Source organism: Streptomyces sp. NPDC056231, from assembly GCF_048270745.1.
GTDB lineage: Bacteria > Actinomycetota > Actinomycetes > Streptomycetales > Streptomycetaceae > Streptomyces.
Genome location: NZ_JBLVKW010000011.1, coordinates 56,541 through 114,211 on the forward strand (window position 1 = coordinate 56,541; position 57,671 = coordinate 114,211).

At 69.7% G+C, this 57,671-nt stretch carries 44 protein-coding genes, 1 pseudogene and 1 riboswitch (1 of these 46 only partly in view); of the genes and pseudogenes, 28 read left to right on the forward strand and 17 right to left on the reverse strand.

All coding sequences use genetic code 11. The features are described from left to right. Positions 1-411 precede the first annotated feature (411 nt). Positions 412-1,308, reverse strand: coding sequence for a universal stress protein (locus ACNPQM_RS12115; RefSeq protein WP_418083971.1), 897 nt, complete (start codon positions 1,306-1,308; stop codon positions 412-414). Positions 1,309-1,557: 249 nt separating this feature from the next. Between ACNPQM_RS12115 and ACNPQM_RS12120 the strand changes: the two genes are divergently transcribed. Next, the gene (locus ACNPQM_RS12120) at positions 1,558-1,980 is read left to right on the forward strand and encodes an Hsp20/alpha crystallin family protein (RefSeq protein ID WP_358856062.1); all 423 of its coding nucleotides are present in this window, start codon (positions 1,558-1,560) and stop codon (positions 1,978-1,980) included. A 141-nt stretch (positions 1,981-2,121) separates the two neighbouring features. On the opposite strand, the gene ACNPQM_RS12125 is transcribed toward ACNPQM_RS12120, so the two are convergent. After that, the gene (locus ACNPQM_RS12125; RefSeq protein ID WP_418083972.1) at positions 2,122-2,835 is read right to left on the reverse strand and encodes a TetR/AcrR family transcriptional regulator; all 714 of its coding nucleotides are present in this window, start codon (positions 2,833-2,835) and stop codon (positions 2,122-2,124) included. 135 nt (positions 2,836-2,970) lie between these two features. Between ACNPQM_RS12125 and ACNPQM_RS12130 the strand changes: the two genes are divergently transcribed. Further along, the gene (locus tag ACNPQM_RS12130; protein ID WP_418083973.1) at positions 2,971-4,191 is read left to right on the forward strand and encodes a saccharopine dehydrogenase family protein; all 1,221 of its coding nucleotides are present in this window, start codon (positions 2,971-2,973) and stop codon (positions 4,189-4,191) included. Between the two features lie 247 nt (positions 4,192-4,438). Here the strand turns inward: ACNPQM_RS12130 and ACNPQM_RS12135 are convergent, their stop codons facing one another. The 6 genes from ACNPQM_RS12135 to ACNPQM_RS12160 all read right to left on the reverse strand — a co-directional run bounded on the left by ACNPQM_RS12135 (position 4,439) and on the right by ACNPQM_RS12160 (position 15,418). Then, a complete protein-coding gene (locus tag ACNPQM_RS12135) occupies positions 4,439-7,813 on the reverse strand; it encodes a pyruvate carboxylase (RefSeq protein ID WP_418083974.1) in 3,375 nt (1,124 codons plus the stop codon). 272 nt (positions 7,814-8,085) lie between these two features. Beyond that, positions 8,086-10,269, reverse strand: coding sequence for an MGH1-like glycoside hydrolase domain-containing protein (locus ACNPQM_RS12140; protein ID WP_418083975.1), 2,184 nt, complete (start codon positions 10,267-10,269; stop codon positions 8,086-8,088). Next, complete coding sequence (locus ACNPQM_RS12145) at positions 10,266-12,299, reverse strand: beta-galactosidase (RefSeq protein WP_418083976.1); 2,034 nt, start codon at positions 12,297-12,299, stop codon at positions 10,266-10,268. The genes ACNPQM_RS12140 and ACNPQM_RS12145 overlap by 4 nt, the downstream gene beginning before the upstream one ends. After that, positions 12,296-13,153, reverse strand: coding sequence for a carbohydrate ABC transporter permease (locus ACNPQM_RS12150; RefSeq protein ID WP_358856068.1), 858 nt, complete (start codon positions 13,151-13,153; stop codon positions 12,296-12,298). The genes ACNPQM_RS12145 and ACNPQM_RS12150 overlap by 4 nt, the downstream gene beginning before the upstream one ends. Then, positions 13,150-14,076 carry a carbohydrate ABC transporter permease gene (locus ACNPQM_RS12155; protein WP_418083977.1) on the reverse strand — a complete coding sequence of 309 codons (927 nt, stop codon included), beginning with the start codon at positions 14,074-14,076 and terminating at the stop codon, positions 13,150-13,152. The genes ACNPQM_RS12150 and ACNPQM_RS12155 overlap by 4 nt, the downstream gene beginning before the upstream one ends. A gap of 4 nt (positions 14,077-14,080) precedes the next feature. Next, complete coding sequence (locus ACNPQM_RS12160) at positions 14,081-15,418, reverse strand: ABC transporter substrate-binding protein (RefSeq protein ID WP_418083978.1); 1,338 nt, start codon at positions 15,416-15,418, stop codon at positions 14,081-14,083. Positions 15,419-15,555: 137 nt separating this feature from the next. Between ACNPQM_RS12160 and gcvPA the strand changes: the two genes are divergently transcribed. Genes gcvPA through ACNPQM_RS12185 form a run of 5 tightly spaced genes read left to right on the forward strand, consistent with a single transcriptional unit; the run spans position 15,556 to position 21,443 of the window. Continuing rightward, entirely contained in the window at positions 15,556-16,947 is a 1,392-nt protein-coding gene (gcvPA, locus tag ACNPQM_RS12165; RefSeq protein WP_418083979.1) for an aminomethyl-transferring glycine dehydrogenase subunit GcvPA, read from the forward strand. Then, complete coding sequence (gcvPB, locus tag ACNPQM_RS12170) at positions 16,944-18,536, forward strand: aminomethyl-transferring glycine dehydrogenase subunit GcvPB (RefSeq protein WP_418083980.1); 1,593 nt, start codon at positions 16,944-16,946, stop codon at positions 18,534-18,536. Before gcvPA ends, gcvPB begins: the two co-directional genes overlap by 4 nt. Beyond that, positions 18,533-19,957 carry an ATP-NAD kinase family protein gene (locus ACNPQM_RS12175; protein ID WP_418083981.1) on the forward strand — a complete coding sequence of 475 codons (1,425 nt, stop codon included), beginning with the start codon at positions 18,533-18,535 and terminating at the stop codon, positions 19,955-19,957. Before gcvPB ends, ACNPQM_RS12175 begins: the two co-directional genes overlap by 4 nt. Before the next feature lie 48 nt (positions 19,958-20,005). Next, on the forward strand, positions 20,006-20,752 hold the full coding sequence (locus ACNPQM_RS12180) for an SDR family NAD(P)-dependent oxidoreductase (protein WP_358856074.1): 747 nt from the start codon (positions 20,006-20,008) through the stop codon (positions 20,750-20,752). Positions 20,753-20,801: 49 nt separating this feature from the next. Continuing rightward, positions 20,802-21,443 carry a GntR family transcriptional regulator gene (locus tag ACNPQM_RS12185; RefSeq protein ID WP_358856075.1) on the forward strand — a complete coding sequence of 214 codons (642 nt, stop codon included), beginning with the start codon at positions 20,802-20,804 and terminating at the stop codon, positions 21,441-21,443. A gap of 265 nt (positions 21,444-21,708) precedes the next feature. Here ACNPQM_RS12185 and ACNPQM_RS12190 read toward each other — a convergent pair whose 3' ends face one another. After that, entirely contained in the window at positions 21,709-23,121 is a 1,413-nt protein-coding gene (locus ACNPQM_RS12190) for an aminopeptidase P family protein (protein ID WP_418083982.1), read from the reverse strand. 242 nt (positions 23,122-23,363) lie between these two features. On the opposite strand from ACNPQM_RS12190, the gene ACNPQM_RS12195 reads away from it, so the two are divergent. Then, the gene (locus tag ACNPQM_RS12195) at positions 23,364-24,347 is read left to right on the forward strand and encodes a LuxR family transcriptional regulator (protein WP_418083983.1); all 984 of its coding nucleotides are present in this window, start codon (positions 23,364-23,366) and stop codon (positions 24,345-24,347) included. Positions 24,348-24,625: 278 nt separating this feature from the next. On the opposite strand, the gene ACNPQM_RS12200 is transcribed toward ACNPQM_RS12195, so the two are convergent. Beyond that, complete coding sequence (locus ACNPQM_RS12200; protein ID WP_358856078.1) at positions 24,626-25,615, reverse strand: alpha/beta fold hydrolase; 990 nt, start codon at positions 25,613-25,615, stop codon at positions 24,626-24,628. A gap of 154 nt (positions 25,616-25,769) precedes the next feature. Here ACNPQM_RS12200 and ACNPQM_RS12205 point away from each other — a divergent pair, with 154 nt between their 5' ends. Beyond that, positions 25,770-26,378: a helix-turn-helix domain-containing protein gene (locus tag ACNPQM_RS12205; protein WP_418084045.1), complete on the forward strand. Its 609-nt coding sequence runs from the start codon at positions 25,770-25,772 to the stop codon at positions 26,376-26,378. 150 nt (positions 26,379-26,528) lie between these two features. Here ACNPQM_RS12205 and ACNPQM_RS12210 read toward each other — a convergent pair whose 3' ends face one another. Continuing rightward, the gene (locus ACNPQM_RS12210) at positions 26,529-27,551 is read right to left on the reverse strand and encodes a glycoside hydrolase family 3 N-terminal domain-containing protein (RefSeq protein ID WP_418083984.1); all 1,023 of its coding nucleotides are present in this window, start codon (positions 27,549-27,551) and stop codon (positions 26,529-26,531) included. Between the two features lie 410 nt (positions 27,552-27,961). On the opposite strand from ACNPQM_RS12210, the gene ACNPQM_RS12215 reads away from it, so the two are divergent. Then, positions 27,962-28,213: a hypothetical protein gene (locus tag ACNPQM_RS12215; RefSeq protein ID WP_418083985.1), complete on the forward strand. Its 252-nt coding sequence runs from the start codon at positions 27,962-27,964 to the stop codon at positions 28,211-28,213. A gap of 17 nt (positions 28,214-28,230) precedes the next feature. On the opposite strand, the gene ACNPQM_RS12220 is transcribed toward ACNPQM_RS12215, so the two are convergent. The 4 genes from ACNPQM_RS12220 to ACNPQM_RS12235 form a co-directional block, all read right to left on the reverse strand. Next, positions 28,231-29,454, reverse strand: a complete 1,224-nt coding sequence (locus ACNPQM_RS12220; protein WP_418083986.1) for an MFS transporter — start codon at positions 29,452-29,454, stop codon at positions 28,231-28,233. After that, the gene (locus ACNPQM_RS12225; RefSeq protein ID WP_418083987.1) at positions 29,451-29,762 is read right to left on the reverse strand and encodes a fluoride efflux transporter FluC; all 312 of its coding nucleotides are present in this window, start codon (positions 29,760-29,762) and stop codon (positions 29,451-29,453) included. Before ACNPQM_RS12225 ends, ACNPQM_RS12220 begins: the two co-directional genes overlap by 4 nt. Before the next feature lie 96 nt (positions 29,763-29,858). Then, positions 29,859-32,102 (reverse strand): serine/threonine-protein kinase, encoded by a 2,244-nt coding sequence (locus ACNPQM_RS12230; RefSeq protein WP_418083988.1) that lies wholly within the window; start codon positions 32,100-32,102, stop codon positions 29,859-29,861. A gap of 297 nt (positions 32,103-32,399) precedes the next feature. Further along, positions 32,400-34,601: a S8 family serine peptidase gene (locus ACNPQM_RS12235; RefSeq protein WP_418083989.1), complete on the reverse strand. Its 2,202-nt coding sequence runs from the start codon at positions 34,599-34,601 to the stop codon at positions 32,400-32,402. Between the two features lie 1,148 nt (positions 34,602-35,749). On the opposite strand from ACNPQM_RS12235, the gene ACNPQM_RS12240 reads away from it, so the two are divergent. The 11 genes from ACNPQM_RS12240 (at position 35,750) to ACNPQM_RS12290 (ending at position 48,891) form a co-directional block, all read left to right on the forward strand. Further along, positions 35,750-37,768, forward strand: a complete 2,019-nt coding sequence (locus ACNPQM_RS12240; protein ID WP_418083990.1) for a PQQ-binding-like beta-propeller repeat protein — start codon at positions 35,750-35,752, stop codon at positions 37,766-37,768. Between the two features lie 122 nt (positions 37,769-37,890). Then, on the forward strand, positions 37,891-38,997 hold the full coding sequence (locus ACNPQM_RS12245; RefSeq protein ID WP_418083991.1) for a substrate-binding domain-containing protein: 1,107 nt from the start codon (positions 37,891-37,893) through the stop codon (positions 38,995-38,997). 114 nt (positions 38,998-39,111) lie between these two features. Next, positions 39,112-40,416: an ABC transporter substrate-binding protein gene (locus tag ACNPQM_RS12250; RefSeq protein ID WP_358856086.1), complete on the forward strand. Its 1,305-nt coding sequence runs from the start codon at positions 39,112-39,114 to the stop codon at positions 40,414-40,416. A 96-nt stretch (positions 40,417-40,512) separates the two neighbouring features. Further along, positions 40,513-41,409, forward strand: a complete 897-nt coding sequence (locus ACNPQM_RS12255) for a carbohydrate ABC transporter permease (RefSeq protein ID WP_418083992.1) — start codon at positions 40,513-40,515, stop codon at positions 41,407-41,409. Continuing rightward, a complete protein-coding gene (locus tag ACNPQM_RS12260) occupies positions 41,406-42,350 on the forward strand; it encodes a carbohydrate ABC transporter permease (protein ID WP_418083993.1) in 945 nt (314 codons plus the stop codon). Before ACNPQM_RS12255 ends, ACNPQM_RS12260 begins: the two co-directional genes overlap by 4 nt. Positions 42,351-42,371: 21 nt before the next feature. Continuing rightward, the gene (locus ACNPQM_RS12265) at positions 42,372-43,382 is read left to right on the forward strand and encodes a hydroxyacid dehydrogenase (RefSeq protein ID WP_418083994.1); all 1,011 of its coding nucleotides are present in this window, start codon (positions 42,372-42,374) and stop codon (positions 43,380-43,382) included. 88 nt (positions 43,383-43,470) lie between these two features. Continuing rightward, positions 43,471-44,142, forward strand: a complete 672-nt coding sequence (locus tag ACNPQM_RS12270) for a ThuA domain-containing protein (protein WP_418083995.1) — start codon at positions 43,471-43,473, stop codon at positions 44,140-44,142. Between the two features lie 277 nt (positions 44,143-44,419). Then, positions 44,420-44,719: a hypothetical protein gene (locus ACNPQM_RS12275; RefSeq protein ID WP_418083996.1), complete on the forward strand. Its 300-nt coding sequence runs from the start codon at positions 44,420-44,422 to the stop codon at positions 44,717-44,719. 42 nt (positions 44,720-44,761) lie between these two features. Beyond that, entirely contained in the window at positions 44,762-45,346 is a 585-nt protein-coding gene (locus tag ACNPQM_RS12280) for a hypothetical protein (protein WP_418083997.1), read from the forward strand. A 1,007-nt stretch (positions 45,347-46,353) separates the two neighbouring features. Then, the gene (locus ACNPQM_RS12285; RefSeq protein ID WP_418083998.1) at positions 46,354-47,550 is read left to right on the forward strand and encodes an IS110 family transposase; all 1,197 of its coding nucleotides are present in this window, start codon (positions 46,354-46,356) and stop codon (positions 47,548-47,550) included. Between the two features lie 48 nt (positions 47,551-47,598). Next, positions 47,599-48,891, forward strand: coding sequence for an ISAs1 family transposase (locus tag ACNPQM_RS12290; RefSeq protein ID WP_418083999.1), 1,293 nt, complete (start codon positions 47,599-47,601; stop codon positions 48,889-48,891). On the opposite strand, the gene ACNPQM_RS12295 is transcribed toward ACNPQM_RS12290, so the two are convergent. Then, the gene (locus tag ACNPQM_RS12295) at positions 48,888-49,715 is read right to left on the reverse strand and encodes a hypothetical protein (RefSeq protein WP_418084000.1); all 828 of its coding nucleotides are present in this window, start codon (positions 49,713-49,715) and stop codon (positions 48,888-48,890) included. The genes ACNPQM_RS12290 and ACNPQM_RS12295 overlap by 4 nt on opposite strands. Positions 49,716-49,995: 280 nt before the next feature. Beyond that, positions 49,996-50,119, forward strand: a riboswitch (cobalamin riboswitch). 38 nt (positions 50,120-50,157) lie between these two features. Here ACNPQM_RS12295 and ACNPQM_RS12300 point away from each other — a divergent pair. From ACNPQM_RS12300 to ACNPQM_RS12315, 4 genes are read left to right on the forward strand one after another with little or no spacing between them, the layout of a single operon-like run. Continuing rightward, the gene (locus tag ACNPQM_RS12300; protein WP_418084001.1) at positions 50,158-51,144 is read left to right on the forward strand and encodes an ABC transporter substrate-binding protein; all 987 of its coding nucleotides are present in this window, start codon (positions 50,158-50,160) and stop codon (positions 51,142-51,144) included. Beyond that, positions 51,141-52,196, forward strand: coding sequence for a FecCD family ABC transporter permease (locus ACNPQM_RS12305; protein WP_418084002.1), 1,056 nt, complete (start codon positions 51,141-51,143; stop codon positions 52,194-52,196). Before ACNPQM_RS12300 ends, ACNPQM_RS12305 begins: the two co-directional genes overlap by 4 nt. Beyond that, positions 52,193-52,981 (forward strand): ABC transporter ATP-binding protein, encoded by a 789-nt coding sequence (locus tag ACNPQM_RS12310; protein WP_418084003.1) that lies wholly within the window; start codon positions 52,193-52,195, stop codon positions 52,979-52,981. The genes ACNPQM_RS12305 and ACNPQM_RS12310 overlap by 4 nt, the downstream gene beginning before the upstream one ends. Continuing rightward, positions 52,978-53,736 carry a (2Fe-2S)-binding protein gene (locus tag ACNPQM_RS12315; RefSeq protein ID WP_418084004.1) on the forward strand — a complete coding sequence of 253 codons (759 nt, stop codon included), beginning with the start codon at positions 52,978-52,980 and terminating at the stop codon, positions 53,734-53,736. Before ACNPQM_RS12310 ends, ACNPQM_RS12315 begins: the two co-directional genes overlap by 4 nt. A gap of 486 nt (positions 53,737-54,222) precedes the next feature. Here ACNPQM_RS12315 and ACNPQM_RS12320 read toward each other — a convergent pair. Continuing rightward, positions 54,223-54,645, reverse strand: a pseudogene (locus tag ACNPQM_RS12320) (enoyl-CoA hydratase-related protein); the annotation flags it as partial. A 183-nt stretch (positions 54,646-54,828) separates the two neighbouring features. On the opposite strand from ACNPQM_RS12320, the gene ACNPQM_RS12325 reads away from it, so the two are divergent. The 3 genes from ACNPQM_RS12325 to ACNPQM_RS12335 form a co-directional block, all read left to right on the forward strand. Further along, entirely contained in the window at positions 54,829-55,131 is a 303-nt protein-coding gene (locus ACNPQM_RS12325) for a hypothetical protein (RefSeq protein ID WP_418084005.1), read from the forward strand. A 175-nt stretch (positions 55,132-55,306) separates the two neighbouring features. Next, positions 55,307-55,474, forward strand: a complete 168-nt coding sequence (locus ACNPQM_RS12330) for a hypothetical protein (protein ID WP_418084006.1) — start codon at positions 55,307-55,309, stop codon at positions 55,472-55,474. A 573-nt stretch (positions 55,475-56,047) separates the two neighbouring features. After that, a protein-coding gene (locus ACNPQM_RS12335; RefSeq protein WP_418084007.1) for a phosphodiester glycosidase family protein crosses the window boundary here: on the forward strand, positions 56,048-57,671 show its 5' portion. The gene runs 11 nt beyond the window's last position; the window shows 1,624 of its 1,635 coding nt (coding positions 1-1,624); it begins with the start codon at positions 56,048-56,050; its stop codon lies off the right edge, out of view.

Below are 57,671 nucleotides of genomic sequence, written 5' to 3' on the forward strand. Positions count from 1 at the left end.
CTTGAACGCGTTCTTTGGCCAGGTCTTGAACGCGTTTGCCACTCCCATCGGCAAAGACCCCACCGCGCGGTGGCGCTCTGTTCGTGTGCCGGGACGGTAAGCGTCAGGTCGCCGTGGAACGCCACTCTGCGCCGCGAGACCGGCGTTGTCGGGTGCGGGTGCACCGGTAGTACACCCGGCGCGGCGTTCAGGGCGGGTCTCCGGCCCACGGTCGGCGCTGTTTTCCCACCGGCCGGGCCGCGGCCGGTCCTGAACGGGCTGTATCACCGGGCCTGGTCGGTCGATGACCGGGCTCATGCAGGCGTGCTTGCGGCTTCCGACAGCGAACCCGGACACCATTCCGTCCCTGCGCAGTCACGGGGCGCGGGGCTCGCGCAATCGGACCGGTGCGGTATGCGGTTCGGTCCGGTCTCAGACTCCTTCGTCGGCCGGCGGCGGCACAGTGACCACGGGGCAGGTTGCCCTGTGCAGCAGCCCGTGCGGGACGGAGCCCAGCCGCATACCGGTGAAACCCTCCCGGCCACGGCGGCCGACGATCACAGCGAGCGCATGCTCGGAAGCCTCCGCCAACGCCTCGACAGGATGCCCCCGCAGCACCGCGTGGCTCAGGGGAACATCGCGGTAGGCACTGGACAGACCCGCAGTTGCTTCATGCAGCTGCCTGTGGCACGCCTCGAGCGCAGCGTCCTCGTCGAAAAACCCTGGCAGCCGCCGCTGCCACACCCACACCGCACGCACGGAGGCGCCTTGCGAGGCTGCGGCCTCCAAGGCGTGTTCCAGCGCGGCCTCGGCCGACCGGCTGGCGTCCACCCCGACCACCAGGTACGGCGGCTCCTCCTCGGTGCGCCCGGCTTCCGGCACCACGGCCACCGGGCAGGCAGCGTGCGCACTGACCGGAACAGTCGTCGAGACAGCACTGAGCATCTCCCCCAGCCGGCCCAGCCGACGCGAGCCGAGGACCACCAGCCGCGCGTGAGCGGACCTCCGTACCAGGACCTGGGCCGGGGTGCCATCCGTGATGAAGGTCGTCACCTCAAGGCCCGGCTGCCGCTCATGGGCACGAGCCGTCGCCTTGTCGAGCGCCTCGTCGCCCAGCTGGCGAAGGGCCTTGTGGTGTGCCGTCTCCTCGACGCCCCGTACGTGATGGGTCACGGGCAACACGGCGTGGACCAGATGCAGGCGCACCCCACGGCGGGCGGCTTCGTCGGCGGCCCAAGCCAGGGCCGCATCGGCCGGCTCCGCGGCGTCGACGCCGAGCATGATCGGGAGTGGTAGTGGTAGTGGTTGTGGTTCGCTGGCAGCTGTCATGGCTTCCTCCACCTGTCTGCGTGCACGGGGCAGCAGCCGTGGGCTGCGGCCGCAGCTCATACCTGCACGGTACGCACATGGACGACGCGGCGGAGGGCCGAGTGGCCCCGTTCAGAGAGCTGCTCCCCAGGGCAAGGGAGAGCTCCAGGGCCCTTCGGACCCCTGGTGCGGACTGTTCGGCCCCTGCGTCCGGGAGCGTGGCGCGGTGGACTGGACATGTCGTAACCGCAGGACCGAGGAGGTATGGGCATGGCTGTAGTCGCACGCAAGCAGAAGTTCCCGTTCCCGGATCTGCCGGACTGGTTCGAGGCCTTCCCCACCCGATTCACCATGCCGGCGATGGCCGATCTGTACACGATGAGGATCGAGGAGTTCACCGCGGAGGGCCGCTACGTCATTCGAGCGGAACTTCCGGGCATCGAGGTCAAGGATCTGGACGTCACGGTCGAGGACGGCAACCTCACCATCAGGGCCGAGCGCACCGAGCGCGAGGTGGACAAGCATCGCAGCGAGATCCGCTACGGATCCCTGACCCGCAGTGTCACCCTGCCCAAGAGCGCGGACGAGAACGACGTCCGTGCCGAATACATCGACGGCATGCTGACCGTCAGCGTCGGCCTCGGCGAGGAGAAGGCAGAGGCGAAGCACATCGAAATCAAGCACGCCATGTGACCCGCACCCGGGTGGCCGCCCCCTACGGACATGTGCTGCCGTCCGTCCGGGCGGCCACGCACCGGTGTGGCGATCGTGGTGCCCCTCGGCCTGCTCTCCCAGGTAAAGGCGTCCGCCCCCGCAACGGCCCCGGACGACCCTCTATCGCCGGGAGCGCCGTGCCTCCCACTGCGCCGCGGCGCTGTCCAGCAGCATCTCCAGGGCCGTGGGATAGGCGCTGTCGACCATGCGGGTCGCCAGGAGTGGCGCCGCCTCGGCGATCCGGGGGTGTGTGGTGCGCGGCAGGCGGGCGTACGTCGAGCGCCACATGTCCTCGTCGGCGCTGAGGCTTTCGCGTGGCAGGGCCAGCGAGGCGGCGTCGAGCGCGGCGAAGGCCAGGGTCTGGTCGATGAAGGCGTGGTAGATCCGTACCGTGTCCGGCAGCGGGAATCCCGCCGTGCGGAGTACATCAAGGATGGCCTCGTCGGCGGCCAGCTCGTGGGCCCGGCCGGTGACCCGGTTCGCGGTCAGCAGTGCCGCCTGCGGATGCCCGACATACACGGCATGGATGCGCAACCCGAGGCCGCGCAGATCCGACCGCCACTCCCCCGTGGGCCGCCAGCCTTGCAGGGCCTGCCCGATGAGGGCGTCGCCGATGGCGAGGGTCAGATCGTCCATGCCGCGGAAGTACCGGTAGAGGCTGCTGGGGTCGGCGTCCAGGGCCAGGCCGAGACGGCGGGCGGTGAGTCCCGTGCTGCCGTGCTCGCGCAGCATCCGCAGGGCGGTCTCGACGATCAGTTGCTCGGACAGCACGGTGCCGCTTCTGGTGGGACGGCGGCGCCGCCTCTTCTCCTCGGGTACCACCGTTTTCGCCATCGCCGCCTCCCGCCAGATCCTTATGCCAACACCATTGACCTTATCCGAGCACGCGGCGTTGGATCTCCCGGCAGGGGCGCCGCGCCTCCGTTCCGCGCGGGCATGCCCCATCTCCACAGAGAGGAAGTCCGTGTCATGCGTGTTCTGCTTGTGGGAGCCGGCGGTGTGGGCACCGCGATCACCCGGATCGCGGCCCGGCGCTCGTTCTTCGACGAGATGATCGTGGCTGACTACGACCTGAGCCGTGCCGAGGCCGCAGTCGCCGCACTCGCAGGCAGCGCGCGCCGCTTCCGTGCCGAGCACGTCGACGCGTCCGATCAGGCCGCGGTGACGGCGCTGCTGACGCGGCACGGGTGCGACGTCCTGCTCAATGCCACCGACCCGCGGTTCGTGATGCCCCTCTTCCAGGCGGCGCTCGCGGCCGGCGCAACCTACCTCGACATGGCGATGTCTCTGTCGCGCCCGCACCCCGAACGGCCGTACGAGGAGTGCGGGGTCATGCTCGGCGACACGCAGTTCGCGCAGGCCGCCGACTGGGAGAAGGCGGGCACGCTGGCTCTCGTCGGCATGGGTGTGGAGCCAGGGCTGTCCGATGTCTTCGCACGGTACGCGGCCGACGAGCTCTTCGATGAGATCGAGGAGATCGGCATCCGCGACGGCGCGAACCTCACCGTCGACGGCTACGAATTCGCACCCTCCTTCAGCATCTGGACCACCATCGAGGAGTGCCTCAATCCGCCGGTCGTCTACGAAGCGGACCGCGGCTGGTTCACCACCGCGCCCTTCAGCGAGCCGGAGGTGTTCGACTTCCCCGAGGGCATCGGCCCGGTCGAGTGCGTGAACGTGGAGCACGAGGAGGTGCTGCTCGTTCCCCGTTGGGTCGACGCACGGCGCGTGACCTTCAAGTACGGCCTGGGCGAGGAATTCATCCAGACCCTCAGGACACTGCACCTCCTGGGCCTGGACCGCACCGACCCGGTGACCGTGCCGAGCGCTGCGGGCCCGGTGGGCGTGTCGCCCCGCGACGTCGTGGCCGCCTGCCTGCCGGATCCGGCGACGCTGGGCGAGCGCATGCACGGCAAGACCTGCGCGGGCACCTGGGTGCGCGGCACCAAGGACGGCGAGCCGCGCGAGGTCTACCTCTACCACGTGGTGGACAACCAGTGGTCGATGGCCGAGTACGGCTCCCAGGCAGTGGTGTGGCAGACGGCCGTCAACCCGGTCGTCGCCCTCGAACTCCTGGCCACGGGCGCGTGGACCGGCTCGGGAGTCCTCGGCCCGGAGGCCTTCCCCGCGCGCCCCTTCCTGGACCTGCTCAGCGCGTATGGCTCACCGTGGGGCATGCGGGAGCAGTGACCGCCCTCGGCTCACCAGGGGATCCGACGCCCCCCTCGGTGAGGGCGAGCGTCGGACAGCCGATCCGATCACCGCTGTCGGGGTACTCCCCGTTGTCGGCGTCGGCCAGGAGCACCGTCAGGAGGGTTCACCGCGAGATCGTCGCTTGCGCGGTGAACCCCGGCCTGTGCACCTCCCGGCCGTGGAGTCCCGGAGCCGGGCGGGCGACCGCACAGCCCCGGGACCCGGGCGCTCGAGCCCACACGCCCTAGGCGATCACCATCAGGAGGTCGCCCGCCTCGACCTGCTGAACGGAAGTGATGGCCAGACGGTCCACTGCTCCGGCGACCGGAGCGGTGATGGCGGCCTCCATCTTCATCGCCTCGATCGTGGCGATGGTCGCACCCACCTCGACCCGGTCTCCGGCTGCGACCGACAGCGTCACCACCCCGGCGAACGGCGCGGCAACGTGTTTCGGGTCGGACTTGTCGGCCTTCTCCGCGGCCGGCAGTGCCGAAGCCACCGAGCGGTCACGCACCTGGATCGGCCGGAGCTGGCCATTGAGCGTGGCCATCACGGTGCGCATGCCACGCTCATCCGCTTCACCGATCGCCTCCAGTGCGATGAGCAGCCGCACGCCGGGCTCGAGGTCCACCTCATGCTCCTCCCCCGGCAGCAGACCGTAGAAGAAGTCCTTGCTCGGCAGGACTCCGGTGTCGCCGTATGCGTCCCGATGCGCCTCGAACTCCTTCGTCGGCCCGGGGAACAGCAGCCGGTTGAGAGTGGCCCGCCGGTCCTTGTCCAGTCCGTCGCGGTCCCCGGCGGACAGTTCGGCGACCGGCCTGGGCGCGGCGCGGCCCTTGAGGGCCTTGCTGCGGAACGGCTCCGGCCAGCCGCCGGGCGGGTCGCCCAACTCGCCGCGCAGGAAACCGATCACGGAGTCCGGGATGTCGTACGCGCCGGGCTCGGCGGCGAACCGTTCCGGTGGGACGCCCGCGCCGACGAGGTGCAGGGCGAGGTCGCCGACCACTTTGGACGACGGTGTGACCTTGATCAGGCGGCCGAGCATGCGGTCGGCGGCGGCATACATCGCCTCGATGTCCTCGAACCGGTCGCCGAGGCCCAACTCCCTTGCCTGGACGCGCAGGTTGGACAGCTGACCGCCGGGGATCCCGTGGTCGTACACGCGCCCGGTGGGCGAGGCCGGGCCGGCCTCGAACGGCGCGTAGATCCTGCGCACGGTCTCCCAGTACGGTTCGAGGTCCCCGACCGCCCGCAGGCTCAGCCCGGTCGGCCGCTCGGAGTGGTCGGTGGCCGCGACGATCGCCGACAGCGAGGGCTGCGAGGTGGTGCCCGCCATCGAGGCCACCGCTCCGTCCACGGCATCGGCGCCCGCGTTGATCGCGGCCAGGTAGGTGGCCAGCTGACCGCCGGCCGTGTCGTGGGTGTGGAGGTGGACGGGCAGCTCGAACTCCCTGCGCAGCGCGGTCACCAGTTTCGCGGCGGCGGGTGCCCGCAGCAGCCCCGCCATGTCCTTGATCGCCAGGACGTGCGCGCCGGCGTCGACGATCTGCTCGGCGAGCCGGAGGTAGTAGTCGAGGGTGTAGAGCTTCTCGGCGGGGTCGGACAGGTCCGAGGTGTAGCACAGGGCTACCTCGGCGACGGCCGATCCGGTCTCGCGTACGGCGTCGATCGCCGGCCGCATCCGGCCGACGTCGTTGAGCGCGTCGAAGATGCGGAAGATGTCGATGCCGGTGCGGGTGGCCTCCTCGACGAAGGCGGTGGTGACCTCCGCGGGGTACGGGGTGTAGCCGACCGTATTGCGGCCACGCAGCAGCATCTGCAGGCAGATGTTGGGCACCGCCTCACGCAGGCGGGCCAGGCGGTCCCAGGGGTCCTCGGCCAGGAAGCGCAGCGCCACGTCGTAGGTGGCGCCGCCCCAACACTCCAGCGAGAGCAGCTGCGGCAGAGTCCGGGCCACCGCCGGGGCAACGGCGAGCAGATCCTTCGTCCGCACCCGGGTGGCCAGCAGGGACTGGTGGGCGTCCCGGAAGGTGGTGTCGGTGACGGCCACCGCGGGTGATTCCCGCAGGCGCCGCGCGAAGCCCTCCGGCCCCAGCTCGGTCAGCTGCTGCTTCGACCCGGCGGGCGGTGCGCCGTTCGCGATGTCCGGCAGTTTGGTCGTGGGGTCGATCAGGTGCGGGCGCTCACCGTGCGGCTTGTTGACCGTGACGTCGGCGAGGTAGGTGAGCAGGCGGGTGCCGCGGTCGGCGGAGTGGCGCGAGGTCAGCAGATGCGGGCGCTCCTCGATGAACGACGTGGTGACCCGGCCCTCCTGGAAGTCCGGATCGTCGAGAACCGCCTGCAGGAACGGAATGTTCGTGGCCACGCCGCGGATGCGGAACTCGGCCACCGCGCGCCGGGCCCGTCGCACCGCGGTGGCGAAGTCGCGGCCCCGGCAGGTCAGTTTCACCAGCATGGAGTCGAAGTGCGCGCTGATCTCGGAACCGACGAAGGCGGTGCCGCCGTCCAGCCTGATGCCGGAGCCGCCCGGCGAGCGGTACGCGCTGATGGTGCCGGTGTCCGGCCGGAACCCGTTGGCCGGGTCCTCGCTGGTGATACGGCACTGCAGTGCGGCACCCCGCAGATAGATCCTGTCCTGCGCGAGACCGAGGTCGGCCAGGGTCTCGCCGGCGGCGATGCGCAGTTGCGCCTGGACGAGGTCGACGTCGGTGACCTCCTCGGTCACGGTGTGCTCGACCTGGATACGCGGATTCATCTCGATGAAGACATGGTTGCCTTCCCGGTCGAGCAGGAACTCGACGGTGCCGGCGTTGCGGTAGCCGATGCTGTGCGCGAAAGCGACTGCGTCGGCGCAGATGCGGTCCCGGACCGCGGGGTCGAGGTTGGGCGCCGGGGCCAGTTCGAGGACCTTTTGATGGCGCCGCTGCACCGAGCAGTCCCGCTCGAACAGGTGGATGACGTCGCCATGTCCGTCGGCGAGAATCTGCACCTCGATGTGGCGGGGGTCGACGACGGCCTTCTCCAGGAACACCGTGGCGTCGCCGAAGGCGGACTCGGCCTCGCGGGACGCCGCCTCGATGGCCTCACGCAGCTGCGCGGGGTCGTCCACTCGCCGCATGCCGCGCCCGCCGCCTCCGGCAACCGCCTTGACGAACAGCGGGAAGCCGATCTCCTCCGCGGCCGCCGCCAGCTCGTCCGCGTCGGTCGACGGCTGCGACGATCCCAGGACCGGCACACCCGCCGCACGGGCCGCGGCGACCGCGCGCGCCTTGTTGCCGGTCAGTTCCAGCACCCCGACGCTGGGACCGATGAACGTGATTCCGGCGTCCTCGCAGGCGCGGGCCAGATCCGGGTTCTCGGAAAGGAAGCCGTACCCGGGGTAGACGGCGTCCGCCCCGGCCCTGCGCGCCGCGCGCACGATCTCCTCGACCGACAGGTAGGCGCGCACCGGGTGCCCCCTCCGGCCGATCTCGTAGGCCTCGTCGGCCTTGAGACGATGCAGCGAGCCCCGGTCCTCGTACGGGAACACCGCCGCCGTTCCCGCGCCCAGTTCGTAGGCGGCGCGGAATGCGCGGACGGCGATCTCACCACGGTTCGCGACAAGTACCTTCCGGAACATGCGCAGTCCCTTCCTGACGTTCGCGACGTACGCGCCCGACGGGCGCTCTCGTGACTGATGCCCTGTTTACACCCGTACAAGAGCAGCCCGGGCCGAATCACCACCGGCCGGTCGCTCATCCGCAGGTTCGCGGAGGTCTTCCTTGAGCGGTCGGGCAAGCCTTGAGGAGCGGGGCAGCATGATCCGCCGCTGCATCCTCTGGCGAGACCGCCCTGCCGGCGACCGGCGCCTACGCGCCGTGGCCGGCAGGGCGAACGTTGCCTGGTGCGGGACTACGGCTTGTCCCGTGTCAGCATCGGCAGCAGCAGAGCCGCCGACCAGCTGAAGTTGGGCGAGTTGAGCGGGGCTCCCGTCGTCGGGTCATAGTTCTCCATGATCGGCCCGTTGCCAGTGAGGCTCGACGCTTGGGCGAGGAGTCGATCCGTCAGGGCGTTCGCTTCCTTGACGTAGCCGTAGCGGCGCAGGCCGTCGCGGGCGAAGTAGGCCTGGTCGAGCCACACGGGTCCGCGCCAGTACGCCGTCTGCGAGAAGTAGGGGGAGCTCTTCGACACGGTCGGGAACGGGACGGTCGTCGCGAACTCCCCCGGGTCCATCAGCTTGTCGCGCACGGCGCGAGCCTGCGTCCTGGATGCGGTCCCGGTCCACAGCGGGACCGCGCCCTCGATGCCGCGGCCGCGGGCCGTGAGCGGCACGCCGCTGCCCAGCGCGGTGTCGTGGAACCAGCCGTCGGTGGGGTCGTACATCGTGGTGCGCACGGCGGAGGAGGTCGCGGCGGACCGTTGCTTCCACCGCTCGGCGTCGGCACCGCGGCCGAGCGCGTCCGCGATGCGCGCCAAGTGGCCCTGGTCAGCGGCGAGGTAGGAGTTCAGGTCGACGGACTCCTGGTTGAGGGAGTAGCCGAGGAGTGTTCCGTCGGCCGCGTGGTTGGCGACGACGTTCGTGCCGAGGGCGGCGTCGAAGCGGGGCGCGTTGTCCATGCCGCTCTCCCAGGCAGCGGCGAGACGTCGCTCCTCGGGCGAGTTGTTGGCAGGGTCGACGGTGGCACCGTACTCGGCGAGGCCGTTGTGGTCGTGGTCGCGGTTGCGGTACCACCAGGCCTGGTAGGCGGCGAGCTTCGGGTACATCTCACGAAGGAAGGCCTTGTCGCCTGTCTTCGCGTACACCTCCCACACGGCCCAGGCGGCCAGCGGGGGCTTGGAGTTGCGCTCGTTCCAGTTGCCGCCACCGCGCGAGGGGGCGTTGTAGAAGATGACGTCGGGGATCATCCCGGCGTCCTGCGGGCGCGTCGCGGAGTCCGACGTGATCTGCCAGTCGAACATGGAGCGGATCTGTGACTCGGCCAGATCGGGCGCGAAGCGGGCCGTGCCCACGGCCTGCTTCCAGGTGTCCCAGGCCCAGATACCGCCGGTGAACCACTTGTAGGAGATCGACGGCGTGATCCCGTCGTGCTTGATCTCCCCCGCTGCGCTCCGCCAGTTGGTGACGAGGGTCTCCAAGGCCTTCACGGCGGCGCGCCGCCGTGACGCGGGCACGTTCCGGGTCACTCCGGCGACGTAGCCGTGCCAGCGTGCGTCGCTCGCCGAAACGACCGACGCCGGGTGGCCGAGGATGTCCTGCCCCGTCGCCTTCTCGCGGGTCCTCTCGGCGGCGGTGAAGGTGTAGGACTCGGTCCAGTCGAAGCTGTGCGAGCGACCCGGTGCGAGGGTCACCGGCTCGGTGGCCTCGGTGCGGTATGTGTCGCCGTCCACTGTGGTGCGGACGCGGTCCTTGTGGGTGACCTCGAAGCGTTCCGTGCCGTCGGTGAGGTAGTCCCAGGTTTCACGGACCTCGGCGAAGTCGACGCCGACGCCCGAGGGGGTGGCGGTCAGCGAGGGCGCGTCGCGCATCGGTCTGTCGGCGGGCCGCAGCAGGCTGCCCGTCCAGTCGGCGCCCAGCGTGCGGGGCGCCGAGCCGGTATTGCGGACCTGGGCGCGCACCAGGGCGCTGCGGCCGGTCGCGAAGCGGAGCTCGATGGTGAGGCGCAGTCCGTGGCCGAGGTCGTAGGACTGGAGGAGCCGGCCGGGCAAGGACGTGAACCGGGGTGTGCCGCCGCCGGCCAGGTCGAGAGTGCGGCCGTTTTCGGTGAGGCGGATACGGCTGAAGGACTTACTGAGCCACCAGGGGTATTCCTGGGCGATGTAGAGGGGCCCGGAGAAGCCGCCGTAGGCGTCCTTGTCACCGGCCTTCGGCAGGGCGTAGGCATGCCAGGCCCCTTGGTCGGCGAAGACGGTGACAGGGTTGTTGTCCTCGTCGTCGCCGGGCAGGGCGGCGGCCGGGGTGCCGTGCAGGTCGAGCACGTCGGCATACGGGGACGCCGGCGCCGGGTGTTCATGGGCGGAGGCCGCTTGCGGCACGGCGAGGGCGCCGCCGGCAAGAAGGAGTGCGGTCAGAGCTCTCAGGGGCCGGTTTCCGATCACTTCCGGGTCCCTCCAAGGGAGTCGGTGGCGATGCGCAGGACCGCGGCACCGAGCGGGCCGAGGCGTACGTGGTCACGGACGGTCGTCCCGGTGAGCAGATCCGTGCCGCCTGCGGCGTAGGCGCCGGTCAATGGCGTCTGTGTGTCGTGGTCCGTGTGGTTGAGGACGAAGAGGTACGTGCCCTGCTCGCCGGTCCGGACGGTCGACTCGACTCCCTCGGGGACGTCGAGCACGGGCCGCACACCGGCCTCCAGCAGGGCTGCGTCGAGCACGGCGCCGATGCCGTCGCCGAGGTGAGCACTCGCGTACCAGGCGGTGCCGCTGCCGTAGGGGTGGCGGGTGACGGCGGGGCGGCCGGTCAGCTCTCCGGCCGCGTACACGTCGACGACCTCGGTCTCCGGGCCCTCGGTCTCGATCCACTCGCTCCATAGGGTGGCCTCGGCGCCGGAGGCCTGCTGCACCGCCTCGCCGTCGGGGATCGGCCAGAACTCGTCGACGCTCACGCCGAGTACGTCTCTCAGCGGTCCGGGCGCACCGCCGTCGTGGATGTGATCGTCGCCGTCGACGACGCCGCTGAAGGGTCCGCACACGAAGTGGCCGCCTCCCTGGACGTACGCGGCGATCCGTTCGGCGTTCTCGGGGCGCAGCAGGTGGAGGTTGGGCGCGAGAACCGCCCGGTAGCCGTCGAGGTCGGCGTGCGGGGGCACGAATTCGACGGTGACTGCGCGGGCGTGGAGCGCCGCATACCAGGGGCGCAGGAGGTCGCGCCAGCGCATGCCGGCCGAAGGGTGGTCGTCGGCCTCGAGGGCCCACCAGGAATCCCAGTCGAGGACGATCGCCACGTCCGCGGGGGTGGTGGCGCCGGTGACCTCGCCGAGCCGGGCGAGTTCGGTGCCGAAGCGGACGGTCTCGCGCCAGCCGCGGGAGTCTGTGCCGCGGTGCGGGAGCAGTGCGCTGTGGTATTTTTCGGCGCCCGCGCGGGAGGCACGCCACTGGAAGTACATGATGCCGTCAGCGCCGCGGGCCAGGGCCTGGAGGGACCAGAGGCGTTGCAGGCCGGACTTCTTGGGGACGTTGACCGGGCGCCAGCTGACCGCGGACGGCGCCTGTTCGAGGAGCAGCCAGGGGCGGCCGCCCTTGAGCGAGCGCATCAGGTCGTAGTTGAGGGCGGCGTTGACGTGGGCGCGTGGGTCGGCGGGGTCCGGGTAGGCGTCGTCGGAGACGAGGTTCTCGTACTCAGCCCACTTCCAGTAGTCGAGTGCCTTGAACATCGACATGAAGTTTGTGGTGGCCGGGATGTCCGGGCTCAGCTCGCTGAGGACACCGCGCTCGGCGCGGTGGCAGTCCAGGAGGGCGTCGGAGCAGAAGCGCCGCCAGTCGAGGAGCTGCGTCGGGTTGACCGGTCCGGGCGCGGTGCGCGGGGGCTCGATCTCGGCGTACGTGCCGTAGCGCTGCGACCAGAAGGCCGTGCCCCAGGCGCGGTTGAGGGAGTCGATCGTGCCGTAGCGGTCGGTCAGCCAGGTACGGAAGTGATCGGCGGAGCGGGCGCAGAAGCACTCGGTGACATGGTCCCCGTACTCGTTGTGGATGTGCCACAGGGCGAGCGACGGGTGGTGTGCGTAGCGTTCGGCGAGGGTGCGGGTCAGGCGCATGGCGGCGGCGCGATACACGGGCGAGGACGGGCAATAGTGCTGGCGCGAGCCGAATTCGAGGCGTACGCCGTCGGCCGTGACCGGCAGGATCTCGGGGTGGGCGCGCACGAGCCAGGCGGGGGGTGACGCGGTCGCGGTGGCCAGGTCGACGGCGACACCGTGGGCGTGCAGCAGGTCGAGTAGCCGGTCGAACCAGGCGAAGTCCCAGGTGTCCGGGCCGGGCTGGAGTCTCGCCCAGGAGAAGACGCCGACGGTCACCATGGTGACGCCGGCCTCGCGCATCAGCTCGGCGTCCTCGGCCCAGACGCTCTCGGGCCACTGCTCGGGGTTGTAGTCACCGCCATAGAGGACGCCCGGAACCCGGGTCAGGCGGCTCATCCCTTTACCGCCCCGCCGAGCAGTCCGGCCACGAACTGCCGCTGGAAGGCCAGGAACAGCGCCATGAGCGGCAGCGTCGCAAGCAGCGAGCCGAGCATCAGGCCCGAATAGTCGACATGGGAGAGCCCCGTGAGGGTGTTGAGCGCGACGGGCACGGTGTATTTGTCCTCGGAGTTGAGCATGAGCAGCGGCCAGATGAAGCTGTTCCACTGCGCCATGAACGTGAAGATGACCAGGGCGCCGAGCTGTGGGCGCACGCACGGCAGCACAACCTGGTAGAAGGTGCGCAGCTCGCCGGATCCGTCGATGCGGGCCGATTCGATGAGCTCATCGGGGAAGTCGACGAAGCCCTGCCGCATCAGCAGGATGCCGAAGGAGTTGGCAAGGAACGGCAGGACGACGGCTTGGTAGGAGTCGATCCAGCCGACGCTCGCCATCATCTGGAACAGCGGCACGAGCAGCACCTGGAACGGGATCATCATGGTGGTGAGCACGGCGCCGAGCAGCAGACCCCGGCCGCGGAAACGGTACTTGGCGAGCCCGTAGCCGCACATGGCTGAGATCAGCGAGCTGAGCGCGGTGTGCACGACGGCGATGCCGAGACTGTTCAGGAGGACACGGCCGAAGCCGATGGTGTCCTGGAGCCGTGCGAGGTTGTCGAGCAGGCGTCCGCCGGGCAGGACCGGTGGCGGCGAGTGGAAAAGTTCGGAGGTGGAGTGTGTCGCGGCGATCGCCATCCACAGGAACGGCACGAGGCTGACAACGGCGCCCGCCGCAAGGAACAGACGCACGGTGTAGCGGCCGACGCGACGGGCGGGGTGGACGCGTACGGGGTCCTGCTGGAGGGCGGTCACCGGCGGCGCTCCCTTCCGAAGGCGACGTACTGGAGGGCGGAGATCGCGGCGATGAGGGCCACGACGACCCAGGCGATGGCGGCGGCGTAGCCGAAGTCGAGCTGCTGGAAGCCGACTTTGTAGAGGTAGACGACCGGGGTGAGCGTCGCGTCGTCGGGTCCGCCGCGGGTGAGGACGTAGTTCTCGTCGAAGAGCTGAAGCGTGCCGATGGTGGAGGTGATCACGCAGAACAGGACGATCGGGCGCAGCTGCGGCAAGATCACGCGCGTGTACGTGGAGAGGGTGCCGGAGCCATCGATCTCTGCGGCCTCGTACTGCTCCTTCCCGATGGCCTGGAGCCCGGCGAGGAGAATGACGGCGTTGTAGCCGGTCCAGCGCCAGGTCAGGGACGCGATCAGTGAGACACGGGCCCAGGTGGGGCTGTTGAGCCAGTCGATCGGGCCGATGCCGACGGCGCCGAGCATCTGGTTTACGAGGCCGCCGTCGGCCTTGAGGAGGACCTGGAAGACGACGGCGTACGCGACGAGTGTGGTGACGGCGGGCAGGAAGTGGACCGCGCGCCAGGTGCCACGGAAGCGCAGCCAGGACTGGTTGAGGAGGACGGCGAGGACGAGGGCAAGGCCGATCATCACCGGGACCTGGACGACGAGGATGATCCCCGTGTTGAGCAGGGACTCCACGAAGGCGGGGTCGTGGATCATGCGCCGGTACTGGTCGAGGCCGACCCAGCGGGTGGCGCCCGCGTCCTCGGTGGTGAAGCTCTGCAGGAGGCTCGCGCCGAGCGGATAGACGAAGAAGAGCGCGAAGAGGGCGGCGGCCGGTCCGGCGAAGATCCAGGCGACGGGGCGCGGGCGCCGGCGTCGGGTGGCCGCGGGGGCGCGGGCGGGTGCGACCGGCCGGTCGTATGTGGTGTGGACGGCCATCGGGCTACTTCACCCTCTCGCGTCCGGTGGCCGCGGCGATCTGCCGCGCCGCCGAACTCAGCGTGGCGCGCGGGTCCTTGCTCCGCAGCATCACACCGGTGACTGCGGAGATCATGATGTCGGATGCCTTCGCGTCGTCCTTGTTGTTCTCGACCGGCGGGATGTTGCGGGCGAGGCGGGCGAACACGTCGAGGGCTGCCTGGCCGCCGAAGTACCCCTGTTCCGCGCTCAGATACGGGTCGTCGAGCGCGGGCAGATATGCCGGGAACAGGCCCTCGCGCTTCAGCATGGAGACCTGGTTCGCCTTGCCCGTGAGCAGGAACTCGATGAACGCCCAGGCCAGACGTGGGTTCTTGCTCTGCGCGGGAACGCAGAGAGTGGAGCCGCCGATGTTCGAGGTGCGGATGCCGTCGGCGGTGAACCCCGGCAGGGGAACCACCCCGAACTTCCCTTTCAGCTCGGGCATCTCCTCGGTGAGCGTGCCTGTCCACCAGGCGGCGGTGGGCGTGGTGCTGACCTTGCCCTCCTTGGTGCCGGTGACGAGCCCGTCCCAGCCCTTCTCGTAGGCGACGAGTCCCTTGTCGTGCAGGGTCTTCATCAGCGTCATGGACTGCACGGCCTCGGGGGTGTCGACGGCGACCCGGCCACCCTTGAAGTAGGACTGCCCTTGCTGCTGGAGCAGCATCGGCAGGATGCCCGCGTCGGTGGAGTCCATGATGAGCAGCTTGCGGCCGGTGGTCTCCTTGATCCGTACACCCGCCGCCACGTAGTCGTCCCAGGTCAGCAGAGACTCGGGGTCGACTCCGGCGGCACGGAAGTGGTCCGTTCGGTAATAGAGCGCGCAGGGGCCGATGTCCCAGGGCAGGGCGAGGACGGCGCCGCCCTTGCCGGTGACGGTGCGCCATGCGGCGCGGTCGAAGTCGCCGCCGTAGCGGCCGCCGAGGCTCGTCAGGTCGTAGAAGCCGCTCGGAAAGTTGCCTGTGTAGCGCGGCATGTAGCTGCCCTCGACCGTGAGGACGTCGGCGAGGCCCGAGCCGCCGCGCAGGCCAACGGTGATCTTGTCGTAGGCGTTGTCGTACCCGATGTCGACGACATCGACGGTGGTGCCGGGGTGGCGCTCCTCGAAGGTATGGGCCAGTCGCTTCATGGCCTTGGCGGCCACGTCCCACGACCAGACAGTGATCTTTCCGCCGACCTTGCCCTTTTTGTCGCCCTCCTTGCCGCTGATGCCGCGGGCGCCCCCGCCGCCCGAACCGCCCATGGCACACGCGCTGACCAGGGACGTTGCCGCGGTCGCCAGACCTGCGGCCAGAACAACTCGTCGGGTGGGTCTCGTTGACACTCTTGCCTCCTGGAGCCTGAATGCCTAATTCTGTATTCAGAACACTGAATGACGGACCCCGCCGTCAAGAGGCGTACACCCAAAGACTTTTGCTGCTGTGGTCCATCGACTGAGTCGGCTCACGCGAAAGGCGCGGCATGACGTCACCCCAGAAATCCGCCCCCTCCTACATCCACCCCTACATCCCGAACGCGGTCCCCGCCGTGCGGCAGGCGATGCTCGAGGAGATCGGCGCGGCGAGCGTCGAGGACTTCTACGCCGACATCCCGGACTCCATCCGGCTGCACCGCCCCCTCGACCTGCCGACCCCGCTGCGCTCGGAGGCCGAACTCACCCGCCACATGAATGAGTTGCTCGGACGCAACACCTCGACACGGCAGGCGCTCAGCTTCCTCGGCTCCGGCTGCTACCAGCACCACGTACCGGCGGTCGTGGACGAGGTGGTCAACCGCAGCGAGTTCCTGACGGCGTACGCGGGCGAGCCCTACGAGGACCACGGCCGGTTCCAGGCACTGTGGGAGTACCAGTCGATGATGGCCGAGCTCCTCGATGTCGAGGTCGTCAACGTCCCGGTGTACGACGGCTTTCAGGCCTCGGGAACCGCGCTGCGGATGGCCGGCCGGATCACGGGCCGCCGCCGCGTGATCGTCGCCACGGCCCTCGCAGGCGACAAGCTCTCCCGGATACGCGACTACGTACGCCCCGACCACGACGTGACGGTCGTGCCCGTCGACCCGGACACCGGCTGCGCCGACCTCGACGCCGTACGCGCCGCACTCGCCGCCGGCGACACGGCCGCCGTGTACGCGGACTCGCCCTCGGCGCTCGGAATCATCGACGAGGCGCTGCCACGTCTCGCTGAACTCGCCCACGAATCAGGGGCGTTGTACGTCGTGGGCTGCAATCCGCTCACGCTCGGCGTGCTCGCGCCGCCCTCCGCGTACGGCGCGGACATCGCGTGCGGCGACATCCAGCCGCTCGGCCTCCACCAGAGCTTCGGCGGCGGCAACGCGGGCTTCATCGCCACACGGGACGAAAAGACGCTGGTCGCCGAGTACCCGTCACGCCTGTTCGGACTCGTGCCGACGACCGTCGAGGGCGAGTACGGCTTCGGTGACGTCGCCTACGAGCGGACGTCGTTCGCGCTGCGCGAGGAGGGCAAGGAGTGGGTCGGCACGGCGGCGGCGCTGCACGGCATCGGCGCCGGGGTCTATCTCGCGCTGATGGGACCGCAGGGCATGCGGGAGATCGGCGACACGATCCTCGCGCTCACCGCGTACGCCCGCCGACGCCTCGCCGAGGTGCCCGGCATCGAGGTCCCGTACGGCGACGCCCTGCACTTCGCCGACTTCACCGTCCGCTACACGAGCATCAGGACCGCCGCCGAGATCCGCGCCGGCCTCAAGGAACGGGGCATCTTCGGCGGCACACCGACCGGCACGCACGAGGCCGCGTACTGCGTCACCGAAGTCCACACCAAGGCCGACATCGACCGACTCGCCGCGACCCTCGAGGAGATCGTCAAGTGACCGCTCCGCACGCACCCGTGTCCGTCTCCCCCGAGGAGGCCCGCGTCGCCGACAAGCCGCGCCTCCGCCGTTTCCAGCAGGCCTCCTGGGACGAGAAACTGATCTTCGAGCTGGGTTCGCCGGGCGAGCGAGGCATTCTCGTACCAGCGGCCGATCCGTCGATCGACCAGGTGGAGATACCCGCCGCACTACGCCGCGCGACGCCACCAGCCCTGCCAGAAATGTCCCAACAGCAGGTCCTGCGCCACTACTTGCGCCTGTCCCAGGAGAACCTGGGAGCAGACCTCAACATCGACGTCGGCCAGGGCACCTGCACCATGAAGTACAGCCCCAAGGTCAACGACCAGTTCGCACGCGACCCGCGGATCGCCGCGCTGCATCCGCTCCAGGACGAGGACACCGTGCAGGGCGTCCTCGGGATCATTCACAGCCTGGAGCAGCTCCTGAAGGAGATCTCCGGCATGGACCGGGTCTCGCTCCAGCCAGGCGCGGGCTCCGCGGCGATATACACGAACGTCGCCATGATCCGTGCCTACTTCGCCGCGCGCGGCGAGCTGGAGCAGCGCGACGAGGTGATCACGACGATCTTCTCCCACCCGTCGAACGCGGCCTGTGCGAAGACGGCCGGCTTCAAGGTCATCACTCTCCACCCGGACGCCGACGGCTACCCGGACATCGAAGCCCTCAAGGCGGCGGTCGGCCCGCGCACGGCGGCCCTCCTCATCACCAACCCCGAGGACACGGGCATCTACAACCCGCGCATCGAGGACTTCGTACGGATCGTGCACGAAGCAGGCGGACTGTGCTCCTACGACCAGGCCAACGCCAACGGCATCCTCGGCATCACGCGGGCGCGGGACGCGGGATTCGACCTGTGCCACTTCAACCTGCACAAGACGTTCTCGACACCGCACGCATGCGGCGGCCCGGCGGCCGGCGCATGCGCGGTCACCGCGGACCTCGCCCCGTATCTGCCCCGCCCCACGGTCGAGTTCGACGGGTCCGCCTACCGGCTTGACGACGACCGGCCCGAGTCGGTCGGCAAGATGCGACCGTTCTACGGGGTCGTGCCGAACCTGGTCCGCGCCTACGCGTGGATCATGTCGCTCGGCGCGGAGGGTCTGCGGGCCGCCGCCGAGACGGCGGTCCTGAACAACAACTACCTCCTCCACAAGGTCCGGCAGATCCCCGGCGTCTCGATCCCCTACGCGGCCGGGCGCCCGCGCGTCGAGCAGGTCCGCTACAGCTGGGAGAAGCTTCACGAGGACACCGGCCTGCACTCCGAGGACATCGGCCTGCGCGCCGCGGACTTCGGCACCCACTACTGGACGAGCCACCACCCGTACGTCGTGCCCGAACCCATGACGCTGGAGCCGACCGAGTCCTACACGCGCGCCGACCTCGACGAGTACGCGGCGATCCTCGCGGAGATCGCCCGCGAGGCCTACGAGGACCCGGAGACCGTACGCACGGCGCCGCACCGCTCGACCATCCACCGCGTACGCCCTGAGGCCCTCGACGACCCCGCGACGTGGGCGGTCTCCTGGCGCGCCTACCGCCGCAAGGTTCTCGGCAAGGCGACCCGTTGACCCGGCTGCCCAGGATCGGCCTGGTAGTCAACCCGATCGCCGGCCTCGGTGGCCGGGTCGGCCTCGGCGGCACCGACGGCTCGGAGCGCCCCCGCGTGGCACTCTCACTCGGGGCGCATCCTCTGGCCGGGGCGCGCGCGGCGGGCGCGCTGAGTGAACTGGCGCTGCGACTGGGCGATTCAACGGGGGCGGGGCCCCCCATCCAAGTGCCCGGCGACCTCGGACCCGGCGAACAAGCGAACCCGCGCGCCAGTTCGGCGACCCATGTCCCGGACGGGCGCCGCCACGGATCGGCAGGCGCGGCGCATGCCCCGTCCGAAGTCCCGGGCGACGCGCCCACAGGCGCTCTCCACGCACCCGTCGGCAGGACCGAACTCCCCGCGCATCCCGCGCCGGACACGCTCAACGGCCGGCCCGGGGGCGCGCCGCCTCCCTGCACGGCCGGCCCGCCCCCGGACTCCCGCGTCCTCGTCGTGACGGCCGCCGGCTCCCTCGGCGCCGACTCCGTCACCTCCGCCGGGCTTCCCGCACGGGTCGTGTACGCAGCCGAGGACGGTCGGGACACCTCGGCCGCGGACACAGCAGCCGCGGTGTGCGCCGTCGTCGACGAAGGCGTCGATCTGCTCCTCTTCGCCGGGGGCGACGGCACCGCACGGGACGTGCTCGCCGCTCTCGGAGACGCGCCCTGCCCCGTCCTCGGCGTGCCGACCGGTGTGAAGATGCACTCGGCCGTCTTCGCCGTCAGCCCGCGCGCCGCGGGTGAGGTCGCCGCTGCATGGGTCTCCCGCCCGGGCGCCGTACGGCTGCGGGACGCCGAGGTGATGGACCGCGACGAGGATGCCCTGAGCGAAGGCCGCGTCACATCCCGGCTCTTCGGCTGGCTCCCCGTCCCCGACGTGCCGGTACGCGTACAGCAGCGCAAGACCGGCAGCACCGCCACCGCGCCGGAGGCGGTCGGCGGCATCGCAACCGACGTTGCCGAGCGCGTCGGCGACGGGCTGCTGGTACTCGGCCCCGGGAGTACCACCCGCTCCGTCGCGGCCGCGCTCGGCGCGGATGTCACCCTCACCGGGGTCGGCGTGCTCAGCCTGCGCACCGGTCAACCGCCGCGGGTCGTGGCCCGCGACGCCGACGAGGACACCCTTCTCGCACTCGGTCCGGCCTGGATCGCGCTCTCCCCCATCGGTGGCCAGGGTTTCCTCCTCGGCCGCGGCAATCAGCAGATCTCGCCCCAGGTCCTGCGCGCGGCGGGCGGCCGCGAGCATCTGCTCGTGCTGTGCACCGAACAGAAACTGTCCGCGCTCGGCGGCCGCCCCCTCCTCCTCGACACCGGCGACGACGCACTCGACGCGGAACTCTCCGGCCACATCCCTGTCATCACCGGCAGGCGGCGTACGTCGCTGTACCCGCTCGCGACCTGACCCGACACCCCTGAAACCCGTACCTCCACGTCCCAGAAGGAGCCCAAGATGATCTCTCTTGACGGCAAGCGCGCCCTCGTGACCGGTGGCGGAGCCGGTATCGGCCGCGCCACCGCCCAGGTCCTCGCCGAACTCGGCGCCCGCGTGGTGATCGCAGACATCGACACGGAAGGCGGCGAAGAGACGGCGAAGGACACCGGAGGGACGTTCGTACGCTGCGACGTGTCCCGGCGCGAGGACTGCGAGGCCGTCGTGAACACGGCGCAGGAGCGATTCGGCGGTGTCGACGTACTCTTCAACAACGCCGGCATCATCCGCCGCTCCACGGTCTGTGAGATCACCGAGGACGACTGGGACCTGGTGATGGCCGTGAACATCCGCTCGGTGATGCTGATGAGCCGCCTCGTGATCCCGGGGATGGCCGCGCAGGGCGGCGGCTCGATCGTCAACACCGGGTCCGGCTGGGGCATCCGCGGCGGCGGCCGAGCCGTCTCGTACTGCGCGTCGAAGGGCGCCGTCGTCAACATGACCCGCGCCATGGCCATCGACCACGGCCCCGACAACATCCGCGTGAACTGCGTCTGCCCCGGTGACACGGCGACCGGGATGCTCGCCGAGGAGGCCCGCCAGCTCGGCGAGAGCTCCGACGCGTTCTACGCCGACGCCGCCGACCGTCCGCTCGGACGCATCGGGCAGCCCCGCGACATCGCCCAGACCGTGGCGTTCCTCGCCTCGGACGCCTCGGCGTTCCTGAGCGGGGCGATCATCCCGGTCGACGGCGCCGGTACCGCGTGACCCGCGGGTAGCGGATAATCGACCGCACCGAAGGGGAGGGCAGCCGCACATGCCAATCGAAAACCGCCCGCTGCGCGAACAGGTCAAGGAGGAACTGATCAAGCGCCTCGGGCGCGGCACGATCGCGACCAGTGAACCTATCAACGAGGGACAGCTCGCCACCGAGCTCGGCGTCAGCCGTACTCCGCTGCGCGAAGCCCTGATCACGCTGGAGCGTGAGGGCGTCATCACCAGTGAGCGCGGCAAGGGCTTCCGCTTCACACCGCTCAGCGCGCAGGAATTCCGTGACCTGTCCGCGATCGTCGCGACGCTGGAGGCGCTGGCCCTGGAGTCCAGCGACCCCGAGCATCTGGCGGCGACGGCTCCCCGGCTGCTCGAGGAGGCGCGCGCGTTCTCGGCCCCGCAGGCACCGCTCGACGTCATAGAGCGGTACGACGACGCGTGGCACGACATGCTCCTGTCGGGCTGCACGAACGACCGCCTGATGAAGCTCATTACCTCCCTGAAGGTGACGATGCACCGCTACGAGCGGGTGGCCCTGGGCGACCAGGACATCCTGGAACGTTCCGCGGTGGAGCACGAGCGGATCGCCGAGTGCCTCCAGCGCGGCGACCTCGACGCGGCGGTCGCGGCGCTCAAGGAGAACTGGAACAGCGGAATGCACCGGATCCTGGAACACCTCAAGGACTGACCCCGTGCGGCAGGTCCCTGGTGAAGCCGTGGTGCGGGTCGGGCCCCGGGCTCGACCCGCACCCTCCATTCGGGGTCCGATCACCGTGGATCGGACGTGAGGAGCCGGCTGGGCCAGTACTTCGACAGCCCGAGTCCGGTCAACGGTCAGCCGTCCACGGAGATCGCCCGAGGCGCCGACGCGGACGCGGAACGCGCCCCGGACACGGTGCACGCTGCCGCGCCCGCCCGGGGCCGTACGTCGCCCACCACGCACGCCGCCCCGATCAGCCGGCGAACTGGGCCATCCACGCCTCGACTTCGTCCGCGGCACGCGGCAGTCCGGCCGACAGGTTCTCGTGGCCGCCGTCGGTGACGACCAGGTCGTCCTCGATCCGGACGCCGATGCCGCGCCATTCCTCGGGCACGGTGAGATCGTCCGGCTGGAAGTACAGGCCGGGCTCGACGGTGAGCACCATGCCCGGCTCCAGCACGCCGTCGACGTACTCCTCGTTGCGGGCCGCCGCACAGTCATGGACGTCGAGCCCAAGCATGTGGCCGGTGCCCGCCATGGTGAACCGGCGCTGCAGGCCGAGTTCGTACGCCTGGTCGGCCGGGCCCGCGATGAAGCCCCACTCGACCAGCTTCGCCGCCAGGTAGCGCTGGGACGCCTCGTGGAAGTCGCGGTACTGGGCGCCCGGCTTGACAGCGGCCATGCCCGCCTCCTGGGCCTCGTACACCGCGTCGTAGACCTTGCGCTGCACGGGCGTGAAGGTACCGCTGATCGGGAGGGTGCGCGTGACGTCGGCGGTGTAGAGGGTGTGCGTCTCCACGCCAGCGTCGAGCAGGAGCAGGTCGCCGGGGCGCACCGGGCCGTCGTTCTCCGTCCAGTGCATGATCGTGGCGTGCTCGCCCGCCGCGCAGATCGATCCGTAGCCGACGGAGTTGCCCTCCAGACGTGCCCGGCGGAAGAACGTGCCCTCGATCCACCGCTCGGACGACGCGATCGCCCGGGAGAGCTCGCCGACGACATCGGTGAATCCGCGCACAGTGGAGTCCACAGCCTTGCCCATCTCGGCCAGCTCCCACGCATCCTTGACGAGGCGGAGATCGCTGAGCGCCTCCTCCAGTTCGGCGTCGCGCTCTTCGTCGGTGGTGACGGCAGCCTCCAGAGCCGGGTCGATGCCGCGGACGATCCGGGTCGGCGTGCCGGAGGCGGCGGCCAGGTCGTCGGCCGCCGTGCGGACGTCTCGGCAGGGCAGACCGAGCACGAGCTCCGACTCGGCGAGGGAGCGGCGCCGGCCCATCCACAGTTCGGCGGTGTAGCCGAGCCAGAACTCGTCTGTGTCCCTGCTGTCCCGCGGCAGCTGATAGCAGTAGGCGTCGTGGCCGCCGTCCGCTCGGGGTTCGAGGACGAGAGCGCCGTCCCGGGCCTGGTCCCCGGTCATGTGCACATAGCCCGAGTACGGCCGGAACGGGTAGGTGTCGTCGTTCGAGCGGACCTTGAGATTCCCCGAGGGGATCACGAGGCGTTCGCCGGGGAAGCGCGCGGAGAGCGCGGCGCGGCGGCGGGCCGCGTACGGAGCCTGCTCGCTGAGCTGCAGACCGTGCCGCTCGGTGTCGGCCCACCCCGTCCGCATCAGGGCGGACAGCTCTTCGGAGATCCCTTGGTAGAGACCGTTCTTTCGGCCTTTCGCCACTTCATACACCTTCTTCTGGGTGGGTTCCTCAGAGGGCCAGGGGCAGAGAGGCACGTGCGGACAGGCCGAACTCCCTCCCGGTGCAGCCCCAGGCGCACTCGCTGCCACCGGTCGTCGGCGGCTCCCGGACGGTACCCCGCATCGCGCTCACCGGGTGCCGAAGACTGCCAGTGGCACAGATCGGCCATCGGGCGTCCGAACCGCCCGCCCGGAACGAACGAAAGCCGTCGATAATGCCTCACATGGCAAACGCAAAGCTCAGCGAAGCTCTTCGGCTTCTGGGGATCGGTCACGAGGCAGGCGGGCTCTATATGGCCCTGCTGGAGCTGGCGCCCGCTCCGCTGAGCACGGTCGGGGCCGCGGCAGCTCTGGACGGCGCGGAACTCGCCGCGGCATACGGCGAACTGGTCGACGCAGGCTTGGCCAGTGCCGCCGTGGAGGGGCGGGACGTGGTGGCCCCGGTTCCGCCCGGCGCAGGGCTGGAGATCCTCGGCCGGCACCGGGCAGCCGAGCTCGACGAGTCGCGCATCACCGTCGGGGGCGCGTTCGAGTCGTTCCGGCGGCAGCGGCTCGCCGCGTACAACAACGATCTCGTCGAAGTCGTCACCGGGGAAGCCATCGGCCCCAGGATGCGCCAGGCCTGGGCGAGTGCCCGCGAACAGATCCGGCAGTTCGACTCGCCGCCGTACTTCCCCCTCTCCGGCGCCACCGACGATTCGCTGGCCACCCTCGCCCGCGGTGTGACGCAGCGTGTCGTGTACTCGCGGGAGTCGCTGGAGCATCCGGGCCAGCTGGAGGCGGTCATCGAACCGTGCATCGAGGCCGGTGAACAGGCCAGGGTACTGCCGTCGGTGCCGGTCAAGCTCGTGATCATCGACGACGCGTACGCGCTCGTGTCGTTGTCGATCAAGGAGGCCGATGTGCACAACACCATGCTGGTCGTGCAGCCGTGCGGACTGCTCTCCGCGCTCGTGGCACTGTTCGAGCAGGCATGGCAGAACGCACTGCCCTTCCACGGCCGCACCGTCCGGCCGGGCGGCCTGCTGCCCGCCGACCGCCGCCTGCTGTGGCTCCTTGCCGGGGGTGCGAGCGACGAGGTCATCGCCCGGGAGATCGGAATCAGCCGCCGCACACTGTTCCGCCGGGTGCAGATCCTGATGGCCCGGCTGGGTGCCACGAGCCGGTTCCAGATGGCTCTGCAGGCGCAACGTTGCGGATGGCTGTGACTGGGGCATGCCTGTCTGCCCCGACCGGGGACGACGCGTCGTCGCCGGTCGATCCGGTGCGCGCAAAGGGCGCCCAGCCGAAGGTGCGCCGCGCGGCTCCTCAAGGACCGCACGCGCGGGCCGGTCAAGCCGTCGGCGGAGGCCGTCGCCGAGGCGACCAGCCTGCTCGCGCCGGGGAACGCACGGCGCTGAACGGGCGTGAGGTTCGGGCGCTGCCCCCTCGGGTGTGCCGGCCGGGGTTCTCCTGCGACGGAGCCCGGCCGGCACAAGCCGACGATTCAGTCCTGGAGGGAGGCGAGCCAGGCGGTCAGCAGTCGGTTGACCTCCTCGGGACGCTCCTGCTGGATCCAGTGCCCGCAGCCGTCCAGGATGTGGGTGGAGGCCAGGCCGGGGAGGGTGGCTGGGTAGGCGTCGATCGCGTCGGCCATCCAAGTCGTGGAGGCGTCCAGGGCGCCGCCGATGAACAGGGACGGCTGCTTGATCGGGGCGCCACCGTACTGGGCGAGGTCCTCCCAGTCGCGGTCCATGTTGCGGTAGCGGTTGAGGGCCCCGGTCATGCCGGTGCGCTCGAACTCCCCTGCGTACACGTCGAGGTCGTCCTCGGTCAGCCAGGCGGGCAGTTTGCCGCCGGGGAAGCGGTCACGCAACCGGCCGCCGGTGCGGGCCACAAAGTGCGGGTCGGGCTCGCCCTGGGCGGGCATGGTGTCGGCGGACAGGGCCGCGTAGAAGCCCGCGAGCCAGCCCCGGACGTCGGGCTCCATCTCCGCTTCGGCCCGGCCGGGCTCCTGGAAGTACGAGACGTAGAACTCCTGGTCGCCGCCCATCTGCGCGAAGATGTCGGTGGGGCGGGGGCCGCCGGGCGGCGCGTAGGGGACGCTCAGCAGTCCGACGGCACGGAAGACCTCGGGGTGGAGCAGGGCGGAGGCCGCGGCGATGCTGGAGCCCCAGTCATGCCCGACGACCACCGCCCGCTCCTCACCCAGGGCGCGCACCAGGGCGACGTTGTCCTCCACCAGGTCGAGCATCCGGTAGGCGTCCGTCGCGGCCGGCTTGGAGGAGCGGCCGTAGCCGCGCACGTCGAGCGCCACGGCCCGGTACCCCGCCGCGGCGAGGGCCGGGAGCTGGCGGCGCCAGGAGTACCAGGACTCGGGGAAACCGTGGACGAGCAGGACCAGCGGTCCGGAGCCCTGCTCGACCAGGTGCAGGCGCCCGGCGGGTGCCTCGATGGTGCGGTGGCGCAGGTCGGCGGACGGCGCGGGATGGTGCATCGCTTCTCCTCGGTTCACGGGCGGTCGCGGTTACCCACCGATCATGCGGCGCTGCGGCCGCCCGACGCGAGCACGCTTGCCATTCTGGCAAACTGGCAGGACAGGGCGGTGTGGTGGAAGCGGCACGGCCGGAGGGATTGGGGCGACGGTGACGGTGACGGACGACGGCACAGCCGACACGCTGGCGGCCATGGGCCCCCGGCTGCGGACCGCGCGCGAGCAGCGCGGCGCCACACTCACCGGCGTCAGCCGCGCGACCGGCATCTCGCTGAGCACGCTCTCGCGGATCGAGACAGGCCGGCGCAAGCCGACTCTGGAGGTGCTGCTGCAGCTCGCGAAGGCGTACGACATCTCCCTGGACGAGCTGGCCGGCACCGCACCCGTCGCCGCGGCCGGACCGCGCACCCCGATGCCGCAGCGTCCCGGCGACGACAAGGCGGTGCTGCCGCTGACCCGGTACGTGGGGGGCCTGCACGCCCACAAGCACGTCCTGCCCGCCGTCGACGCGCCGCCGGCGCGGCCGCGGCAGGTCTCCCACGACGGGTACGAATGGCTGTGCGTCCTGTACGGGCGGCTGTGGCTGGCGCTCGGCGAGCAGGACCTCGTCCTGAGCGCCGGGGACGTGGCCGAGTTCGACACCCGCACCGCCCACGGAGTCGCGAACGCCGGACCCGGCGGACCGGTCGAATACCTGATCATGTTCGGGCCGCAGGGAGAGCGCCTACGACCGCGCACCCCAGCCCTCGGCCGCGGGGCCCGGTAGCGCGGAGCACAGCGTCCGGGCCCCCGCGACGGTGCCTGCGGCTTCACGCCTCGGCGGCGTCCGCATCGCGCAGCGGGCGCAGGCCGCCGGGCATCTCGGGCAGCAGGAAGGAGTACGAGTCGTTACGAGTCGTGCTGTTGCGTCAAGGCCTCAGCTGCAGTTGAGCAGGCCCGCGTTGTGCTTGGCGTCGAGTATCCGCCGCACGCTGTCGTCGACCTTGGCCCGGAACGCAGCGTCCTGCCGCATCCGGGCCTGGATGGCCTGTGTCATCGCGGGTACGGTGCTCGGCTGCACCGTGAGGATCATGTCTCCGCCGGCCGCGATGAAGTTCACGGCCCGCTGGGCAGGGCTGAAGGACCGTACCGCGACCGCGTTCCCGAGGTCATCCGAGATGACCACTCCCTTGAAGCCGAGTTGGCTGCGCAGCAGGTGATCGATGACAGTCGGTGAGAAGGCTGCCAGGTGCTTGGGGTCGATCTTGGTGTAGGTGGCCGACGAGACCATCACGAAAGGTGACCCGGCCCGGATCCCGGCCTGGAACGGCGTGAGGCTGGAACTGCCGGTGGTCGTCACCGAGTCCACGACGTTGGCGGTGGTGTCGGTGTTGCCGATCACCTGGCCCAGCCCGGGAAAGTGCTTGAGCGTGGTCATCACGCCCGACTGGGCGAAGCCGGCGGCGAAGGCGCCGGTGTGGGAGGTCACGGTGTCCGCGGTATGGCCGTACTCGCGCTGGAAGGAACCGATGGGGATGTTGCGGGTACCCAGAGCGGCCGGGACGACGTCGGCGACCGGTGCCAGATTCAGGTTGACCCCAGCAGCCTTGAGCTGCTTGGCCCATCCGGCGGCCTGGGTACGCAGCGTCGCGGTCGGCCAGCTGCCCTGGGTCAGGCCGCTGGGGATGGCCGAGAAGCCGGGGCCGTTGAGCACCTGCACCCGGCCGCCCTCCTGATCGGTCGCGACCAGGAGGCCGACCCGCCGGTCGGCGATCCGATCCGTCTGGCCTCGGAAACCGTCGACGAGCTTTCTGGTCGCCGTCGTACCGGCGGTGCTGCGGCCGGTCAGCATGACTGACCCCACATGGTTGTTGCGCAGAGTGCGCAGCTGAGCTTGATCGGGGTGGGCCGCGGAGATTCCGCCCATGAAAAGCTGTCCGGCCCGTTGAGCAGCGGTCATGCCGGACAGGTATCGGTCGGTGCAGGTGGCGGCAGGTACCGACGGGGCGGTAGTCGCGGTGGCCGGGGCAGCATCACTGCTGGTACGGCTCTGCAGTGCACTGGCGGCACCCGGGTCTCGTGTGCCAAGGCTGGCAGCGAGGGATCGGGGGGATTCGGCTGTTGCCCCGGGCGGGACCGATGCACCGAAGCCTGTGACGGCGAGCCCCAGGGTGACCAGCGGGACCCCGGTGCGCAGAGCTGTGCAGCGGCGGCTCCTGGGCCGCTGCCGGACGCGTATTCTCATGCTTCTCTCCCGGCCTCGACGAGCCGGGACTGCCGCGCGCTGCGTAGCCGCTTTCGTCACGGCGAGCCCGGCTTGCTGCGTTCATCACACCGTACGTTATTGGGTACTTGTTCGCCCCTTGGCGGGTGTGGGGAATCTACGGCCGCTTTCCGATCTGCTCCATCGAGGACGGCCTCGACGAGGACGACTGGGACGGTTGGGTACGACTCACTGAACGCGAGACCGAGCACGCCTTCATCGCCGACCTCGTCGTCGGCGTCGGCTGCGGGCAGATCAACTCCGGCGCCCCCGCACGAGGCGAACACGTCACCAAGGACAACCGCCTGATCGAAATCGCGACAGCCGATCCGTCCTTGTCGTACGGCCTGACCCTGTGACGGGTTCCGTCGGCCTCTCAGCGCCGCTCGACTCCGGTGACGGCCAGCAACACCACAGCGAGAACCTGGATGGCGACGACCACCGTGATCAGCACCGGGATCGAGTAGCTGTACAGCCCGCCCGTCAGTGCACCGCCGGCCAGACTCGCCGCACCGACCACGCCCGCGAACAGGCCGTAGGCGGTCGCCCGCCGCCCGCTGGGCACCAGGTCCGCGACCGTCGCCCGCAGAGTGGACTCCTGGATGCCCATGGCCGCGCCCCACACCAACGACCCAGCGACCGCGATCGCCACCGTGTTGGTGAACGCCAGTGCCACCACACCCGCGGTCAGCACCGGCAGAGCGACCAGCGCACGCGGCCCGATCCGGTCATAGAGCCAGCCCGTGGCCAGTGCCGCAACCGCGTCCACGGCCATCGCGGCCGCGTACAGCACCGGCACCCAAGCGGCAGTCAGCAGATGCCCCTGAACCAGGTGGTAGGAGAGCACACCGAAGGTGGCGAACCCGGTCGTGGTGGCCGCGGTGAAGGCGGCGTAGGTCCAAAACGCCCTCGGCAGCCGCCCATTCGGCGCCTCCGGCATCGCAGGCGCGAGCGCTGCGGCGGTTGCCTCGCGTTCGTAGGCTTTTGGAGCAGGCACCCGGGCACGCAGCCAGAACAACAGCGGCAGTACGGCGATGCCAGGGGCTGCGAGCACACCGAGCGCGGGACCATAGTCATTCCCGGTCAGTGCAAGCACGCCCGCCACCAGCAGCGGGCCGGCAATGGCGCCGACCTGGTCCAGCGCCTCATGGACAGCGAAGCCCCGGCCTCGCCCGGTCGCAGCGGTGGCATGCGAAAGGAGCGTGTCCTTCGCGGGCGAGCGCACCGCCTTACCCACCCGCTCGGCGATCACCAGCACACAAGCGGCCCACAACGCCCCGGCCACGCCCAGCAGCGGCACCGAGACAACCGTCAGGGCGTACCCGGCGATCGCCAGGCCCCAGAAACGACGCGTCCGGTCCGCCATCGGCCCGGAGACCAGCCGCAGCCCCAGCGCCGCCGCCTCCCCCGCACCGGTGACCACCCCGACGACCAGGGAGGACGCTCCCAGCGAGGCCAACAGCGGCCCGGTGATCGAGCGGGCGCCCTCGTACACGACATCCGCGAGCAGGCTGACCGTGCCGAACCACACCACGAACCGCCACGGCCCCATCCGCGCCGGCCGCTCCGTCTCGCTTCCCTCGAACACCGGCCGGTTCACGCCCACATCGCCTCCGCGAACGACACCCCGACGAACGCCGCCCCCAGCCCCGCCACCACACTGGCGACAACGTTGGCGGCGGCGAAGAACCTCGCCCCGCCCTCCGCCAGCCGCAGCGACTCGTACGAGAACGTCGAGTACGTCGTCAACACCCTGCACAGCCCAGTACCGAGCAGCAGCTGCACTTGCGACAACGCGGCCCCGGCCGCCACGGCTCCCGACAACAGGCCCAGGATCAGGCAGCCGACCACATTCACTGTAAACGTGCCCCACGGTAAGGCCGTGTCGCGCCGCTTCTGCTCCGCCATGTAAGGACACCTCGTCGCCGGCTGCGCAGGCGACCGAGTGAGCCGCCGAGGTGTCCGCGCGACAAGGAAAGCGGCCGGCGTCCGATGCCGCCCCGGTCAGCCCGCCTTCGGCGGCTTCTGCGCGTCGAAGGCGAAGAGAGTGTTCTTGGCCGCGGCCACGATCACCGCACCCCCCGCAACGGTCACGCGCGGGCTTTCGCCCTGCTCGCCCGTCAAACCATCGGCCTGCGGGTTTGTTGTCCACAGGGGTTTGCCCTCGTACGGCGACAGCGCGACCACCCGGCCGGTGGCCGAGCTGAAATACACCGCGTCGGCTCCCGCAACGGGACCCGACGCACCCTCCACGCTTGTCTGCCGCGACCACTTCTTCCGGCCGGTCGCAGGGTCGAGCGCCGTGACGAGACCGGTCTGCCCGCTCACGTAGACGGTGCCGTCCGCCATGCCGGGCGTCCCCACGTATGTCTTGGCCAGTCGGGAGTACGTGACCTTCCGCGAGGCCGGGTCGACCCGCGCCACCCCGTCGTAGCCGGCCAGCGCCGGTCCCTCCATATCTACGTGAAGGAGTACGAGCCTGCCGTCGGCGACGCCCATCGGCACGGCGGGGCCGTCAACCGCGATGGGCCCGCCCAGTGTCCCCGAGGTGCGGTCGACCGTGTACAGGGTGGGGTGGCGCACCTCCAGGGCTTCCACCTCCGCATCCGTCGCGCACATCGCGAAGAGCTGCGGGCCCACCGGGACGGGAGCACACTGCGTACTCGCGGGGAACGACGTCGTCCAGGCGACCTCACCGCTGTGCGCGTCCCTGGCCTCGAAGCGGGTGTTGGAAGCGTCGACCGTCACGACTTCGGAGCCGATCACAATGGCATCCTGAGTCCGACCTGTGACGGCCTGCGACTGGGCGCCGGACGGCACGGACCACAGCTCCCGGCCGTTGTTCGCGTCGATGGCCACCACCTCGCTGGGAGGGTCCTGCGGGGCGTCCTGGGCGGCGAAGCGGTAACCGAGCACCGTGTCGTCGGTGGCGCCCACCAGGTGCATGCCCTGGACGGGGACGCCCGGACTCTTCACCGTCCACACCCGCGAGCCGTCCAGGGCCCTGATACGCGTCGCGACAACACCGCCGCCCCCGCAGAACAGCGCGTCGCGTCGCGAGACGCAACGCAGCTCGTCCGGGATGTCCGCGCGACCGCCTTGCACGGTCGTGCGCCACGGCTTGAAGCCGTCCGGAAGTGCGGCACCCGGCGCCGCAACGCTGTTGCCCTTGTCGTCGCCGCTGTTCCCCCCGAAGCCGCCCGCCTTCAGTGCGGCGACTCCCCCGCCGATCGCTGCCACCGCGACCGCGGCCGCGAGCACAGGACGCCATCGGTGACGCAGACGGCGGCCGATGGGGATGCCAGTGCTCCCTGTATCGGGGCCTGCCGGGGCGGTGGTCGGAGCGGTCGGCGCCGGGGTGGCCCGCGTCGCGAAGTGATGCTCGGTGATCATGTCGCGGGTGCAGCCCGCGCCAACCCCGTTCGCGTCGGTTCCACCGAGGTCGGCCGGCAGGTCCCGCAGCAGCACGAGGAGTTCGTCCGCCGAGGGGCGCCCCGTGGGCTCCTTGTCCAGGCACGACTCGACGACCGCGCGCAAAGCCGCCGGCACGGCACCCAGCGACGGCTCCTCGTGCACCACCTGATAGGCGGTCATGTACGGGCTCTCCGCGTCGAAGGGCCCGTGGCCCGTCGCTGAGTACACCAGCAGCGTCCCCAGCGAGAAGACATCGGACTGCGGCCCCACACCACGCGGCGCCTGCAACTGCTCCGGCGACATGAAGGGCGGCGTTCCGATGACCCGCCCTGTCATCGTCAGCGTCTGCTGGTCCATGGCGCGCGAAATGCCGAAGTCGATGACGCGAGGGCCCTCGGGCGAGAGCACGACGTTCGAGGGCTTCAGGTCACGGTGGACGACCCCCACCCGGTGGATGTCGCGCAGCGCCTCCGCCAGCCCGATGGCGAGCCTCCTCAGCTCCGCTCCGTCCAGCGGGCCCTTCGTGGTGATGCGTTGGGCGAGCGTGTGCCCCTCGATATAGGTCGTCGCCATCCACGGCTGCTCGGCCTCAGGGGCAGCGTCGACCACGGCGGCGGTGAACGCGCCGCTCACCCGCCTCGCCGCCGCCACCTCCTGCCGGAAACGGATGCGGAACTCGTCGTCCCCCGCGAACTGTTGATGGATCAGTTTGATCGCGACAGGTCGCCCCGAACTCGTACGGGCCAGAAAGACCGTGCCCATACCACCCGAGCCGAGCCGCGCCTCGAGCGGATAGCCGCCGATCTCGGCTGGATCGCCTCCGCGCAGCGACACTCTTCCCGACCTCCCGTCCCCCGTGCACCTCTGCCACCACGGGCCTGCGTACCTGTCCTGCACACAAACTAGCCGCAGGGCCGTACCGCAGAGCAAAGCGGGTGACGATCAGGGAGCCCAGGGCTGCTCCCGTGCCGCACACGACGACGCCCCGCCAAGAGCATGGCGGGGCGTCGTCGTGTCGTAGAACACCGCACGGTGCGGCCCATCGCCACACGCAGCCCCCGTCGGCACAAGCCGACGGGGGCTCGTGACCTCTCACACGCGTTGAGCCGAGTCGGGTTGACGGGGAACGGCTTACACCGCGCGCATGACGGTCAGCGTCATGCTGTTGTTCTTGTAGGACACCCGGAACAGGTAACCGCCCACGTTCAGGACCCGGTTCTCCGGCAGCGCGTGGAAGGCGCCCTTGATCGAGCTACCGCTCATGATCGTGAACACGGTGCCCGGGGTCAGCTTGCCCCGCACGTTCAGGTCCAGCTCACCGTCCAGCACCAGGTTCCCCGCCGCCCGGACGCTCGTGTAGTCCCGGTCGCCGGAGATCGTGACGGCAACACGACCCTGCTCGCCGATGGTCGCGTTCCCGCCGACGTTCAGGACATTGCCTGCGGCGCCGGAAGCGCCGGTGATCTGCGCGGCCTCGTCGGCCGTGACACCGGGCCGCAGCACGCCGCCCCTGACGTTGATGCTGTCCCCCACGGTGCCGCTGCCGCCGAGCGTTCCGCCGCGCACGTCGATGGCGCTCGCGTGCGAGCCGACGACCGAGAGTTTGCCGTCGAGGACGGTGCTCGTCCCGTGCCAGGTCTCGCTGCCGGTGAGGAACAGGGTGCCGGCGCCACGCTTCGTGAGGCTGCCCTCGTAGGCGCGGGCCTCGCGGGCCTGCTCACGGCGGACCCCGATGGCGTAGTCCGACTTGTCGGCGTCGCTCGCGTCGGCCGGCAGGCCCTCGGTCCAGCCCTTGGCGGCCTTGGTCGCCGTCCAGGCGGCCGCCTCGGCGGCGTCCTCCTTCTGGCGGGCCCGGATCGCGACGTCCGAGATGTCGTTCGACCACACGTCGTCGCGCCCCTGCGTGTCGACGGCGAACGGCCCCAGGAACTGGCCCGGACCGTTCATGGCCTCCCGCAGGCTGACCGTGCCCCAGCCGTTGCGGCTGTCCGGCACCTGCACGATCTGGCCACCGGTGGGGTTCAGCACGGCGTTGCCCGCCGCGTCACTGATCGTGTTGTTCTGCCGGCCGGTGGTGAACATCGTGTAGAGCGCCTGCTCGTTGGTCATGTACGGGAAGCGCTGCATGATCAACGACAGTGCGGCCGCCGAGTGCGGGCCGGCCATCGACGTCCCCGACGCACTGCCGTAACGGGGCTCGGGCACGCCGTTGACGACCGATACGGTTGTGCTGTTGATGCCGTTGGCCGGCGCCGTCACGCAGGACCACTTCGCGACGCCGCACTGGTTGAACGTCTGCTGGCCGGGGACCAGGACGGAGCCGTCAGGGTTGAACGTGCGCCCCACGGTGGGGTTGATCCCCGACGTCGTGTACCAGCTGCCCTCCAGCTCGGGCATGAAGTACGGCGCGGCGCCTCGCGGCGACGGGTTCACGTAGCCGCTGTTACCGGCGGTGAACTGGATGACCGTGCCCGTACGCGCGGCCTCGATGGCGCCGTTCAGCCAGTGGGCGGCGCTGCCGTTCGCGTCGACGACGCCATCAGGAGTGGACCAGAGGCGCCATGCCGTGTTCAGACCGAAGCCCGCCGGGCTGCCGGACGGCGTGTCATACGTGTTGTAGTTTTCCGTGTTGGGCTGGCTGCCCCAACTGCTGGTGATGATCCTGACGGGCTCGCCGTTCGCCGTCTTGGCGGAGTTCACGGCCCGGTAGACATTGCCGATGTAGGCGTCGTCCGGCTTCTGCGCGGCGGTTGCGTTCGCCGGCAGGAGACCGTAGAGCACGCCGTCCGTCTTGCCGGTGTTGCCCATGTACACGTTGCTGTTGAACGCGACGCCGTGCATGTTGGCATCCGGCCCGGCCGGTTGCGTCTCGCCGACGCCGTCGCGGCTGGCACCGATGGTCCCGGTGACGTGGGTGCCGTGACTGTCGTTGAACGCCGGGTTGTAGAACCCCGGCGTGGGGCCCGTCTGGCCGCCCTGGGCCTCCACTGAGAAGTAGCGGTCCCCGACCGCGTAGTTCGTGTCCAGGCTTCCGTGCTCCCGGACGTGCCCGGCGAAGACGCCCGAGTCGACGACGCCGACGTTCATCCCGGTGCCGGAGTAGCCTGCGGCGTAGGCGAATTCGGCTCCCATCGACGCCAGGCCGGCGTCCCGGTTGAACTCAGGGGTACGCCAGCTCGCCGCGTCGCCGAGCCGGCCGGGATCTCCCTCGTAGGTCTTGATCGGCGGTGGCACGGGCCCCTGCCCCATCGCCGGCTGCGCGGCGACTCCGAGCACCACCATCGGTATCAGCGCTGCTATCAGCGCCGGCTTCACTCGTTTTGTGTTCGACACTCCGACCCCTCCCAGTTCGATTGCGCCGGATGCTATGCCTCCCTTCCGGAACTGATCAAGGTTTCGGCGGAAGCGCTATCTATCTGCGTTGGACGTAAGCACCAGAGGCCGGACGATCCGTGACATGGCAGCGCTGGCGGACGTGCCATGGACGGTGCGTGCCAGTCAGGCCGCCGGTTACCGGCGCCGCCGGCCAGGAACAGGACGGCCGTGACGAGCAGCCAGCTTGTGAGGAACGGCCGTTGGACCTGCCCGGACGCGGCCGGACAGGTCGGCCGACCCAACCGGAAGTTGCCCGGCAGGCAGACCAGGAACAGCAACCCTGAGGCCGGCGCCGACACGCGGACACGCGGACACGGTTCAGCGGCGCGGGACCCCATGCCGGCACCACAGGAGCCCAGCACGCGCCGCGCCGCGGCCGGCCCGTAGATCGGGACCAGCATGAACCGCCCCGGGTTCGGTAGAGATCTCAGGTTGCAAGGCCGTCGGCGCCAGCGCGGCAGCTGCTGAAGTTCCTCACGCCGCGCCACTCGGCGCAGCTGGCGGCGTTCATCGATCTCCGGGCCCTCAATCCGGAGCACGAGCACCGGCAGCGCGGCACTTACTGTCGGGGCCGCCCGCGTGGTGGGCCCGGTCGGGCGAGGAGGCACTGGCCCATTCGGTGATGACGAGACCATCACTTTACTGTCATTCGACATCGACCCCTGTCGAACGACGGACCTTTCACAGCGAGCGCGACTGCGGAGCTTCGAGTCAACACTGTCTCCCGCCTTCGAAAACGGGGCGGCGAACCCATCAAACCTTGACTTATGCCAGTTTACGTCATCGGTCTTCCGCTTTCATTCGGAACCGTGCCAGCATGCAGGCAACGGAGACCCCCCAAACGCAAGGGTCAAACGATATCGTTTCATCGCTTTGGTTTCGGTCACACCATGTGAGCGTGGCGAATGGACACCACCTACCGGCCGGACAACCCGGCCGAGCACAGACACATCAAGTGAGGGCTCTCCCGTCCCTCGGAGTCGATCGAGAACGGTGACATGCCCACGCGGATCGTCCAGCACGACGGCATCCGCATTTTCGACCTGTCCTGACGTGGATCCGTGGATCTGTGATTCAGCAGACTCAACACACCCTTTGGAGTAGAGATGACCCACTCTCGTTCCCTGAGCAGGCGCCGGCTGCTCCAGGCCGGCAGCGCGCTCGGGCTGGCTACTACCGCCGGATCCCTTCTCGCCTCGCAAGCCGACGCGGCACCCGCGGCGGCCACGACGAAGGTGACGGATCTGGGGCCGGGTCTGGTCCAGTTCTCCCTGATGAGCGGCCTGCTGGTCGGCGACACCGTCTACATCGGCTCGCGCAACCTGAACCCCTCCAGCGTTGTCGGGTTCCATCTGCCGAGCCGGAAGGTGGTGTCGTACACGAACCTCGATGCTGGGCCCGAGCCCTCCATCCAGGCGTTGGCGGCGGACCCCACCGGGCGGTACCTGTACATCGGCGTTCTGGTCAAGTCCGACCGTGGCAAGCCGAATCTCTATCGGTGGGACCTGACGACGCCGGACCAGCCCGCCGTGGCCATCGGCAGGACCGAGGACCGTGACATCCGTGATCTGGCGGTCGCCCCCGACGGCACGGTCTTCGCCGTGGGCGGGGTCCCGGACAAGCCGCCCGTCCTGTGGCAGTACGACCCCGCCACCGGTGCCGTGAGCAATCTGGGCGCCCCCGACCCGAAGGCGACGCTGGCCAGGGCGGTCGCGGCCACGGACACCACCGTCTTCTTCGGAGCGGGCAGCGTCCTCGCCGGCGGGAGCGGCGCAAGCAGGGCGTCTCTGTTCGCCTTCGACCGGAAGAGCCGCGAGTTCACCTCGATCGTGCCCAAGGAGATGGAGAAGGACCCCAGCCTGCGGGAACTCGCCGTCCAGGACGGGAAGCTGATCGTCGGCACGTCGGGCGGGGTCGATCCCGCGAAGCTCGCCGTGATCGACCTGGCGGACTTCTCCTCGTACACGCTGGTGGCCACCGAGGGCAAGGTCATCAAGATGTTCGCCTCCGACGCCGAGCGGATCTACTTCGCCTCCGAATCGGGAGTGGAGGCCTACTCGAAGGCCGACAGGACGATCTCCCGCGTGGAATTCACCGGGCCCGACCTCGGTGAGATCTGGGGCGTGGACCACATCGACGGGAAGCTCGCGGTCGTCTCGGGTTATGGTTTCGTCGCCGAGATCGATGTGGCGGCCCGTACGTCGGTGGTCACCGACCTGCACGACGCGGGAGCGAAGGCGGGTCCGCAGGCGGGCATGGGGATCGCCGCCGGCGACGGCTACGTGTACCTGGGGGGCAACGGTGCCATCTCCCGGCGCAATCTGAAGTCCGGCGAGGTCGTCAACCTGCAGGCACCCGGCGAGGCCAAGGACGCCGAAGTGATCGAGGGCGTCCTGTACACCGGCCAGTACAACTCGCAGGGCATCTGGCGGTACGACCCCTCCCGGCGGCGGCAGCCGGAGCAGGCCGCGAAGTTCCCCAGCGAGCAGAACCGCCCGCTGGACGTCTCATGGGACCCGGACAACGAGCTGCTCCTCGTCGGTGTGCAGTCCGACACCGAGGGCGGCGGCGCCCTGTGGACGTACTCCCCCAGGACCGGGGCGTCGGCCGCCTACCCCAATCCGATCGACGACGTCCAGCTCGTCCGGGCCGTGGCCAACCGGGACGGCGTCGCCTACCTGGGTGGCGACAACGCCTCGAAGGAGGGGCCGCGCGCCACGGTCGTCGCCGTCGATCCGGTCACCGGAGAGGAGCAGTGGCGCGTCGACACGAAGCAGCCGGCGGGCGTGGCGGCCTTGGCGGTGCAGGGCCGGAACCTCTACGGACTCACCACGAAGGGCGGTCTGTTCATCGTCGACCGGCGGACCCGGAAGGTGGTGCACACCTCGGACGTCAGCAGTGTCAGCAAGGGCTTCGCCGCCATGGTCACCAACCGGGGCGTGGTGTACGGCGTCTCGGACACGACCCTCTTCCGTTTCCACCCGGAGACGTTCGCCGTCAGCACGGTCGTCGCCGACATCAACGGGGCCTGGTACAGCGGCCCGCATGTCAACGTGCACGGGGGTCTGCTCTATACGCTCCGCGGCGGCAACCTCGTCGCGGTCGACGACAGGCCGTCGCACTGACCCGGCCATGAGGTCGCTGTTCCCCGGATCCACTGGTCCCGGCCAACGTTGACTTTTGATTGATATCTTTCGGTTGTCGAGTGAAAGGCGATGATTCACTCGTTGCCGAGAGGGGACTGAAGGTGTTGGCTGACGAACGGCGGGAAGCGATCCTGCGTGCGGTGGAGCGCCAGGGTTCGATCACTGTGAAGGCGCTGGCCGAGGAGATGGGAGTCTCCGCCGTGACCCTGCGCCAGGACGTGCGGGAGCTGGCCGGCCGGGGTCTGCTGACCCGGGTGCACGGTGGCGCCAGGGCCCTGGCCCCGGACGCTGCCGCGCCCACGCGCGTTCCCGCCGAGTTCCCGGCCTCCGCTCCGGTGCCCGCCGCGCAGAAGGAGAAGTACGCCGTCGGGCTGGTGGTGCCGCCGGGCGGCTACTACTACGCGGAGGTGATCCGCGGTGTCCAGAAGGCGGCCCGCACGCTCGGTGTCCGTGTCGTGCTGGCCGTCTCCGGGGAGTCGCTGGCGGAGAATCAGGAGCAGGTCCGCCAGCTCATGGCCGACGGGGTCGACAGCCTGCTGCTGATGCTGCACCCGGGCCTGCGCCCGCTGGACGAGACCGACGAGTGGCTGAGCACCCTGGAGGTGCCGGCCGTACTGGTGGAGCGCAGGGCGGGGATTCGGGCCGGCAGGCTGGAGCAGGTGGCTTCCGACCATGCCTACGGCGCAGCCCTCGCCGTACGTCACCTCGCCTCGCTCGGGTACGACCAAGTGGCCTTGGTCGCCAGGGTGGAGAGTCCCAACACGGCTCTGCTCAGCGTCGGTTACGCCGACGCCGTGAAGGCCATGGGGCTGAGGCCCGGGCCGGAGTACCGCATCGTCACCAACGGTGATGCGGCTCCGGTCGACGCGCGTTTCGACGAGGTGGTCCGGGCCGTGGAGGCGGGCGAGGTCCGGGCGGCGCTGGTGCACAACGACATAGATGCCATTGCCCTCGTCGGCATCCTGCGCGCTCGGGGGCTGCGGGTGCCGGAGGACCTGGCCCTGGTCACGTACGACGACGAGGTCGCCGAGATGAGCGAGGTGCCGCTCACCGCGGTGGCCCCTCCCAAGCAGGCGGTGGGCTCGTGGGCGCTCGACCTGGCGGTACGTCGGCTGTCCGACCCTGCCACGCCGCTGGCGGAGATTCTGCTCCGCCCGGAACTGCGGGTTCGCGCGTCCTGTGGTGCCGACCGGCGGGCGAATGCGTAGTCACTCGATGACATTTGCTGTCGTTTGAAAAAAATCGAAAGCGAATGCATTGACTCGCTGTCGTACGTAACGAATGATTGCGGTGACACCCAAGCAAACGATCGGTGGCACATCATGTTTCGTAGACGGCTGACAGCGCTGGTCTGCTCCGTCGCAGCAATCGGCCTGCTCGCCACGGGATGTGGAGACTCGGACAGCGGGACATCCACGGCGGAGAAGGGCACCGGGAAGGTCACCTTCTGGTCCTTCGTCAAGGGCTCCCAAGAGGTAGCGGAATCTTTCAACCGGACCCACCCCGACATCAAGGTGACGTTCGAGGCGGTGCCCTCGGGCCAGGAGTACTACTCCAAACTCACGAACGCAGTGAAGGCCGGCACCGTCCCGGATGTCGCGGTGGTCGAGTACCCGCAGCTGCCGGAGTTCGCCACCCAGGGCAAGCTGGAGACACTGAGCGCATCGCTCGGGCCCCTGGTCAAGGACCACTTCCCGAAGTCCGTACGGCAGTTGGTCGAGCTGGGAGGCCAGACGTGGGGTGTTCCCCGCGACGCCGCGCCGCTGATGCTGTACTACCGGAACGACTTCTTCAAGAGCCACAACATCAGCGTCCCCAAGACGTGGGACGAGTACCGGAGCATGACCGGTCAGGTGAAGAAGGCGGACCCGAAGGCCCGGGGCGGGGTGCTGTACACCGACAACCCAGGACTGCTGACCGCCCTCTCCTGGCAGGCCGGGTCCCAATGGTTCGGTACGGAGAAGGACTCCTGGAAGGTGTCGCTGACCGACGCTCCCGCCCGGAAGGTCGCCGACTACTGGGGTGACCTTGCCCGGAAGGACCTCGTCCACTCGCTGAGCTCGCTCGACCCGTTCTGGACGAGCGTCCAGCAGAACCGGACCGTCGCCTACGTATGTGCGAGCTGGTGCGCGGGAGCCCAGCAGGCGACCGTCGCCGACCAGAAGGGCAAGTGGTCGGTGGCCCCGGTCCCGACCTGGGACGCCAAGCCCGCCTCCGCCATGTATGGCGGCTCCTCCTTCGTCATCCCGAAGGGTGCCAAGAACAGCGCGGCCGCCGCCGAATTCATCAAGTGGATCACCACCGACCCCGAAGGCATGAAGGCGTGGGTCTCCTCCGGCACCAGCAGCATGTTCCCCGCCGATCCCCGTCTCGTGCCGGTCACCAAGGCCGCCTTCCCCACCGACTACTACGGCGGCCAGGACGTGTACGCCGTGGGCAGCACGTCCTACGCAGCGGTCAAGCCCGGCTGGACGTGGGGTCCCGTCATGGGGACCACCAACACGGCCATCGTCGACCAGCTCCCGAAGGTCGCCCAGGGCAAGGTGAAGCTCTTCGACGTTCTCACCGGTGCCCAGCAGGCCACCGTGAAGGACATGGAGCGTCGCGGGATGAAGGTCGCCCCGTAATACGCGACCCCTGGTGGGCCGATGCCCGCCCCGCCGGTCGAGGCCGGCATCGGCTCCCGCCCCGAAGCCTCCCGCTCCCATCGAGAAAGGCCCGGTATGACAACTCCGTCAGCCCGCGCCCAGCGCCGTACCGCCGCGCTGCTCCTGGCACCGTTCTTCATCCTCTTCACCGCCATCACCCTCGCCCCGCTGGTCTACGCCGGCTGGATGAGTCTGTTCACCACCCACACCTCCGGCCTCGGCTTCGGCGGCACGGAAGAGGTCTTCGCCGGACTGGACAACTACGTAAACGCGTTGTCGGACCCGGCGTTCCGTGGCGGCTTCATCACCATCGCCGCGTACGTCGCGATCTACATCCCCGTGATGATCGGCGGCGCACTCGTCCTCGCCCTGCTGCTGGATACCGCGCTGGCCAAGGCGCGGGCCTTCTTCCAGCTGGCCCTGTTCCTCCCGCACGCGGTGCCCGGTCTGATCGCGGCACTCATCTGGGTCTATCTCTACACGCCCGGGCTGAGCCCGGTGATCGACTTCCTGAACGCCGGCGGTCTCGGCATCGACTTCCTGTCGGCGGACAACGCGGTCTTCTCCGCGGCGAACATCGCCGTCTGGGAGTGGATCGGGTACAACATGGTCATCTTCTACGCCGCCCTCCAGGCGGTGCCGGCCGAGGCCCTGGACGCGGCGAAGATCGACGGTGCGGGTGGTATCCGTACCGCCTTGTCGATCAAGGTGCCGATGATCCGTCCGGCCATCGCGCTGGCCGTGCTGTTCACCCTGATCGGATCGGTCCAGCTCTTCACGGAGCCGAAGGTCATCTACGGCGCGTCGAGTTCGATCGGCAGCAGCTGGACACCCAACATGTTCGTCCAGACCGCCGCCTTCACCCACAACGACTTCGGTCTGGCAGCAGCGGCCTCGCTGCTCATAGCGCTGTTCGCCGCGGTGCTGTCATTCCTCGTCACCCGCTTTTCGCGCAGCAGGAGCAAGCCGTGACCAAGACCATCACACGCGTTGCCCCCGCCGGCACCCGTCCGGCTCCGGAGCGGACGGACACGGGCACGCCGGCCCGGCGGGGCCGCGGGAACCGTCCATCGGTCCTGCTGTCCAAGGCCGGTGTGACCGCGATGCTGGGGCTCGCCGCCCTCTACACCCTTCTGCCGATGCTCTGGCTGGTGCTGGCGTCCACCAAGAGCCGCGAGGACCTCTTCGCCACGAACGGCTTCGCACCGGGCAAGGACTTCGCGCTCGTCGACAACCTCAGGTACCTGTTCGAGGTCGACGACGGGATCTTCCTGCGCTGGCTGCTCAACACGATCCTGTACGCCGGTGTCGGCTCGCTGCTGGCGACGGTGTTCAGCGTGGCCGCCGGGTACGCGTTCGACAAACTGAACTTCCCCGGCAAGGAGAAGCTCTTCTCCTTGGTGCTGCTGGGCGTGATGGTGCCCGGAACGGCGATGGCGATACCGCTCTACCTGCTCGCGGCCAAGGCCGGTCTGATGAACACCTTCTGGGGTGTGTTTCTCCCCGGCCTCGTGTTCCCGTTCGGGGTGTACCTGGCCCGGGTGTTCAGTGCCTCGTACATCCCCAACGAGGTCCTCGAGGCCGCCCGTGTGGACGCGGCAGGCGAGTTCAGGACCTTCTGCAGGATCGCCCTGCCCATGATCGCGCCGGGCTTCGTGACCATCTTTCTTTTCCAGTTCACCCAGATCTGGAACAGCTTCTTCCTGCCCTTGGTGATGCTGTCCGGCAAGGACCTCTTCCCGGTCAACCTCGGTCTGTACGTCTGGTACTCCTCCGCACTCTCCCAGGGGCACCCGCAGGACTACCTCCTGGCCATCGTCGGATCGCTGGTGTCCGTGGTCCCGCTGGTCGTCCTTTTCCTGATGCTCCAGCGGTTCTGGAAGTCCGGCATGACAGCCGGCGCCGTCAAGTAGGCCGTCTTCCTGAGGATCCCCATGTCATCCACTACGCCCCGCCCGCGCGCCCTGTTCGCGATGGGCCGCCGGCACCGCGACGCCCTGTTCCCGTCGGCCGCGGTCGACCGCCTGACCCGTCTCGTCGACATCGACCCGCATGTCGTCGCCGAGGACTTCGACCCCGTTCCGCACCTGGCAGCTGTCGAAATCCTGATCACGTCCTGGGGATGTCCCCCGCTCGACGACGCCGTGCTGACGCGCATGCCCGCGCTGAAGGCAGTCGTGCACGCGGCGGGGAGTGTCAAGCACCATGTGACGGACGCCTGCTGGGACCGCGGCCTTCTCGTCTCCACCGCGGCCGCCGCGAACGCCGTACCCGTCGCCGAGTACACGGTCGCTGCCATCCTCTTCGCCAATAAGCGCGTCCTGGAAATCGGCGGGCTCTACCGCGAGCACCGAAACGCCCTGGACTGGACAGCGCGCTTCCCCGGCTTCGGCAACTACCGCCGGACGATCGGCCTGGTGGGCGCGTCACTGGTGGGACGCAGGGTGCTGGAGCTGCTCCGGCCCCACGACTTCGACATCCTGCTGGCCGATCCGCACCTCGACCCCGAGGCGGCCCGGTCGATGGGCGTTCGGCTCGTCGAACTCGATGAGCTGCTGGCCGCCTCCGACGTCGTCTCGCTGCACGCCCCCGCGCTGCCCGAGACCTATCACCTGCTGGATGCCCACAGACTGTCGCTCCTGCGGGACGGTGCCACACTCGTCAACACGGGGCGTGGCTCCCTCATCGACACCGAGTCCCTCACCGCCGAGGTGTTGTCGGGACGCATCCACGCCGTCCTCGATGTCACCGAACCCGAGGTGCTGCCGGCGACCTCACCGCTCTACTCGCTGCCGAACGTGCTGCTGACCCCGCACATCGCCGGCTCACTCGGCGGTGAGCTCCTGCGCATCACCCGCAGCGCGCTGGACGAGGTCGAACGCTACTGCTCCGGGCGGGAGTTCGCCTATCCCGTGACCCGTGCGGACCTGGCCACTTCAGCCTGAGCACTCGGGCTGCTGCCCCACCGCCCCCGTTGCGCGACAGCGCCGATCACCGCGACCATCCTGCGTGTCAGAAACCCGGAGTGCCAGTATGTCCCAGACCGGCCGCCTGTCGGATGTTCTCGTCTTCACCCGCACCACGGCCTACCGGCACGACTCGATCCCTGCCGGGCAGGCGGCTCTGCGCGAGCTGGGCGAGGAGCACGGCTTCACCGTGGAGACCTCCGACGACCCCTCGGTCTTCACCGCCGCTTCCCTGGCGGGGCGCAGTGCGGTGGTCTTTCTGTCCACCAGCGGCGAGGTGCTCACCCCGGACGGACGGCTGGCGCTGCGGCGCTGGATCTCGGCGGGCGGCGGCTTCATGGGCGTTCATTCCGCCGCCTGCACCGAGTACGACTGGCCGTACTACGGGGAGTTGCTCGGCGCACGCTTCGCCGGCCACCCGGACTTCCAGCCCGGCACCGTGCTGGTCGAGGACCGGAGCCATCCGGCGATGTGCCATCTGCCGCCGCGGTGGGACTGGAACGACGAATGGTACGACTTCCGGAGCAACCCGCGACGCCCCGGTGTACGGGTCCTCGCCACCATCGACGAGACCGGTTACGAGGGAGGCGGCATGGGTGCCGATCACCCCCTGGTGTGGTGCAAGGAGGCCGGCGCCGGCCGCTCGTTCTACTCGTCGCTGGGCCACGCGGACAACGCCTACTCCGATCCTGCCTTCCGCGGCCACCTCCTGGGCGGCCTTCACTGGGCGGCGGGCTGATGCCTGGGCCCCTGGGGTGGCCATGAATTCCCCGCCGCACTGTCACCGGCAGAGGGCACTTTCCCTCGTTCACGCTGACCGACGCACCCAGGGCCCGCATGCGGGCCGGCTCCTCGTCGGTGAGCAGAACCCCGCGCCCGACGAGGGTGCCGATGACCAGGAAGTCGCCGGTGTCCAGCTCCAAGACGTCCGGGCAGTTGTTGTAGCCGGTCGACCCCACTCGGCGGGAGTGGATCCCATGCGGCGCATGGGACTCCCCGGTGACAGGATCGGTGTTATGAACACCGAGACGGACTGGGTGTACCGGGTGTTCGAGCCGCACGGCTCCCAGGGATGGCGCCCCTACGGCAGCGACCCCGAACGGTGGCAGGGCGCGATCACCGCCTCCGACTCGCCCGAGGGTGCCAAGTACGCCATCGGCCGGATCGTCGGCGATCTGATGACCGAGTGGCGGAGGATCGGCCTCCATCGTGCCATGCACGTGCGAGTCTTCCTCTGGCACGACGAGGCGGGCGACACGGAGGACGCGAACTTCATCGTGGAGCTCCGGCCCCGGTCGGACATCGACGCAGCGTGATCTCCGGCGCATGAGGCTCCACACGGTGACAGGATCGGTGCCATGGGCACCGAGAGGACGTGGGCGTACCGGGTTGAGGAGCCGCACGGCTCCGCCGGCTGGCGCCCCCTCGGCGGCCACTCCCAACGCTGGCGGGGAAAGATCACCACCGACACCCCCAGGCAGGGCGCCGAGTACGCGGCCGCGCTCGTCGTCACCGACCTGGTGACCGAGTGGAAGGTGAACGGCATCTGCGAGCAACACGTGCGCGTGATCGTGTGGGCGGGCGAAGAAGGCACCGACCCCGACGACGCCGTCTTCACGGTGGAGATCCAGCCCCGCGTCGACACAGAGTTACCAATCATGGCCGGATCCGTGTCGAGTATGGATAGCAGCCCGTGGGATCCGGATAGATGGATCAAGGGATCCCCAGGTGAACTCCCATACCCACTACCCAGTAGCCGCCCACGGCGGCCGGGCCGCGATCGGGGAGGGCGGCCGAAGAACGCCCGCCCGAAGGGCGGTCCTTCTTGCTCTTCCTCCACCCGACAGCCCGGCCTCGCGGGAGATGGCGTCGGCGCCCTTGTCTTGTCGCTTGTCGTGCCAAGCGGCGGAGACCGTGGCTGGAGACCCCTAAACAGGCTCTGACCTGCAACCCGACAAGCGACAAGCGACAAGCGAGACGACAAGCCGCCGACCGCACAGCGTGCCCCGAGGTGGGCCGTCTGCGGGCCGTCCGAGGGGAACCGAGGGTCTGCCGCACGATCGGGTGACATCTGAACTGGCTTGCCCTGTGGGGCGGGTGGCAAGGGTGTCGCTGTGCCCAAGCCTTGTTCGGAAGAATTCCGCCAGGATGTCCTGCGGGTCGCGAGGAACCGCGGCCCGGGTCTGACGGTGGAGCAGGTGGCCACCGACTTCGGAGTTCACCCGATGACGTTGTGGACATCGATGCGCCGGCGGGCATCGACGACGGGACAAAGCCCGGGGTGACCAGCCACGATCGAGCAGAACTACGGGAAGCACTTCGGCGGATCAAGCTGCTGGAGCAGCAGAACGAGGTTCTGCGCCGGGCCGCGGCCTACCTGTCGCAGGCGCATTTGCCGGGAAAGGATCTACTCGCTCGTGAAAGAGCTGGCCGTGGACGGGGCGGCCCTCCGGGCCGCGTGACCGAACCTGTCACCCGAACCTGCATCTGGCCCGACCGCCAAGGTGGCTCCTCGGAAGGCAGTCACGCCAGGAAGCTCAACCGGACCCGACGGTCTGTGTTATTGGTGTTCGTGTCCACCAAACTCCGTTAAGGCAACCCCACGGTAGCCGCAGGCTCGAGGCCAGGGCTTCGGCGTAGTTGCGTGACGCCCGGTTCGTGGCGATCTATCAGTTCAGCAGTGCCCCGGAACGTGACAGGCACGGGATTCCAAGATCATGGAGTCCTACCTTTCAGGGGTGGGCTTGCACTGGTCACTCGTAAGATCGGTCGGCCCAGGGGCTCTGGGTATGGCTGTCATGGAGGAGCCGATGGGATGGCTCAGAGAACATGGCCGCCCGGGGCCCCGCGACGACTCGACCGCCAATTGGGATGTGCGACTTGATCGCTCTGTAGGACTACGTCGGCGAGGTCGTCTGCTTGATCGGTTTGTGACGACGAGCTGACGGAGGTGGCCGTGCCCCGGATCTGGGCCGGAGTGGACATCGGCAAGGAGCATCACCGCTGCGTGGTGCTCAACGATCGGGGCGAGCGTCTGCTCTCCCGCCGGGTCCTGAACGACGAAGCGACCCTGCTTGAGCTGATCCTCAACGTCCTGGACATCGACCAGGACGTGCTGTGGGCAGTGGACATCAACCACGGCGGTGCCGCGCTGCTGATCGGCCTGCTGCTCAACCACGACCAGCCCATGTCCTACCTCACCGGCCTGGCCGTCCACCGCGCCTCGGGCACCTACCGCGGCGAAGCCAAGACCGACGCGAAGGACGCCTTCGTCATCGCCGACCAGGCACGCATGCGCCGTGACCTGGGTCGGCTGCGGCCCGGCGACGAGATAGCGGTCGACCTGCGCATCCTCACCACCCGCCGCACTGATCTGGTCAGCGACCGCACCCGCCAGATCAACCGTCTTCGTGCCCAACTGCTTGAATACTTCCCCGCGTTGGAACGCGCACTGGACCTGACCAACAAGGGCCCCGTCGTTCTCCTGACGGGCTACCAGACCCCGGCCGCCATCCGCCGCACCGGCGCCCGGCGCATCGAGACCTGGCTGCGCAACCGCAAAGTCCGAGGTGCCGAGACCCTGGCGAAGGCCGCTCTGGAGGCGGCGCAGGCCCAGCAGACCGCACTGCCAGGAGAGAAGCTCGCCGCCGCCATGGTGATCCGCATGGCCAAGGCGGTAGCGGCCCTCGACGACGAGATCGCCGAGCTCGACGCTCTCATCGAGGCCCGGTTCCACGAGCACCCGCACGCCGACGTGATCCGCAGCCTGCCCGGGATGGGCAGCCAGCTCGGGGCCGAGTTCGTCGCTGCCACCGGCGGTGACCTGGACGCCTTCGCCAGCGCGGACCGCCTGGCCGGCTACGGCGGCGTGGCCCCGGCTTCCCGGGACTCCGGTCGGGTCAGCGGCAACCTTCATCGCCCCCGCCGCTACCACCGCGGCCTGCTGCGGGTCTTCTACCTCTCCTCGATGGCCAGCTTGAAATCCTGCCCCGCATCGCGGACCTACTACGACCGCAAACGCGCCGAGGGGAAGGGGCACAAGCAGGCCCTGATCGCGCTCGCGCGGCGACGAGTGAACGTCCTGTGGGCGATGATCCGCGACGGAGCGCGCTATCAGGCAGCACCACCAGTCACGACGGCGGCTTGACAACGGCATTGGGATGTTCTCTACGCCCCGTGATCCGAGTGGAAGACCGTGCCTGCCGACGCATCATCGCTGATCCCGCCTGCTCTTGACCAGCTCCGCGAGCATCCCGGGGTCGTGTCCGACGAGGGCCCGCGCCTGCTGGAGCGGCTGGCCGAGGTGCCCGACCCGCGAGACCCACGCGGCGTACGGCACGCTCTGGTTGCCGTGCTCGCGCTGACCGCGTGCGCGGTTCTGGCCGGGGCAACCTCTGTGCTGGCCGTCAGCGAGTGGATCGCCGATGCCCCGCCGCACATCCTGGAACGCCTCGGCATACGCCTCGACCCACTGTTCCCGAAGCGGTTCCTGCCTGCGGAAACGACGGTCCGACGGCTGCTGGCCCTCATCGACGGCGACGCGCTGGACCGGGCGGTCGGACGCTGGCTCACCGACCGTCACCCGAAGGCGGCGGGGCTGCGCGGCCTCGCAGTGGACGGCAAAAGCCTGCGCGGCGCGGCCAAAGCGAAGGGCCGCAAGATCCACCTGCTCGCCGCACTGGAGCACACCACCGGCCTGGTCCTGGCCCAGCTGGACATCGGCGAGAAGACGAACGAGATCACCTGCTTTAAGCCGCTGCTGGACACCGTCGCCGACCTGGCAGGAACCGTCGTCACCAGCGACGCGATGCACACCCAGCGTGAGCACGCCGACTACCTTCTTGGCTGGGGCGCCCACTACATCGTGATCGTCAAGGGTAACCAGAAGAAGCTGCGCCGGCAGCTCAAAACCCTTCCCTGGCAGCAGATTCCGTTTCAGGGCCGCACCCAGGGCATCGGCCACGGCCGCTCGGAGATCCGCCGGATCAAGGTCGCCACCGTGAACAGCCTCCTTTTCCCCGGAGCCCGCCAGGCCGTCCAGATCAAACGCCGACGCACCGACCGCAAGACCGGCAAGACCACCGTCAACACGGTCTACGTCGTCACCAGCCTGACCGCCGAGCAGGCCACCGCGGCCCAGATCGCCGAACTCGTACACGACCACTGGAAGGTCGAGGCCCTGCACCGCATCCGCGACACCACCTTCGCCGAGGACGCCTCCCAACTGCGGACCAGCAACGCGCCCCGCACCATGGTCACCTGGCGCAACCTCACCATCGGACCCCTCCGCGCGGCCGGAGTGAAGAACATCGCGGCCGGCCTCCGCCGCAACGCCCGCGACCCTCGCCGCCCCCTCACACGGCCTGCGGGTGCGCGAACGCGCCGGCCACGGCACCGAGCGTCTGACCGCCGCGATCGATCTCGCGATCCAGGCCCTGGGGCCCGCACCGGCGGAACCTGCCTGATGAGGGGCACCGGGAGGTGTTAGCACTGAGAGGCGTCCTGCTTGGCGGCCTTCGCTCGGTCACCTTCCGGCATCGCGGCCCTCACCAGCTCCGCGGAGCGGATGGTGCGGGTGCCCCGCGAGACCCTCAGCCGCACCTGGGCGCCGGTCGCGATGCCCTGCGAGGCCGCGGGCAGCGCCCAGGCGGTGGTCACGTCCGTGTTCCCCTCGTCGAGGGCCAGGAACCGGGCCACCTCCTTGCCCTTGCGCGACTCCATCCGCAGCACCTCACCGGTGATCGTGTCGGGCTCCCGCCGCTCCAAGCAGGCGAGTGCCAGGAAGTACGTCGCCAGCACGCCGAAGGCCGCGATCGCCGCCAACTCGCCGAGCAGGGGCCCCTCGTGGGCCGCCGCATCGCTGAACCAGCCGTGGCTGCCGCTCGCGAAGTTGCCGGGCATCATCGCCAGGAACGCCACGAGCAGTGTCCAGCGGCTGAACTTGCCGGCCACCACAAGGCCGAGCAGCGCGCTGCCCACCCAGCCGGCGCTCAGCACCAGTCCCGGCCGGCGCAGCGAGCCGCCGCTGTGCGCGTCGACTGCGACCGCCCAGTCGGGCTGCCGCAGCATCGCGAAGGCGCAGAGGCCCACCGCGACCACGCCCGCCGCGGCCGCCAACTGCAGCAGCCGGATCGTCGAGCCGCCGAAGCCGGGGCGCAGCCGCGGGTAGCGGATCCGCACCGGGCGCCAGGTCCCTCCGTATGAGGACCAGACGCGTCGCCGGTCTCCGGAGTCGAAGCCAAGGAGCCGGCCGGTCAAGCTGGTGACGCCGAGCGCGGTCCCGTACGCGAGATAGCGGTCCCATACCGTCACGGATGCAGGCGGCAGCTGGGCGAAGTCCTCGTGCGCCGTCAGCCAGGCTCGCAGTCCGGCCCAATGCCCAAAACCGGCCGGGCCTGGACGAACTTTCCGTGGCGAACCGCATCTGTCCCACGTCCAGTTGGTGAGGAAAGAGACCCGCGAGAGCGTTCGAGCCTGCGGTTCCGAGCGTAACCGTCCGCATTACCGGTCGTCGTCGCGGACATCGGCGTCCAGGGCCGGCCATGGTCGGTAGTGCAAGGGTCAGGCCCTGCCGGAATACACGGTCTGACAGAATGGGCTTCGAAACTCAGGCGACGTGCGTCAGGAAACCGGTGTGAATCCGGTACGGTCCCGCCACTGTGACCGGGCTGCAGCAGCCCGGAAGCCAGATACTGGCCGCGCCGCCTTCTCGTACGACCCAGGGGACGAGGACATCCCCCGGAAAGGCTCGGCCATGCCCCGGATCCGCCGTGTACCACTCGCACTCATACCGCTGCTCCTCCTGCCGCTCACCGGCTGCGGCTCCGGAACGGGCGGCGAGAGCAAGGCAGAAGCCGCACCGGCCGCCGACGGTTTCCCCTACACGGTCACCAACTGCGGTACGAGGACGACCTTCGACGCCCCGCCGAAGCGGGCTGTCACCATGAACCAGCACGTCACCGAGGTCATGCTGGCCCTCGGGCTTCAGGACCGGCTGGCCGGGACGGCCTACCTGGACGACAGCATCCTGCCGAAGTACCGGTCCGCGTACGCCGGAACCAAGGTGCTCGCGAAGGAGTACCCCTCCAAGGAGGTGCTGCTCGGCGCCAACCCCGACTTCGTCTACGGCGGGTACAGCAGCGCCTTCGACAAGGCCAAGGGCCGGGACCGGGCGGGGCTCCAGAAGGACGGCATCAACACCCGGCTGAACATCGAGAACTGCGCCAAGGGCAAGGTCGGTATCGATCAGCTCGCCACCGAGATCACCCAAGTCGCCCGGGTCTTCGGCGTACCGGAGCGCGGCAAGAATCTGCTTGCCGAGGAGCGGCAGAAGATCGCGACGGTCGAGGCAGAGCTCAAGGGCTCCTCGCGTCCCTCGGTGTTCGTGTACGACTCCGGCGACAGCTCCGCGTTCACCGCGGGCGGTAAGGGCATCGGCAACGAGATCGTCCGGCTCGCCGGGGGCAGGAACGTCTTCGCGGACCTCGACGCCACCTTCGGCGACGTGTCCTGGGAGCAGGTCATCAAGCGCAAGCCCGAGGTGGTCGTGATCTACGACTACGGAGGCACCACGGTGGCGGCCAAGAAGAAGCGGCTGCTGAACGATCCGGCGCTCGCGGACGTGCCGGCGATCAAGAATAAGAAGTTCGCGGTACTCCCGCTGTCCTCGGCCGTGCTCGGTGTCCGGGTCGCCGACGCCGTGCAGGGCCTGGCCGGGCAGCTGCACCCCGGCACTCCGTGAGCGCGGAGTCCGCCCGCCCCGGTCCGAAGTCCGTCCTCCGCTCGACCCCCGTCGTGATCGGCGTTCTCACGGTGCTGCTGCTCGCGGCGGCGGTGGCCGGTCTGGCGCTCGGCCCGGTACGGATTCCGCCGGGCGAGGTACTGAGTACGGTCCTGGGTGGTGAACGCACCGGTGCGTACCCGACGATCGTGTGGGAGGTGCGACTGCCCAGGGTGCTGCTCGGGGCCGTCGTCGGCGCCGGGCTGGCCCTGTCGGGCACGGTGCTCCAGGCGCTGGTGCGTAACCCGTTGGCCGATCCGTTTCTGCTGGGCGCCTCGTCCGGGGCATCAGCGGGCGCTGCCGTGGTCGTCGTGATGGGGGTCGGCGCCGGGGCGGCCACCGACGTGGCCCTGCCCATTGCCGCGTTCGCCGGGTCCATGGCCGCGCTGGTCGCCGTCTACGCGATGGCCCGGCGCGGCGGCACCATGACAACGGGCCGGCTGATCCTGGCCGGGGTGGCGATCCAGTACGTGCTGTCCGCGTTCACCAGCCTGATCCTGGTGCTGTCCTCCCGGGCCGAGCATGTGCGGGCGATCCTGTTCTGGACGCTGGGCGGCCTGGGTGGCGCCCGTTGGGACCAACTGGCGCTGCCCGCCGCAGTATTGGGCGTCGGGGCCGTACTCCTGATCAGTCTGGCCCGTCCGCTGGATCTGCTGCTTACTGGGGAGGAAGGGGCCCGCAGCCTCGGCCTGGACCCCGGACGCTTCCGGGGCGGCGTCTTCGTGCTGGTGTCACTGATCATCGGCGTGCTGGTCGCCTACAGCGGGGCGATCGGCTTCATCGGCCTGATGATTCCGCACGCCGCCAGGATGATCGTCGGCGCGTCCCACCGCAGACTCCTGCCGGTGACCGCGCTCGGCGGGGCCGTCTTCCTGCTGCTGGCCGATCTGCTGGCGCGGACCGTGGCAGCCCCCGAAGAGATTCCCGCCGGGGTGATCACTGCCCTGGTGGGCGGCCCGTTCTTCCTCTGGCTGCTGCGCCGCTCCAGCCGTACCGAAGGAATCACCGGATGAGCCCGGCACCGTCCCCGACGGCGCTCGCCGCCGACGGGATCAGCTACGAGGTGGCCGGCCGTACCCTTCTCGACGCGGTCACGCTGGACGCCGCCCCCGGCGAGACGGTCGGCCTGGTCGGGCCGAACGGCAGCGGCAAAACCACCTTCCTGCGCTGCGTGTACGGCGCCCTGCGCCCCGCGGCGGGTCGGGTCCTGCTGGACGGAGCGGACGCCGCGGCCCTCGGTGTGAAGGAACGGGCCCGCCGCGTCGCCGTCGTACCGCAGGACAGCCCCGGTACCTTCGGCCTGACCGTACGACAGGTCGTGGCAATGGGCCGAAGCCCACACAAACGGTTCTGGGAGCAGGACGACGCCGACGACGCCCGCCGCATCGACCAGTCGCTGCGGCGCGTCGGCGCGGCGCCCCTGGCCGACCGGCGGTTCGAAGAGCTGTCCGGCGGGGAACGGCAACGGGCCTTGATCGCCCGCGCCCTGGTCCAGGAACCGGGGCTGCTGGCGCTCGACGAACCCACGAACCATCTGGACATCCGCTACCAGCTGGAGATCCTCGGCCTGGTGAGAACGCTGGGCACCACCAATCTGCTGGTGCTGCACGACCTCAACCTGGCCGCTTCCTACTGCGACCGGTTGTTCGTCCTCAGCGCCGGACGACTGGTGGCGTCCGGCTCCCCGCACGCGGTACTGACGGAAGAACTACTGGCCGAGGTCTACGGGATACGATCCCGGATCGGCGTCCACCCGGTCACCGGCTCCCCCAACGTCGTCTACCTCCCGCTGTCATGAGTGACGACACTTTCCCCGTCTGGACGCCCTTGCCGCACGGGCCACGCTGGCAGGTCACTGAAGGCGAACCGTCCGCGAGCGAAGCAGGGCTGTGGCTGGCAGCCGACCGACTGGCCGATCCGGCGGGCGTGGAGCTGTCCGGTCTGCTGGAGCGCGAGCGCACCGGCAGCGGCCATCGCACCGGGCATGCGACCGCGCTGACCCTGATGGCGGTGTACGCGGGCTGGGTCACTGCCGCCGCCGTGCTCCATTGGGCGCTGTACGACGAGGTCCCGGACATGCGGTCCGGCAATGTCCTGGTGCGCCCCGCCACGCACGGGATCGGCGGAGTCCGGGTGCGCAGGGCCCGGCTGCTGGTGCCCCGGGCCGGGGAGGACTCCGTACGGCTGCTGCACCGAACCGTGCTCGACGGACATCTGCTGCCCATCGCCGATGCGCTGCACCGTCGTACCCGCGCCGGGGCCAGGCAGTTGCGCGGCGGTATCGCCCATGGCTGCGCCACGGCGCTGTGCGCGTACGGCACCCGGGTGGATCTGCTGACCGCCCGCTGGCGGCAGTTCGTGGACACCGCACCCGGCGGACTCGAAACGCTGGGCGAGGTGGTGCGGATCCGACTGCCGGACGGCCCGGAACGGCTGGTCTATCTGCGCAACACCTGCTGTCTGTACTACACGAGTGCGGAGGCGGTGCGCTGTGCGAGCTGTTGTCTGACGAGCCGCGAGGAGCGACTACGGGCTTACACGAGGCCGAAGTAGAACCAGCGGGCTCCTGGGATCCCAGACGCCGGTTCCAGCGAAAAACGGCGTGCGGACCCGGCGGGGACGACCTCTGCATCGCACCGTTGGACGAGCCAGACGGCCAGGGCGAGACCGACTGCGGCGAGGGTCGAACGCAGCCACTCGATACGACGGCCATACCTGCGGGTCAGACCATGTATCTGCTCCGAGAAGGCCCGGCGCGGACACATGACGTTCCGGCATCGGAATCGGAATCGCCAAACTCGCAATGGGAGTAGGGCGCTTTGTCCAGCGCTTGGTACGTCGGCGGGAAACCGTGGGCAGGAGCTGTGAACCCGGGTTGACCAGGCCCCGAATCCCAGGCAGACGGCTCCGGCTGCGGTACGGGACGTCCTGCTGATGTACCGCGAGTGAATCGTCGGCAGTGTGGACACATGGACACGGGTACGCGTGGGCCGCTCGGCGCAACAGGCAATTGTCCAGGGCGATGCGGTGGCCTGCGGGTCAGCGGTGGGTGAACACCGGTGGGCGCTTCTCCGTAAAGGCCGTCATGTCCTCCCTCTGGTCGGCGGTGGCGAAGACGGCGTGGAAGAGGCGGCGCTCGAAGCGGAGCCCTTCGGCAAGGGTGGTCTCGAAGGCACGATTCACGGCCGCTTTCGCCATCATCGCAACCGGTGCGGACATGGCGGCCACGGTTTCGGCGACGGTCAGCGTCTCGGTGATCAGCTCGGCCGCGGAAATGATCCTGGAAATGAGGCCGGCGCGTTCCGCTTCGTCGGCGTCCATGGTGCGGCCTGTAAGGCACAGATCCATGGCCTTGGCCTTGCCGATCGCCCGGGTCAGCCGCTGGGATCCGCCGATGCCTGGGATGACGCCGAGCCTGATCTCAGGCTGGCCGAAAAGTGCCGTGTCGGCGGCGAGAAGGCAACCCGACACCAACTGATAATGACTTCCATATTTAATTATCGGATGCCAACTCAGCAGACCGGACCGGAGCCCGCCCACCCGTTCGCCTCACTCTTCGCGGCAACCCGTTCACTCGCACGGCAAATAGCCGATATACGTTACTTTCGGCATAAATCGTCCACCTGGGAGCTACAAGGAGTCGCCATGTCCACAGCCACCGACCACCGCACCCACGAGAACCACCTCCACACCCACGGCGAGGGATGCGGCCACGTCGCTCTCCCTCACGGCGACCACACCGACTACGCGCACGACGGACACATCCACCGCACACATGGAGACCACATCGACGAGTGCAGCACTCCAGGCCACGCCGTCCACGAGGGCCATGACCATCAGCACGGCGAGAACTGTGGACATGTCGCCGTACCGCACGCGGACCACGTGGACTATGTCCACGACGGCCACCGCCACGCCGCCCATGACGGTCACTGGGACGACCACTGAGGGACGCGAACGCGGAAGCCAGCGACGGCTCCAACCCGGCCGCCGCCCCGCGACAGTGACGTACGGACCCCGACGGCCGCCCTGCTTCTCACCGGGCGACCGTCTGCGTTTCACCTCGACCGGCTCCCCGAATCCCCGCACAGGAGTGGCGGCGACGACGCTCAGCAGCGACCACATGGACGCTCTCGACGCCCAGTGGGACGGCACGGACCTCGGCCCTATCAGCCCCTACTACGTCACAAGGATTTCGTTCGCCATCTACGTGGTCTGCAGAGCGGTGGGGGCCTACCGCACCCGACGCTGGGGATCTCGCACGCCCTCTCTGCGGATCGCCTGGACCTGACGTGCCGAGGGCTGGTGTCTCGCACCGGCCTTCGCATCGGCGGGAAGTCGTGGGGCCGTCGCGGGACGCCCGTCGGCACGGGCCGGCGGGCGCGGGAGCGGGAGCGGGAACGGGAACGGAATGATCCTGCCGGGACCGGGCCGGTCAGTGACCGGCCACGACGCCGGACAGTTCGTTGGTGCTCTTCGGCAGGGTCACGGACGTGAGCTTCTCGCCCGAGTCCAAGTCAAAGGGGTGCAGCTTGCGCTTGCTCGGTTCGGAGACGTACGCCGTGTGGTCGCGGACGAAGAGGGTGGGCCCGGATACTAGGCGGTGCTCCAGGCCCGGGCGAGGACCTGGAGCTGGTCGTAGCCGGCACCCGCGAGGCCGTGACCGGGGCCCCTCGGAGAACGCGCCGTGGAGGGCCCCATGACGGGGCGTCCGCAGCCTTCGGCCACCCGATCGTTCACTTGTCCGTGCGAGTGCCCTCTCTCCTGCGTACCCCACCGGTCGCCGGGCTCGGCTGGACTGCTCCCCACAGACGACGGCCGAGGCGAGCAGCGGCCGTCCCGGACTTCGAATGAGTGAGGGTTCATGGGCAACGCAGTCGGTACCCGTCCGATCCGCAGCGTGCGTACCCGGGCGGTGCTGGCCGCCGCCGTCGCGTTGGCCGCCGTCACCCCCTGGACGGCCTCCGGTGTGGCGCAGGCCGATTCCCCCGCGGCGGCCCCTTCGGTCACCTCCCCCGCCACGGCCCGGTGGACGACACAGACCGTCGCGCCGGGCGTCCAGGTGCGCACCGGCCTCCTCCGGCACCCGGACGCCGCGCCGACCTGGACCATCACCGTCCAGGCACCCGCCGTCAACCGGCTGACCGGCGCCGCGACCTGGGCCCCGGTGGGCGACCGGTCCTGGGCCGACACCACGGCGCGGCAGCTGCGCGCCGCTGGCTTCACGCCGGTCGAGGACCGTGTGCAGTGGGCGCCGTACGCGGACACTCCGCGCGGCACGATGGGCCGACGGGTGCGAGTGGGCTCGTACGCGACCCAGGCCGCGGCCACGAGCACGCGCTCGGAGCTCACCGCGGCTGGGTTCCAGACCACGGTGGACTGGACCGGCTACGACGCCGAGCAGCCGGCGGACCAGGAGAACGTCCACGTCGCGGTCATCGACCCGCACGGCTTCACCGGTACGGTCGAGGCCACCCACCACGGCAACGTGGCACAGCGGGAGAAGACGTCCTCGGTGGCCGCCGCTCTCGGCTCCGTGCTCGCCGTCAACGGCGGGTTCTTCATCACCTCTGACGCCGACGGGGTGCAGGGCACCTCGGCCGGTGTCGCCGCGTACGGCGGCGAGTTGCAGTCGATGGCGGCCGGCACCCGGGCCGCGCTGATCCTGAAGGACGGCGGCCGGCACGCCCGCATCGCCGACCTGGACACCACGGTCACCGCGCGGTCGGGCTCCGCCGCCCACGCGGTGGAGGGGATCAACCGGGTGCCGGGCAAGATCCGGAACTGTGGCCGCCCCGGGGCGGCACCCACCGAACTGCCCCGTCAGGACCTCACCTGCACGGTCACCGACGATCTGGTGAAGTTCACCGCGCAGTTCGGAGCCGGGCTGCCCACCGGCGGCGGCACCCAGGTGGTGCTGGACGCCTCCGACCGGGTCCTCTCGGTTGGCACCCGGGGCGGCGCGGTGCCGTCCGGCGGCTCGGTGCTCCAGGGCATCGGGGCGGCCGCCGACTGGCTGTCGGCCCACGCCGAGCCCGGCAAGAAGATCAAGGTGCAGGAGGTCATCCGGGACACCGACGGGCGCAAGGTCGAACTCGGTGCCGACGACACCATCGTCAGCGCCGCCCCGACCCTGGTGGAGGACGGGCGGATCCACGTCGACGCGGCCGGCGAGGGCACCCTGGACCCGCTGGACCTCTCCTTCGGCTACGCCTGGTCCAACGCGCGCCAGCCCCGCACTATGGCCGGCATCGACAAGCAGGGCCGGCTGATCCTGGCCACCGTGGACGGCCGGCAGCCCGCCGTCAGCGAGGGCTTCACACTGACCGAGGCCGCGGCGTTCATGCGCTCTCTCGGTGCGGTGCAGGCGCTCAACCTGGACGGCGGCGGCTCCTCCGCGATGGCGGTGGATGGAAAGCTCGTCAATGTCCCCTCGGACGCGACGGGCGAGCGCACGGTCGGCGACACCCTGCAGGTGCTGCCGCCCC

Coding starts and splice junctions, on each gene's coding strand:
- ACNPQM_RS12130 (WP_418083973.1), top strand. CDS start 2,971: ATGCGTGTTCTGCTTGTGGGAGCCGGCGGTGTGGGCACCGCGATCACC.
- ACNPQM_RS12210 (WP_418083984.1), bottom strand. CDS start 27,551: ATGACCGCTGCTCAACGGGCCGGACAGCTTTTCATGGGCGGAATCTCC.
- ACNPQM_RS12155 (WP_418083977.1), bottom strand. CDS start 14,076: ATGGCCGTCCACACCACATACGACCGGCCGGTCGCACCCGCCCGCGCC.
- ACNPQM_RS12135 (WP_418083974.1), bottom strand. CDS start 7,813: ATGTTCCGGAAGGTACTTGTCGCGAACCGTGGTGAGATCGCCGTCCGC.
- ACNPQM_RS12120 (WP_358856062.1), top strand. CDS start 1,558: ATGGCTGTAGTCGCACGCAAGCAGAAGTTCCCGTTCCCGGATCTGCCG.
- ACNPQM_RS12255 (WP_418083992.1), top strand. CDS start 40,513: ATGACAACTCCGTCAGCCCGCGCCCAGCGCCGTACCGCCGCGCTGCTC.
- ACNPQM_RS12225 (WP_418083987.1), bottom strand. CDS start 29,762: ATGGCGGAGCAGAAGCGGCGCGACACGGCCTTACCGTGGGGCACGTTT.
- ACNPQM_RS12125 (WP_418083972.1), bottom strand. CDS start 2,835: ATGGCGAAAACGGTGGTACCCGAGGAGAAGAGGCGGCGCCGCCGTCCC.
- ACNPQM_RS12300 (WP_418084001.1), top strand. CDS start 50,158: ATGCCCCGGATCCGCCGTGTACCACTCGCACTCATACCGCTGCTCCTC.
- ACNPQM_RS12270 (WP_418083995.1), top strand. CDS start 43,471: ATGTCCCAGACCGGCCGCCTGTCGGATGTTCTCGTCTTCACCCGCACC.
- ACNPQM_RS12325 (WP_418084005.1), top strand. CDS start 54,829: ATGTCCACAGCCACCGACCACCGCACCCACGAGAACCACCTCCACACC.
- ACNPQM_RS12265 (WP_418083994.1), top strand. CDS start 42,372: ATGTCATCCACTACGCCCCGCCCGCGCGCCCTGTTCGCGATGGGCCGC.
- ACNPQM_RS12275 (WP_418083996.1), top strand. CDS start 44,420: ATGAACACCGAGACGGACTGGGTGTACCGGGTGTTCGAGCCGCACGGC.
- ACNPQM_RS12185 (WP_358856075.1), top strand. CDS start 20,802: ATGCCAATCGAAAACCGCCCGCTGCGCGAACAGGTCAAGGAGGAACTG.
- ACNPQM_RS12115 (WP_418083971.1), bottom strand. CDS start 1,308: ATGACAGCTGCCAGCGAACCACAACCACTACCACTACCACTCCCGATC.
- ACNPQM_RS12145 (WP_418083976.1), bottom strand. CDS start 12,299: ATGAGCCGCCTGACCCGGGTTCCGGGCGTCCTCTATGGCGGTGACTAC.
- ACNPQM_RS12200 (WP_358856078.1), bottom strand. CDS start 25,615: ATGCACCATCCCGCGCCGTCCGCCGACCTGCGCCACCGCACCATCGAG.
- gcvPA (WP_418083979.1), top strand. CDS start 15,556: ATGACGTCACCCCAGAAATCCGCCCCCTCCTACATCCACCCCTACATC.
- ACNPQM_RS12250 (WP_358856086.1), top strand. CDS start 39,112: ATGTTTCGTAGACGGCTGACAGCGCTGGTCTGCTCCGTCGCAGCAATC.
- ACNPQM_RS12310 (WP_418084003.1), top strand. CDS start 52,193: ATGAGCCCGGCACCGTCCCCGACGGCGCTCGCCGCCGACGGGATCAGC.
- ACNPQM_RS12240 (WP_418083990.1), top strand. CDS start 35,750: ATGACCCACTCTCGTTCCCTGAGCAGGCGCCGGCTGCTCCAGGCCGGC.
- ACNPQM_RS12180 (WP_358856074.1), top strand. CDS start 20,006: ATGATCTCTCTTGACGGCAAGCGCGCCCTCGTGACCGGTGGCGGAGCC.
- ACNPQM_RS12195 (WP_418083983.1), top strand. CDS start 23,364: ATGGCAAACGCAAAGCTCAGCGAAGCTCTTCGGCTTCTGGGGATCGGT.
- ACNPQM_RS12315 (WP_418084004.1), top strand. CDS start 52,978: ATGAGTGACGACACTTTCCCCGTCTGGACGCCCTTGCCGCACGGGCCA.
- ACNPQM_RS12280 (WP_418083997.1), top strand. CDS start 44,762: ATGGGCACCGAGAGGACGTGGGCGTACCGGGTTGAGGAGCCGCACGGC.
- ACNPQM_RS12330 (WP_418084006.1), top strand. CDS start 55,307: ATGGACGCTCTCGACGCCCAGTGGGACGGCACGGACCTCGGCCCTATC.